The sequence below is a fragment of the Streptomyces sp. NPDC043952 genome (genome assembly GCF_056435325.1).
The window spans coordinates 1-55,116 of the sequence record NZ_JBWKES010000038.1 but is presented as its reverse complement, the minus strand read 5'-3'; the positions used below and the strand labels follow the sequence as shown (position 1 = coordinate 55,116).

At 74.2% G+C, this 55,116-nt stretch carries 52 protein-coding genes (1 of these 52 only partly in view); 21 read left to right on the top strand and 31 right to left on the bottom strand.

Features of this window, described 5'->3' with window-relative positions; genetic code table 11:
* From AC069R_RS29210 to AC069R_RS29185, 6 genes are all read right to left on the bottom strand, one after another.
* Positions 1-136 carry the 5' portion of an Rv1733c family protein gene (locus AC069R_RS29210; RefSeq protein WP_478769770.1) on the bottom strand. The gene continues 464 nt to the left of window position 1, outside the view, so the window shows 136 of its 600 coding nt (coding positions 1-136); the start codon lies at positions 134-136; its stop codon lies off the left edge, out of view.
* A gap of 31 nt (positions 137-167) precedes the next feature.
* A complete protein-coding gene (locus AC069R_RS29205; RefSeq protein ID WP_478769769.1) occupies positions 168-869 on the bottom strand; it encodes a CBS domain-containing protein in 702 nt (233 codons plus the stop codon).
* A 112-nt stretch (positions 870-981) separates the two neighbouring features.
* Positions 982-2,727, bottom strand: a complete 1,746-nt coding sequence (locus tag AC069R_RS29200) for a sensor histidine kinase (protein ID WP_478769768.1) — start codon at positions 2,725-2,727, stop codon at positions 982-984.
* A gap of 368 nt (positions 2,728-3,095) precedes the next feature.
* Positions 3,096-5,474, bottom strand: a complete 2,379-nt coding sequence (locus AC069R_RS29195) for a phosphoketolase family protein (RefSeq protein ID WP_478769767.1) — start codon at positions 5,472-5,474, stop codon at positions 3,096-3,098.
* Between the two features lie 105 nt (positions 5,475-5,579).
* Complete coding sequence (locus AC069R_RS29190) at positions 5,580-6,437, bottom strand: universal stress protein (protein WP_478769766.1); 858 nt, start codon at positions 6,435-6,437, stop codon at positions 5,580-5,582.
* A 156-nt stretch (positions 6,438-6,593) separates the two neighbouring features.
* Complete coding sequence (locus AC069R_RS29185; RefSeq protein WP_478769765.1) at positions 6,594-7,490, bottom strand: universal stress protein; 897 nt, start codon at positions 7,488-7,490, stop codon at positions 6,594-6,596.
* A gap of 242 nt (positions 7,491-7,732) precedes the next feature.
* On the opposite strand from AC069R_RS29185, the gene AC069R_RS29180 reads away from it, so the two are divergent.
* Together AC069R_RS29180 and AC069R_RS29175 are read left to right on the top strand one after the other, a co-directional pair.
* Positions 7,733-8,383: a CBS domain-containing protein gene (locus AC069R_RS29180; protein ID WP_478769764.1), complete on the top strand. Its 651-nt coding sequence runs from the start codon at positions 7,733-7,735 to the stop codon at positions 8,381-8,383.
* 131 nt (positions 8,384-8,514) lie between these two features.
* Positions 8,515-9,216: a response regulator gene (locus tag AC069R_RS29175; RefSeq protein WP_478769763.1), complete on the top strand. Its 702-nt coding sequence runs from the start codon at positions 8,515-8,517 to the stop codon at positions 9,214-9,216.
* A 21-nt stretch (positions 9,217-9,237) separates the two neighbouring features.
* Here AC069R_RS29175 and AC069R_RS29170 read toward each other — a convergent pair whose 3' ends face one another.
* Positions 9,238-10,089, bottom strand: a complete 852-nt coding sequence (locus tag AC069R_RS29170) for a universal stress protein (RefSeq protein ID WP_478769778.1) — start codon at positions 10,087-10,089, stop codon at positions 9,238-9,240.
* Between the two features lie 231 nt (positions 10,090-10,320).
* Between AC069R_RS29170 and AC069R_RS29165 the strand changes: the two genes are divergently transcribed.
* Positions 10,321-10,809, top strand: a complete 489-nt coding sequence (locus AC069R_RS29165; RefSeq protein WP_478769762.1) for a CBS domain-containing protein — start codon at positions 10,321-10,323, stop codon at positions 10,807-10,809.
* Positions 10,810-10,837: 28 nt separating this feature from the next.
* Here AC069R_RS29165 and AC069R_RS29160 read toward each other — a convergent pair whose 3' ends face one another.
* A complete protein-coding gene (locus AC069R_RS29160; protein ID WP_478769761.1) occupies positions 10,838-11,278 on the bottom strand; it encodes a universal stress protein in 441 nt (146 codons plus the stop codon).
* Between the two features lie 174 nt (positions 11,279-11,452).
* Here AC069R_RS29160 and AC069R_RS29155 point away from each other — a divergent pair, with 174 nt between their 5' ends.
* The gene (locus AC069R_RS29155) at positions 11,453-11,683 is read left to right on the top strand and encodes a hypothetical protein (RefSeq protein WP_397987880.1); all 231 of its coding nucleotides are present in this window, start codon (positions 11,453-11,455) and stop codon (positions 11,681-11,683) included.
* Positions 11,684-11,716: 33 nt separating this feature from the next.
* On the opposite strand, the gene AC069R_RS29150 is transcribed toward AC069R_RS29155, so the two are convergent.
* Both AC069R_RS29150 and AC069R_RS29145 read right to left on the bottom strand, forming a co-directional pair.
* A complete protein-coding gene (locus tag AC069R_RS29150) occupies positions 11,717-12,493 on the bottom strand; it encodes a TIGR03943 family putative permease subunit (protein WP_478769760.1) in 777 nt (258 codons plus the stop codon).
* Positions 12,490-13,533, bottom strand: a complete 1,044-nt coding sequence (locus AC069R_RS29145) for a permease (protein WP_478769759.1) — start codon at positions 13,531-13,533, stop codon at positions 12,490-12,492. Before AC069R_RS29145 ends, AC069R_RS29150 begins: the two co-directional genes overlap by 4 nt.
* Before the next feature lie 193 nt (positions 13,534-13,726).
* Here AC069R_RS29145 and AC069R_RS29140 point away from each other — a divergent pair, with 193 nt between their 5' ends.
* The 3 genes from AC069R_RS29140 (at position 13,727) to AC069R_RS29130 (ending at position 16,557) form a co-directional block, all read left to right on the top strand.
* Positions 13,727-14,545, top strand: coding sequence for a serine hydrolase (locus tag AC069R_RS29140; protein ID WP_478769758.1), 819 nt, complete (start codon positions 13,727-13,729; stop codon positions 14,543-14,545).
* A gap of 83 nt (positions 14,546-14,628) precedes the next feature.
* Positions 14,629-15,042: an SRPBCC family protein gene (locus AC069R_RS29135; RefSeq protein ID WP_397987876.1), complete on the top strand. Its 414-nt coding sequence runs from the start codon at positions 14,629-14,631 to the stop codon at positions 15,040-15,042.
* 207 nt (positions 15,043-15,249) lie between these two features.
* Positions 15,250-16,557: a hypothetical protein gene (locus AC069R_RS29130; RefSeq protein ID WP_478769757.1), complete on the top strand. Its 1,308-nt coding sequence runs from the start codon at positions 15,250-15,252 to the stop codon at positions 16,555-16,557.
* Between the two features lie 28 nt (positions 16,558-16,585).
* Here AC069R_RS29130 and AC069R_RS29125 read toward each other — a convergent pair whose 3' ends face one another.
* Complete coding sequence (locus tag AC069R_RS29125; protein ID WP_478769756.1) at positions 16,586-18,103, bottom strand: hypothetical protein; 1,518 nt, start codon at positions 18,101-18,103, stop codon at positions 16,586-16,588.
* Positions 18,104-18,704: 601 nt separating this feature from the next.
* On the opposite strand from AC069R_RS29125, the gene AC069R_RS29120 reads away from it, so the two are divergent.
* The 8 genes from AC069R_RS29120 (at position 18,705) to hypA (ending at position 25,201) form a co-directional block, all read left to right on the top strand.
* Entirely contained in the window at positions 18,705-20,291 is a 1,587-nt protein-coding gene (locus tag AC069R_RS29120) for a hypothetical protein (RefSeq protein ID WP_478769755.1), read from the top strand.
* On the top strand, positions 20,288-21,361 hold the full coding sequence (locus AC069R_RS29115) for an NADH-quinone oxidoreductase subunit B family protein (protein WP_478769754.1): 1,074 nt from the start codon (positions 20,288-20,290) through the stop codon (positions 21,359-21,361). The genes AC069R_RS29120 and AC069R_RS29115 overlap by 4 nt, the downstream gene beginning before the upstream one ends.
* 97 nt (positions 21,362-21,458) lie before the next feature.
* Positions 21,459-23,252 (top strand): nickel-dependent hydrogenase large subunit, encoded by a 1,794-nt coding sequence (locus AC069R_RS29110; RefSeq protein ID WP_478769753.1) that lies wholly within the window; start codon positions 21,459-21,461, stop codon positions 23,250-23,252.
* Positions 23,245-23,817, top strand: coding sequence for a NifU family protein (locus AC069R_RS29105; protein WP_478769752.1), 573 nt, complete (start codon positions 23,245-23,247; stop codon positions 23,815-23,817). The genes AC069R_RS29110 and AC069R_RS29105 overlap by 8 nt, the downstream gene beginning before the upstream one ends.
* Complete coding sequence (locus AC069R_RS29100) at positions 23,814-24,410, top strand: DUF5947 family protein (protein ID WP_478769751.1); 597 nt, start codon at positions 23,814-23,816, stop codon at positions 24,408-24,410. Before AC069R_RS29105 ends, AC069R_RS29100 begins: the two co-directional genes overlap by 4 nt.
* 26 nt (positions 24,411-24,436) lie before the next feature.
* Positions 24,437-24,643 (top strand): hypothetical protein, encoded by a 207-nt coding sequence (locus AC069R_RS29095; RefSeq protein ID WP_478769750.1) that lies wholly within the window; start codon positions 24,437-24,439, stop codon positions 24,641-24,643.
* Positions 24,644-24,717: 74 nt separating this feature from the next.
* Entirely contained in the window at positions 24,718-24,852 is a 135-nt protein-coding gene (locus tag AC069R_RS29090) for a hypothetical protein (RefSeq protein ID WP_478769749.1), read from the top strand.
* Between the two features lie 7 nt (positions 24,853-24,859).
* The gene (gene hypA, locus AC069R_RS29085; RefSeq protein ID WP_478769748.1) at positions 24,860-25,201 is read left to right on the top strand and encodes a hydrogenase maturation nickel metallochaperone HypA; all 342 of its coding nucleotides are present in this window, start codon (positions 24,860-24,862) and stop codon (positions 25,199-25,201) included.
* A 72-nt stretch (positions 25,202-25,273) separates the two neighbouring features.
* On the opposite strand, the gene hypE is transcribed toward hypA, so the two are convergent.
* From hypE to AC069R_RS29050, 7 genes are all read right to left on the bottom strand, one after another.
* Positions 25,274-26,371 carry a hydrogenase expression/formation protein HypE gene (gene hypE, locus AC069R_RS29080; RefSeq protein ID WP_478769747.1) on the bottom strand — a complete coding sequence of 366 codons (1,098 nt, stop codon included), beginning with the start codon at positions 26,369-26,371 and terminating at the stop codon, positions 25,274-25,276.
* Complete coding sequence (gene hypD / locus AC069R_RS29075) at positions 26,364-27,506, bottom strand: hydrogenase formation protein HypD (RefSeq protein WP_478769746.1); 1,143 nt, start codon at positions 27,504-27,506, stop codon at positions 26,364-26,366. The genes hypE and hypD overlap by 8 nt, the downstream gene beginning before the upstream one ends.
* On the bottom strand, positions 27,503-27,808 hold the full coding sequence (locus tag AC069R_RS29070) for a HypC/HybG/HupF family hydrogenase formation chaperone (RefSeq protein ID WP_478769745.1): 306 nt from the start codon (positions 27,806-27,808) through the stop codon (positions 27,503-27,505). The genes hypD and AC069R_RS29070 overlap by 4 nt, the downstream gene beginning before the upstream one ends.
* A 3-nt stretch (positions 27,809-27,811) precedes the next feature.
* Positions 27,812-30,145: a carbamoyltransferase HypF gene (gene hypF / locus AC069R_RS29065; RefSeq protein WP_478769744.1), complete on the bottom strand. Its 2,334-nt coding sequence runs from the start codon at positions 30,143-30,145 to the stop codon at positions 27,812-27,814.
* Positions 30,142-30,873 (bottom strand): hydrogenase nickel incorporation protein HypB, encoded by a 732-nt coding sequence (gene hypB / locus AC069R_RS29060; protein WP_478769743.1) that lies wholly within the window; start codon positions 30,871-30,873, stop codon positions 30,142-30,144. The genes hypF and hypB overlap by 4 nt, the downstream gene beginning before the upstream one ends.
* A gap of 64 nt (positions 30,874-30,937) precedes the next feature.
* On the bottom strand, positions 30,938-31,519 hold the full coding sequence (locus AC069R_RS29055) for a hydrogenase maturation protease (protein WP_478769742.1): 582 nt from the start codon (positions 31,517-31,519) through the stop codon (positions 30,938-30,940).
* Positions 31,516-33,303 (bottom strand): hydrogenase maturation protein, encoded by a 1,788-nt coding sequence (locus AC069R_RS29050; RefSeq protein WP_478769741.1) that lies wholly within the window; start codon positions 33,301-33,303, stop codon positions 31,516-31,518. Before AC069R_RS29050 ends, AC069R_RS29055 begins: the two co-directional genes overlap by 4 nt.
* 245 nt (positions 33,304-33,548) lie before the next feature.
* Between AC069R_RS29050 and AC069R_RS29045 the strand changes: the two genes are divergently transcribed.
* Positions 33,549-34,043, top strand: a complete 495-nt coding sequence (locus AC069R_RS29045; RefSeq protein ID WP_478769740.1) for a DUF1360 domain-containing protein — start codon at positions 33,549-33,551, stop codon at positions 34,041-34,043.
* Positions 34,044-34,113: 70 nt separating this feature from the next.
* Here the strand turns inward: AC069R_RS29045 and AC069R_RS29040 are convergent, their stop codons facing one another.
* On the bottom strand, positions 34,114-34,851 hold the full coding sequence (locus AC069R_RS29040; protein ID WP_478769739.1) for an MgtC/SapB family protein: 738 nt from the start codon (positions 34,849-34,851) through the stop codon (positions 34,114-34,116).
* Positions 34,852-35,010: 159 nt separating this feature from the next.
* Here AC069R_RS29040 and AC069R_RS29035 point away from each other — a divergent pair, with 159 nt between their 5' ends.
* The 3 genes from AC069R_RS29035 (at position 35,011) to AC069R_RS29025 (ending at position 38,024) form a co-directional block, all read left to right on the top strand.
* A complete protein-coding gene (locus AC069R_RS29035; protein WP_478769738.1) occupies positions 35,011-35,481 on the top strand; it encodes a DUF2267 domain-containing protein in 471 nt (156 codons plus the stop codon).
* Between the two features lie 628 nt (positions 35,482-36,109).
* A complete protein-coding gene (locus AC069R_RS29030) occupies positions 36,110-36,778 on the top strand; it encodes a nitroreductase (protein ID WP_478769737.1) in 669 nt (222 codons plus the stop codon).
* Positions 36,779-36,857: 79 nt separating this feature from the next.
* On the top strand, positions 36,858-38,024 hold the full coding sequence (locus AC069R_RS29025) for an AI-2E family transporter (RefSeq protein ID WP_478769736.1): 1,167 nt from the start codon (positions 36,858-36,860) through the stop codon (positions 38,022-38,024).
* A 357-nt stretch (positions 38,025-38,381) separates the two neighbouring features.
* Here the strand turns inward: AC069R_RS29025 and AC069R_RS29020 are convergent, their stop codons facing one another.
* Positions 38,382-38,939: a TetR/AcrR family transcriptional regulator gene (locus AC069R_RS29020; protein ID WP_478769735.1), complete on the bottom strand. Its 558-nt coding sequence runs from the start codon at positions 38,937-38,939 to the stop codon at positions 38,382-38,384.
* A 92-nt stretch (positions 38,940-39,031) separates the two neighbouring features.
* Here AC069R_RS29020 and AC069R_RS29015 point away from each other — a divergent pair, with 92 nt between their 5' ends.
* Together AC069R_RS29015 and AC069R_RS29010 are read left to right on the top strand one after the other, a co-directional pair.
* Positions 39,032-40,207, top strand: coding sequence for an FAD-dependent monooxygenase (locus AC069R_RS29015; protein WP_478769734.1), 1,176 nt, complete (start codon positions 39,032-39,034; stop codon positions 40,205-40,207).
* Between the two features lie 441 nt (positions 40,208-40,648).
* Positions 40,649-41,809 (top strand): FUSC family protein, encoded by a 1,161-nt coding sequence (locus tag AC069R_RS29010; protein WP_478769733.1) that lies wholly within the window; start codon positions 40,649-40,651, stop codon positions 41,807-41,809.
* Between the two features lie 6 nt (positions 41,810-41,815).
* On the opposite strand, the gene AC069R_RS29005 is transcribed toward AC069R_RS29010, so the two are convergent.
* The 11 genes from AC069R_RS29005 to AC069R_RS28955 form a co-directional block, all read right to left on the bottom strand.
* Entirely contained in the window at positions 41,816-42,319 is a 504-nt protein-coding gene (locus tag AC069R_RS29005; RefSeq protein ID WP_478769732.1) for a molybdenum cofactor biosysynthesis protein, read from the bottom strand.
* Between the two features lie 82 nt (positions 42,320-42,401).
* Complete coding sequence (locus AC069R_RS29000; protein WP_478769731.1) at positions 42,402-43,253, bottom strand: lysozyme; 852 nt, start codon at positions 43,251-43,253, stop codon at positions 42,402-42,404.
* Between the two features lie 137 nt (positions 43,254-43,390).
* A complete protein-coding gene (locus AC069R_RS28995) occupies positions 43,391-45,253 on the bottom strand; it encodes a M1 family metallopeptidase (RefSeq protein ID WP_478769730.1) in 1,863 nt (620 codons plus the stop codon).
* Between the two features lie 302 nt (positions 45,254-45,555).
* On the bottom strand, positions 45,556-46,212 hold the full coding sequence (locus tag AC069R_RS28990) for a maltokinase N-terminal cap-like domain-containing protein (RefSeq protein ID WP_478769729.1): 657 nt from the start codon (positions 46,210-46,212) through the stop codon (positions 45,556-45,558).
* A 39-nt stretch (positions 46,213-46,251) separates the two neighbouring features.
* Positions 46,252-46,923, bottom strand: coding sequence for a spherulation-specific family 4 protein (locus tag AC069R_RS28985; RefSeq protein WP_478769728.1), 672 nt, complete (start codon positions 46,921-46,923; stop codon positions 46,252-46,254).
* A complete protein-coding gene (locus AC069R_RS28980) occupies positions 46,920-47,804 on the bottom strand; it encodes an NAD-dependent epimerase/dehydratase family protein (protein ID WP_478769727.1) in 885 nt (294 codons plus the stop codon). Before AC069R_RS28980 ends, AC069R_RS28985 begins: the two co-directional genes overlap by 4 nt.
* Before the next feature lie 7 nt (positions 47,805-47,811).
* A complete protein-coding gene (locus tag AC069R_RS28975; protein ID WP_478769726.1) occupies positions 47,812-48,525 on the bottom strand; it encodes a nucleotidyltransferase family protein in 714 nt (237 codons plus the stop codon).
* 40 nt (positions 48,526-48,565) lie between these two features.
* The gene (locus AC069R_RS28970; RefSeq protein ID WP_397987849.1) at positions 48,566-49,567 is read right to left on the bottom strand and encodes a GDP-mannose 4,6-dehydratase; all 1,002 of its coding nucleotides are present in this window, start codon (positions 49,565-49,567) and stop codon (positions 48,566-48,568) included.
* A gap of 45 nt (positions 49,568-49,612) precedes the next feature.
* A complete protein-coding gene (locus AC069R_RS28965) occupies positions 49,613-50,995 on the bottom strand; it encodes a hypothetical protein (RefSeq protein ID WP_478769725.1) in 1,383 nt (460 codons plus the stop codon).
* Positions 50,992-52,509 (bottom strand): GT4 family glycosyltransferase PelF, encoded by a 1,518-nt coding sequence (gene pelF / locus AC069R_RS28960; RefSeq protein ID WP_478769724.1) that lies wholly within the window; start codon positions 52,507-52,509, stop codon positions 50,992-50,994. The genes AC069R_RS28965 and pelF overlap by 4 nt, the downstream gene beginning before the upstream one ends.
* Before the next feature lie 117 nt (positions 52,510-52,626).
* On the bottom strand, positions 52,627-54,786 hold the full coding sequence (locus tag AC069R_RS28955) for a hypothetical protein (RefSeq protein WP_478769723.1): 2,160 nt from the start codon (positions 54,784-54,786) through the stop codon (positions 52,627-52,629).
* Between the last annotated feature and the right edge of the window lie 330 nt (positions 54,787-55,116).

The following is a 55,116-nucleotide window of genomic DNA, read 5'->3' as shown; positions in this document are numbered from 1 at the left end:
CCCCGCAGACCAGGACGAGCAGCCAGCCGGCGAGGACGATCCAGGCCTCGACGACATCGCTGTGCCGGCGCAGCGGATTGCGCCGCCACCGCCACAGCCGTACCGGCCTGACCGCCGTGGCAGGTGTCCGTGTCATCGTCACCGCCTCCTCTCGCGCCGGCGGCCCCTCAGCGGGTGCCGGCCGACTCGGCGTCCGGCAGGTCCGGGTCCAGATCCGGGTGGCGCGGCGGCCCGGCCAGCGCGCACCGCACGTCCACCACGCCGGGCACGGCCCGCGCGAGGCGCGCGGCGAGCGGTACGAGCGCGGTGTCCCGGACCCGGCCGCTGAGCGTCACCACACCATCGTGCACCTCCACCCGGATCCCGGCCGCTTCGGGGCCGAAGAGACGGGCCACGACCTCGCGGCCGACCTCCCCGGCGATCTCCGGGTCGCCGCGCAGGAACACCTTCAGCAGGTCGGAGCGGCTCACGATGCCCAGCAGGGTGCCCTCCGGGTCCACCACCGGGAGCTGCTTGACGCGGGCGCGGGCCATGACGCGCGCGGCGTGGCCGAGGGTGGCGTCCGGGGCGACGGTGACCGGCGGGGTGGTCATCAGCTCCCGCGCGCTCGCCGCCCCGGCCTTTGCCAGGCCCGCGAGGTGGCGCGTCCTGCCGTACCGGTCGAGATCGCGGTCGCGGTACTCCTCCTTGGGCAGCAGATCCGCCTCGGAGACGACACCGACCACGTGTCCGGCGTCGTCCAGTACGGGCACGGCGCCGACCCGCCACTCGCGCATGGCCTGCACGATGTCCTTGAAGCCCGCGCCGGTGCGCAGGGCGAGCACCCTGCGGGTCATCACGTCGTCCACGGTGGTCGGAGTGCCGTCCATGGCTTCCTCCAGGGGCTCTGGTGCCGTGCGCACGTTCAGCCTGTGGCCGCCGCCCGCCCGGTGTCATGGGCCGGGCGGCCCCGACCGGGTGCCCACCGGTCCCGGCGCCGGGTCAGGCCGGGGTCAGCGGGACCCGCCACTCCAGTGTGGCGCCGCCGCCCTCGCTTCTCGTCACGTCGAGCCGGCCGCCGAGCCGCTGGGCGCGCTCCGCCATGTTGCGCAGCCCGCTGCGGCGGCCCCCGGCCGGGATGCCGACGCCGTTGTCGCGGACCCGCAGGCGCACCTCGCGGCCGTCGGCGGCGAGCAGCACCTCGGCGCGGTCGGCGTGGGCGTGCCGGGCGATGTTGGTGAGGGCCTCGGAGAGTACGGCGACCACGTGGTCGGCGATCTCGCCGGGGACGTCGGTGTCGACCAGGCCCTCCATGCGCACGCTGGGCGCGAAGCCGAGCACCGGGGCGGCCTCGCCGGCCACCCGGACCACGCGGGCGCGCAGCCCGCCGGCCGCGGCGCCCTCGCGGGCGCGCAGCCCGAAGATGGTGGACCGGATGATCTTTATCGTCTCGTCCAGGTCGTCCACGGCGCGCAGGACCCGCTCGGAGGCCTGCGGGTGCTCGATGAAGCGGCCCGCGCTCTGCAGGGTCATGCCGGTGGCGAAGAGGCGCTGGATGGCGAGGTCGTGCAGGTCGCGGGCGATGCGGTCGCGGTCCTCCAGGAGCGCGATCTGCTGGGCGGCCTGCCGGCGCTGGGCGAGCTCCATGGCGATCGCGGCCTGCGCGGCGAAGCCCCGCAGCATCTCGGTCTCCCTCTCCGAGAACGCGGGCCGGTCGCTCTCGCGGGCCAGCAGGACCACACCGCGGGCACCGCCCTCGCCGGTGCCGATCGGGACGGCGACGGCGGGGCCGAGGCCGTCGAAGCGCGGCGGTTCCTGGCGGATACGGGCGTCGTGGGCGACGTCGTCGCTGGTGACCGGGGCGGCGGCGGTGAAGGCCAGGCCCATCAGGGTCCGGTCCAGGGGCAGCACGAGACCGCGGTGGGCGTCGGCCTGGGCGCCCACGGCGATCTCCACGCCGAGCGCCTCGATGTCCGGCATCGGCATCGCGACGGCGGCGAGGGCCGAGCCGGTGATCTCGCGGGCGTGTTCGGCGATCAGGTCCAGGGCCTCGGCGCGTTCGCTGCCGGACATCAGGCTGCGGCTGATCTCGGCGTTCGCCATCAGCCAGCGTTCGCGCAGCCGGGAGTCCTCGTAGAGCCGGGCGTTGTCGATGGCGACGCCGGCGGCGACGGCGAGGGTGGCGAGGACCGACTCGTCCTCCTCGTCGAAGTCGGCCCCGCCGCGCTTCTCGGTGAGGTACAGGTTGCCGAAGACCTGGTCGCGGACGCGGATCGGGACGCCGAGGAAGGTGTTCATCGGCGGGTGGCCGGGCGGGAAGCCGTACGACGACGGGTGGGCGGACAGCTTGGACAGGCGCAGGGGCTCCGGGTGGCGGATCAGCTCGCCCAGGATGCCGTGACCCTCCGGGTAGGGGCCGATCTCGGCGATCCGCTCCTCGGACAGGCCCACGGTGTGGAACGCGGCGAGGGTCGTGCCGTCCGGGCCGATGACGCCGAGGGCCGCGTACTTGGCGTCCACCAGCGCCGCCGCGGCCTCCACGATGGAGTGCAGGACCTGTTCCAGGTCGAGTTCGCGGCCGACGGAGAGGACCGCCTCCAGCAGGCTGTGCACCCGGTCGCGGGTGCCGCGGGCCGCGTCGATCCTGGCTTGCAGCTCCTCCAGCAGCTCGTCCAGCTTCAGCTGCGGCAGCCGCACGCGGGGCTCCTCCGTTCCGGTCACCACGCCCTCCACTTCCCATCGGCCCATGCCGCGAACCGACGGGTTCCGAGGGACACGGTAGCCGCTCGGGGCAGGGCAGGGATACGCGGCCGTCCCCTCATCGACCTGTGATCCTCGGCATGCCGGGGGCATGTGCCGCGGCGGCGGGCTGGGCCGTACGGCCCCCGGTGCGGGTCCGAGCGGCACTGGCGAGACGCGTACGAGCCGGGCGAGGGTGTCCTCAGGAGCGGCACCGATCCCCCGCGGTGCCGCTCCTGCGCGGCGTTGACCCCGCCCCGGTGCCGCTCCCTCGCGGCGTTGGCCCCGCCCGCCCGGCGGGGTGGTCGTCGCCGCAGGGCATGGGCCGGCCCGCACGCCCCGCCGGACGGGGCGCGACACGCGGGTGGTGCCGGACCTCAGCCGCCCCAGGTCCACTCCGCGACCTCCGGCAGGTCCGTGCCGTGGGCGCGGATCCAGTCGTGGTGGCGGCTGCGGGCGTCGGCCATGCTCTGGCGGACGGCGGCGGCACGGACCGCGAGGCCGGGGACGCGGTCGATGACGTCCATGACGAGGCGGTAGCGGTCGAGGTCGTTGCGGACGACCATGTCGAAGGGCGTGGTCGTGGTGCCCGACTCCTTGTAGCCGCGCACATGCAGGTTTCGGTGGCCGGTGCGGCGGTACGCGAGCCGGTGGATCAGCCAGGGATAGCCGTGGTAGGCGAAGATGACGGGCTTGTCGGTGGTGAACAGGCCGTCGTACTCGAAGTCGGTCATCCCGTGCGGGTGTTCGTCGTGCGGCAGCAGCCGGGTCATGTCGACCACGTTGACCACCCGCACCGCCAGGTCGGGCAGGTGCCGGCGCAGCAACTGGGCGGCGGCCAGCACCTCTTGGGTGGGGACGTCGCCCGCGCAGGCGAGGACGACATCGGGTTCGCCGCCGTTCTCCGTGCCCGCCCACTCCCAGATCCCGGCGCCGCGCGCGCAGTGGGCGCGGGCCTGGTCCATGGTCAGCCAGTCGAAGCAGGGCTGCTTTCCGGCGACGACGACATTGACGTAGTCGCGGCTGCGCAGCACATGGTCGGCCACCGACAGCAGGGTGTTGGCGTCCGGCGGCAGATAGACGCGGACCACCTCGGGGCTCTTGTTGAGGACGTGGTCCACGAAGCCGGGGTCCTGGTGCGAGAAGCCGTTGTGGTCCTGGCGCCAGACGTGCGAGGTGAGCAGGTAGTTGAGCGAGGCGATGGGGGCCCGCCAGGTCAACTCGCGTGACGTCTTGAGCCACTTGATGTGCTGGTTGACCATCGAGTCGACGATGTGCACGAACGCCTCGTAGCAGGAGAACAGTCCGTGCCGGCCGGTGAGCAGATACCCCTCCAGCCAGCCCTGGCAGAGGTGTTCGGAGAGGATCTCCAGCACCCGTCCGTGCCGGTCCAGGTGCTCGTCCACCAGCAGGACGCCGGCCTGCCATGCCTTGCCGCTGGCGTCGAAGACGGCCTGGAGCCGGTTGGAGGCGGTCTCGTCCGGGCCGACGAGGCGGAAGTCCCGGCGCTCGCGGGTGTCCGCCATGACCTGTTCGAGGAGGTCGCCGAGGATCCGGGTGGGTTCGTGCAGGGCGGTGCCCGGCTTGTCGACGGCCACCGCGAAGGTGTCCAGGGGCGGCAGCGGCAGGTCGCGCAGCAGGACGCCGCCGTTGGCGTGCGGGTTGGACCCGAGGCGCCGGGCGCCCTCGGGGACGCAGGCGAGCACGTCGGCGCGCGGCCGGCCGTCCGCGTCGAAGAGTTCCTCGGGCCGGTACGAGCGCAGCCAACGCTCCAACTGCCGCAGGTGCTCGGGGTTTTCGCGCACGCCCGGCAGCGGCACCTGGTGGGCCCGCCAGGTGCCCTCGACCGGTACACCGTCCACCTCGGCGGGGCCGGTCCAGCCCTTGGGGGTGCGCAGCACGATCATCGGCCAGTGCGCCCGCTCGGTGACCCCGTCCTCGCGGGCGCCGCGCTGCATCCGCGCGATCCGGTCCAGCGCGTCGTCCAGGGCGGCGGCGAGGGCGCGGTGCACCTCGGCGGGCTCGTCGCCGCCGACGTACAGCGGTTCGTGGCCGTATCCCCGCAGCAGGGCGTCGAGTTCGCTCTCGGGGAGCCGGGAGAGCACGGTCGGGTTGGCGATCTTGTAGCCGTTGAGGTGCAGGATGGGCAGGACGGCACCGTCGTGCACCGGGTCGAGGAACTTGTCGGAGTGCCAGGAGGCGGCGAGCGGCCCGGTCTCCGCCTCGCCGTCGCCGATCACGCAGGTCACCAGCAGATCGGGGTTGTCGAAGGCGGCGCCGTAGGCGTGCGCGAGGGAGTAGCCGAGTTCGCCGCCCTCGTGGATGGAGCCGGGCGTCTCGGGGGCCACATGGCTGGGCACGCCGCCGGGGAAGGAGAACTGCCGGAACAGCAGCTCCATGCCGGCCCCGTCCCGGCTGATGTCCGGGTAGGTCTCGCTGTAGCTGCCCTCCAGCCAGGAGCCCGCGAGGACGGCCGGGCCGCCGTGCCCCGGCCCCCACACGCACAGCGCGTCCAGGTCGCGGGCCTTGATGACGCGGTTGAGGTGGGTGTAGACGAGGTTGAGTCCGGGCGAGGTGCCCCAGTGGCCGAGCAGCCGCGGCTTGATGTGCTCGGGGCGCAGCGGCTCGGTCAGCAGCGGGTTGGCCATGAGGTAGATCTGGCCGGCGGCCAGGTAGTTGGCGGCGCGCCAGTGCGCGTCCAGGGAGCGCAGCTCCTCCTCGGTGAGGGCGGCTTCCCGTGAGGCGGCCTCGGTCATGAGGACTCCGATCGGCGTCAGGTTCGTACGGCGTCAGTGGTGGGCGTGCGAAGTCGGTGGGGTGCGTGGGGAGTCGGGGGGCGCGGAATCGTCCGGCGGGCGCGGTCAGTCGGTTTCCGGTACGACGGCCACCGGGCAGGCCGCGTGGTGGAGTACCCCGTGGGCGACGCGGCCGAGCTGGGGGCCGAAGCGGCCGGCGCGGCGCCGGGCGCCGACGACGAGCAGTCCGGCGTCGCGGGAGGCGTCGACGAGGACGTCACGGGCGTGTCCCTCGGCGGTACGCCGGTGCTGCTCCAGCCCCTCGGGGACGTCCCGCAGGGCCTCTTCCAGCGTCTCGGCGGCCTCCTGTTCCTCCGCGCGGGCGGGGCCGCCGGCGAGCAGCGGATGCCCGGTGGTGCCGTGCGCGGGCCGCCGCCATGCCCGTACGGCCTCCAGCGGCACCCCGCGCAGCGCCGTCTCCTCGGCGGCGAACCGTACGGCGGCCGGCCCCGCGGCCTTCCCGGCGACGCCGAGCACGACGCGGCCCGGCCGGTCCTCGGGCCCGCCGCGCAGCACGATCACCGGGCAGTGGGCACGGGCGGCGACGGACAGGCTCACGGAGCCGAGGAGCAGCTCGGCGACGGCGTTGCGGCCCCGGCAGCCGAGGACGACGAGGCGGGCGGTGCTGCTCTCGTTCACCAGCCCGAACGACGGTTCGTCGGCCAGCACGGAGGTGGTGAGCCGCAGCTCGGGATGGTGCCGCCGGGCCCGGCGTTCGGCGGCGTTCATGATGTCCTCGCCCATCACCTCCTCGGCCGGTTTCCCGACCTCCTGGGCGATGAGGGAACCCTCGTAGCGCTCCCAGAGCGAGGCGTGGACCAGGCGGAGCGGCGCCCCGCGCAGGGCGGCCTCCCCGGCGGCCCAGTCCACGGCGCGCAGGCTCTCCTCGGAGCCGTCGACGCCGACGAGCACGGGCAGGTCCATCGTGTTCACTCTCCCTGGTAGGGGTCGACGACGAGGCGGGCCCGCACCCCATCGTTGACGGATTCACCGGCGCGCGCGAGCCGTACCGCCCCGTTTCGGCCGTTTCGGCCGCGGGCCTCGCCGCATACGGCCGCTTGTCCGGGCATGTGGGCCGCCTCAGCTGTGCGCGACGACGGCCACGGGCGCGGCGACGTGGTGCAGGACGGCGTGGGTGACATGGCCGATGTGGATGCCGTACGGGCTGGTGCGGACGCGGCGCCCGACGACCACCAGGGAGGCGTCCGAAGCGGCGTCGATCAGGACCGGCGCGGCGTTGCCGGCCCGGCTCGCCTCGCTCACCTCGACGTCCGGGTACTTCTGCCGCCAGGGCCGCAGCGCCCCGGTGAGCAGGGCGGACGCCCGGCGTCCGAAGGCGGGCACGACCGGCGGGTCGGCGGGGATGCCGTACGCGGCGTACGGCGGCGGCGTCCATGCGTGCACGACCCGCAGCGCGGCGCCGCGGCGCGCGGCGGCGTCGAAGGCGAACTCCAGCAGGGCCTGGCTCGGGCCCTCGGGGTCGTCGATGTCGAGGCCGAGGACGACGGGCCGGAACGGGGTCGCGGCGGACGGGACGCCCGAGGGGTCGGGCCGGTGTTCGTCGGCGGCCGTTTCACCCGCACGGACCAGTACCACCGGACGCGTCGTGCGGGCGATGACGAACAGCCCGGCCGAGCCGACCAGGAACCCGCCGAGCCGGCCGAGGCCGCGGGAGCCGAGTGCCAGCAGTTCCGCGCCGTCGGCCGCCTCGGTGAGGGCCTGTGCCGCTTCGCCGGTGATCTGGTCGGTGACGACCTCGACGGCGGGGTGGCGCCGCCGCAGACCGGCCGCGGACTCGCGCACCGTGCGGGCCCATTCCCCGGCGGCGGCGCGGTCGGCGCCGGCTTCCGGCTCGGGCTCCCGCACATGCAGGATCCGCAGCGGCAGGCCGCGCAGCACCGCCTCGCGCGCCGCCCATTCGACGGCGGCCCGGCTCTCGGGCGAGCCGTCGAGGCCCGCGGTGACGGTTCGGGTCATGGTTCCACCTCTCTGGGGCGTCGCCTCGGGGGGAAAGGGGCGACGATTCCAGCCTCGGGCAGGGCCGGCGAGACGATCAGGGGCCGCTGGTCCCGGACCGGGACCGACCGGCCCGGTCACCGGGGCCGCGCGGGGGCCGGGCGGCCCCGGTGCCGACCGGGCGCGTCCGGCGCACGCTGGGGACAGCGGGACTCCCGGCGAGCAGCCCGCGTCGAAAAGCCACGAGAAGCCACGGAGTCACCATGTACGGCAGCCCGCACACCGTCAGTGACGTCATGACGACCACCGTCGCCGCCGTCGGCCGGCGTGCTCCCTTCAAGGAGCTGGTGGAGATGATGCAGGACTGGCAGGTCAGCGCCGTGCCGGTGATCGAGGGGGAGGGTCTGGTGGTGGGCGTGGTCTCGGAGGCCGACATGCTGCCCAAGGAGGAGCTGCGGGACGACCCGGCCGGGGAGTACCGGCGGCTGCGGCCGCCCGCCGACCTGGCGAAGGGCGAGGCGATCACCGCCGGGGACCTGATGACCTCCCCCGCGGTCACCGTGCGCGCCGGCGCCACCCTCGCCGAGGCCGCGCGGACCATGGCCCGCGCCGGCGTCAAGCGGCTGCCGGTGGTGGACGGGACCGGGATGCTGGAGGGCGTCGTCAGCCGCGCCGATCTGCTCAAGGTCTTCCTGCGCGCGGACCGGGAGATCGGGGAGGAGGTGCGGCGGGAGATCGTGGCGCGGCTCTTCCCGCCGCCGGACTCGGCCGTGGAACTGCGGGTGGAGGACGGCGTGGTGACGGTGCTCGGCCGGATCCGGGACACCTCCCTGGTCCCGGTGGCGGCCCGGCTGGTGCGCGCGGTCGAGGGCGTCGTGGACGTGCGCTTCGACCTGGCGCCCGGCCGGGCATGACACCCTGGTGGAAGGGGCCGGGGCTCGGGAAGTGGGGCCGGTCGGCCCTAGTGGGCGCGGCGCCGTCCGGCGATGATCGGCCGGGTGACAGGCCGCAGTCTGTCTGCTTTTTCCGGGAACGAGAGGTCGGGATGACCGAGACACGCACCTTCACGGCACAGGACCCGATCCGGGTGTTCCTCCTGGACGACCACGAGGTCGTCCGGCGCGGTCTGGCGGACCTCCTGGACGCCGAACCGGACATCTGCGTGGTCGGTGACGCCGACACCGCCGCGCACGCGCTGGTCCGGGGTCCCGCCCTGCGCCCGCACGTCGCCGTGCTGGACGTCCGGCTGCCCGACGGGGACGGCATCTCGGTCTGCCGGGAACTGCGCGACCGGATGCCGGAGCTGGCGTGTCTGATGCTCACCTCGTTCGACGACGAGGACGCTCTGCTGGACGCGATCATGGCCGGCGCGTCCGGCTATGTGCTCAAGCAGATCAAGGGCTCGGACCTGGTGTCCGCGGTGCGCACGGTCGCCTCCGGCCAGTCGATGCTGGACCCGGCGACCACGGCCCGGCTGATGCGCTCGCTGCGCGCCGACCCCGAGGAGGCGCCGTCGCTGCCGCCGGAGCTGGCGAGCCTGTCGCCGCGCGAGCGGGACATCCTGGCGCTGATCGGGGAGGGCCTGACCAACCGTGAGATCGGCAGGCGGCTGTACCTGTCGGAGAAGACGGTCAAGAACCACATCTCGCGGCTGCTGGCCAAGCTCGGGGTGCAGCGCCGGGTCCAGGCCGCCGTGCTCGCCTCCCACCTGGAGCCGCAGGGCACGAAGGAACACTCCGCGCGCTGAGCCGCCCAAGGCCCGCCTTTCTTACAGCGGTTGGGGTACGACGGCCACCGGGCACAGGGCGTGGTGCAGCAACCGGTGCGCCACGCGGCCCAGTTGGAGCCCGGCGTGTCCGCGCTCCCGCCGTACCCCGACGACCAGCAGGTCCGCGGCGGCCGAGCGGTGCAGGAGCACGGTGCCGGGCGGACCTTCGACGACGGTCCGGGACACCCGTACGTCCGGGTACTCGCTCAGCGGGGCCTGGAGCACCTTGTCGATCAGTCCGGCGGCCTGGTCCTCGTGGTCCGGGGCGGCGGTGCCCTCCGCGGGGGAGCGGCACCAGGTGCGCACCGCGTCGAGGACGCACCGGCGGGCGGCGGCCTCGCGCAGCGCGAAGCGGGCGGCCGTGTCGCCGGTGCCGGGCTCGCCGACGCCGAGCAGCACCCGTTCATGGGTGCCCCCGAGTCCGGCCGCGTCCCCGCGGACCACGATCACCGGCCCGGACGCCCGTCCGGCGACGGCGAGTCCCACCGAACCGAGCAGCAGCTCCTGCAGCTCGCCCCGGCCCCGGCTGCCGGTCACCACGGCGGTGGCGTGGTCGCCCTCGGCGAGCAGCGCGGAGACCGGGTCCTCGGCCGGCACGGCGGAGTCCACCTTCAGGTCGGGGGCGCGCCGGTGTACCCGCTCGGTCGCCGAGGCCACGATGTGCTGGGCCATCAGGTGGGCGGCGGACGGCTCCCTGCCGAGCGAGGGCAGCCGCCCCTCGTAGCGCTCCCAGAGCGAGGCGTGCACGAGCCGCAGCGGCACCCCGAGCCGGACCGCCTCGTCCACCGCCCAGTCCACCGCCAGCAGGCTGCATTCGGAGCCGTCGAGACCCACGACCAGGGGCAGGGGCATCGTCCTCACCGCCTTCCTCGGGCTGCGCGCCGGCGCGGCGGCCCGTCCGGCTTTCACGCTCGCACGGCCGAACGGGTGAGCCGATGGGTACATTGTCCCTTTCGCCGGGAATCGGACTACCCCGGCGAGGGCCGGGCGGCCCCTGCCCCCCGGCGGCCCGCCCGGCGCAGGGTGGAGACGGCACCGCCCCGGTGCCGGTGTCCTTGCCGGCGCCCCCCGAAAGAGGTCCTGATGACCCATCTCCCCCACGCCGGACCGCCGCCCGGCACGCTGTCCGCGGCGGGGCAGGTCACCGTCGGCGGGCTGATGACCGCGCCGCCGGTGACCGTCGCACCGGACGTCACCCTGGCCGGGGCCACCCGGCTGATGGCCGAGACCGCCGTCGGCTCCCTGCTGGTCGTCGAGGACGGCATGCTGCGCGGCATCGTCACCGACCGCGATCTGGCGCTGCGCGGGCTGGGCGAGGGGCTGCCGCCGGACAGCCGGATCGACGCGGTGATGTCGCCGCGGGTGGTCACGCTGGACGCGGGCGACGAGATCCACGAGGCCTACCGCACCTTCCGGCGCACCGGCGTGCGCCGGCTGCCCGTCCTGGCCGACGGCCGCCCGGTGGGCGTGCTCACCCTGGACGATCTGCTGCTGGACGTGTTCCGGCGGCTCGCGGACCTGCTGGGGCCGGTGGCCTGGAGCGTGCTGCGGGAGCCACCTGGGCCGCCGTAGCCCCTGTAGCCCCCGTCGGCCCCCGTGCTCAGGTCTCCTCGGAGCGGACGATCACCACCGGGCAAGGGGCATGCGCGGCCACCCGCTGGCTGACGGAGCCGAGCAGGGCGCGGGCGAAGCCGCCCCGGCCCCGGCTGCCGACGACCAGGACCTCGGCGCCCTCGGCGGCCCGGAGCAGGATGTCGGCGGGGTTGCCGTGGGCCATGCGGGTGCGCACTTCGGCGGCCGCGTCCGCGCCGAGCACCTCGGTGAGCTCCCGCGTCATCTGCTCGCGGGTGGCCTCCTCGTCCATGTACATGTCCACCGCCGGCGCGGACCAGCCGTACAGCGGCACCTCCCAGGCCGCGACGGCCTCCACCACCCCGCCGACGAGCGCGGCGTAGCGCACCGCCCAGCGCACCGCCTCGAAGGAGGACTGCGAGCCGTCGACCCCCACCACGATCCGGGGCCTGGAGACGTCCTGGTCCATCTGTCCCACCTCTCTGCGGCGGCGCCGGCCACGGCTGTAGCCTCCTGCGCTCCACGCTGCGCGAGGTGCCGCCGCCGCGCCAGAAAAGAGCGTCCGTTCGGCCCTGCCGCCGGGCGCCGGGGCGGTGCATCCTGCCGTAAGGGGAACCGGGAGGGTACGGGAGGTGAGGCACGGATGGGCAAACAGAGCAGGAAGAACGGCAAGGCGAAGGCCGCGGGGCGGCGTACCGGCCGCGACTGCGGGGCCCCGCTGCCCACACGCCGGGGCGCGCATCCCCGCACCGGCAACGCCACCCCCGGCGCGGGCCACTGGCGTGGCCACGGCCCCGGCAATCAGTGGCTGCTGCTGCCCGGCGGCACCTGGCGCCGGGTCGAGACGATCCGGGTGCGCGCCCTGTTCGGCTGAGCGGACGCCCTTTTCCCGGTCGGAGGTGATCGGCTAGCCCGGAGTGATCGGCAGATCGTCGGTGAAGGCGTTGATCGGCTGGGCGATCGGGGTGGTCCGGCGGACGTCGAGCGCGGCCGGCGCGGACCGGGTGCCGAGGGTGCCCGCGGGGTGCCAGGTGCCGGTGACGGCGAGCCAGGTGTTGGCCGGGGGCGCCGCGGAGCCGTAGACGTGGATCTTGACGGTCTGGGAGTCGGCGGCGCAGCAGGTGAAGATGATCCGGGTCAGGTACCAGCCGTCGCCCGCCGCGTCCGGGGTGACGAAACCGGTCAGGCGGACGGTACGGCCCCGGATGGCGCGGCTGCGGTCCTGCTGGACGCGCTTGGTGAAGTCCGTGAGGGTCAGCGGCAGCGGGGAGGTCGCGGGCAGCGGCCCGAAGCCCTTCTTCTGCACGGCGACCGGCTTGGCGCCGGAGCGTGCGGCGGTGTAGGCGCCGAGGGCCGGCGGGGCGAAGAGGAGCAGGCTCAGCGCGGGCAGGAAGAGAAGCCAGGCGACCCTGGGCGTGCCGGAGTGGTCGTGGCCGTCGTGGCAGCCCCGGCTCTCCTGGCCGTGCCCGTCGTGGCAGCCCCGGCTCTCCTGGCCGTGCCCTGTGCTCGCGGTCCGGGTGAAGGCCGCCGCGATCCCCAGCAGGAGCAGGACGACGCCGGAGGCGATCAGTACGGGGCGCAGTCCGGGCTTGACGTAGCGCAGGTAGGTGTCGCCGAACAGGGTGATGCGCAGCAGGCCGAGGCCGGTCAGCTTCAGCAGCAGGCTCGGTACGAGGCGTCTCACAGCAGGGCCCCTCCGGTCAGGGCGCTGGCGGCGACGGCCACGACCGTGGTCGCCGTGCAGAACCGCCAGGCGAAGGCGCGGCCGAAGGTACCCGCCTGGAGGGCGATCAGCTTCAGGTCGACCATCGGGCCGACCACCATGAACGCGAGCCGGGCGGTCGGTGAGAACCCGGTCAGCGAGGCGGCGACGAACGCGTCGGCCTCCGAGCAGACCGCCAGCAGGACGGCGAGACCGGCCAGGAAGATCACCGAGAGCCAGGGGGTGCCGGAGAAGGCGTCGAGGACGGCACGCGGCACGGCGACGTTGAAGGTGGCGGCGGCCATGGCGCCGAGCACCAGGAAGCCGCCGGCCTGGAGGAAGTCGTGCTGGAAGCCGGCCCGGAACTCCCGCCAGCGGCTGTGGCCGTGGGCGTGCCCGGTGTGCCGGTGGCGCAGGGCCGGGCGCAGCCACTTCTCGTCGCCCCGCCAGAGCCACAGCCAGCCCATCACGGCGGCCGTGCCGAGGGAGGCGAGCAGGCGGGCGGCGATCATCGCGGGGTCGCCGGGGAAGGCGACGGCGGTGGCGGTGAGCACGACGGGGTTGATGGCGGGCGCGGACAGCAGGAAGGCGAAGGCGGCGGCCGGGGTGACGCCCCGGCGGATCAGGCTGTTGGCGACCGGGACGGACGCGCATTCGCAGCCCGGCAGCACCGCGCCGGCGACGCCCGCGACCGGCACGGCGAGCGCGGCCCGCTTCGGCAGCACGCGGGTGAACAGGTCGGCGGGCACGAAGGCGTTGATGGCCCCGGACAGCACGGTGCCGAGCACGAGGAACGGGAGCGCCTGGACGGTGATGGCCAGGCAGACGGTGCGCCAGGCCCCCACGGCGGGCTGGTCCAGCCACCGTGCGCCGCCGAGGAGGAGTACGGCCGTCGCGCTCGCCGCGAGCAGGGCGGCCGCGCCGAGCGGCCAGGGCCCGGGGCGGCGCACGGACGGAGGCGGCGGGACGGGGACGACCGCCACACCCTCCCCCGCGGCAACCAGTTCATCCGTTTTTTCCATGATCACTCCGGATGTCGGTGTCCGGCCGACGATAAGCGAGGACCGGGGCCGGGCCGCGCATACACGCCGCCGCGGCGGCGCCCGTGCACCGCTTGGCCTCCCCCGGTGTCTCTTCTCACAAAAGGGGGCGAAACGAGGCCGGAGTGACGGCAGCCACTTCGCATGGGGCCGGATGTGTCTACGTTCGGGTGCCATGTCCTCGCACCCGCGCCGCACGGCCGGCGTCCTCCTGGCCTCGGTGACCGCCCTGCTCACCGCCGGCATCCCGGCGGCTGCCGCCGCCACGCCCACCCCGCAGCCGAAGCCGACGACCTCGGACCCGGCTCCGAAAGCCCCCGCCCCGGTTCCCGACCCGCGCGCCACCGTCGCCGTCCTCGACCTCGACGCGGGCGGCGCCACCCCCGTGATCCAGGGCGAGGACCGCGCCTACGACACCGCCAGCATCGTCAAGGTCGACATCCTGGCCGCGCTGCTGCTCAAGGCGCAGGACGAGCACCGGACGCTCACCGACGAGGAGCGCGGGCACGCCGAGCCGATGATCCGGCGCAGCGACAACGACGCGGCGAACGCCCTGTGGAAGGAGATCGGCCAGGGCCCCGGCCTCACGGCCGCCAACGAACGCCTGGGGCTCACCTCGACCACGGCCGGTCCCGGCGGCACATGGGGGCTGACCCGGACGACCGCGAGCGACCAGATACGGCTGCTGCGCGCGGTCTTCGACGACGGCGCCCCGACCCCCCTCACCGACGACTCCCGCGGCTACATCCGCACCCTGATGGCCGAGGTCCTGCCCGAGCAGTCCTGGGGCGTCTCGGCGGTGAACGCGGCCGGCACCGAGCTGAAGAACGGCTGGCTCCAGCGCACCACCACGGGCCTGTGGGACGTCAACAGCATCGGCGAGGTCACCCTCGGCGGCCATCGGTGTCTCGTCGCCGTCCTCTCCGACGGCAGCGCCTCCATGAGCGACGGCGTCTCGCTGGTGGAGCGCACCGCCCGCGCCGCGGTGGCCTGACCGCCGGGCGGGGGCGCTTTTCGGCCGCCGCGGAAGGGGCACGCGGGCGGGGTACGACTTCCGACCCGAGGGGCGATGCCACCATGAGCGAGTACGAACGTTCCCGCACGATGCCCGCCCAGCCCGAGCACGTCTTCGACCAGGCGGCCAATCTCGACCAGCTGGACTCCTGGCTCCCGGACGCCCTGCACGTGGCCCCCGAGGACCCGCCCGCCGTCAGCGTGCACGAGGCCGGTTCCGGCGAGGACACGCCCGCCCTGCTGCGGGCCCAGCCCGACCAGATGCGCCTGGAGTGGGGCACCCGCGAGCAGGGCGAGTACGCGGGCTGGCTCCAGGTGGCGGGCATCGGCAGCGGCGCCAGCGAGGTGACCGTCCATCTCTCCTTCTTCGACACCCGCCACGATCCGGGCGAACGCGCCGCCGCAAAGGCTCTGGAGGACAGCCTGCGCCGGCTGGAGGAACAGGTGCGCCTGCGCACGGACAACACGGCCGGCTGAACCGCCCGCGGGGAGCCCGGACGGGAACACGGGCGGGAGCACGGCGGGGGCGAGGTGACGGGCAACGGCGACGGGCGACGAGTGGCCGCGAAGCCGGGACGATCTTTCGTACAACCGTTCCGGCGGCACAGGCGTCTCACAGAAAGGGGAACTCCCGTTCCCCCACTGACCGTTCGTCCGCCACCGTCGCTCCAGTCAGAGGATTCCATGCCTTTCAGCTCTCCCGGCCCCCGTGCGGTGCGCCAGACCGCGGGCGCGTTCGGCGCCGTCGCCCTGATCGCGCTGTGCGCCGCGCCGGCCGTGGCCGCCGACGGCCCCGCGGCCGGCCTGGCGCTGGGCACCATCGCGCCGTTCGACAAGGTGAAGCCGGGCAGCGAGCTCCCGCTGTCGCCCGTCTTCACCAACACGGGCAGCGCGGCGCTCGACAAGGTCTGGCTGTCGTACTCCGTCACCCGCGGTCTGAGCCAGACCGCGGTTCCGTCCAACTGCCTGAGCTACCCGGTCCCTTCGACCGACGAGCAGCCGGGCCGGGCGCAGGTGGTGTGCGAGTTCGACCAGCCGGTGCAGCCGGGTGCCGTGTACGCCCCGGAGCGGCCGCTGACCCTGAAGGCCCTGGACCGCGCCCTGTACGACCACATCCAGGTGGCGGTCGACTCCGCGGCCCCGGCCCCGGAGGACGGCGCCTCCGCCCCGGTGCAGGGCACGGCCGCCGCGCTGAAGCTGGTCGAGCGGACCGGTGAGAAGGCCCCGCCGGCCGGCGCCGCGCCGAGCGCGGACGTCGCGGTGAATGCCGCCAATTCGGCCGACTTCCAGGTGGGCGGCGCCCAGTTGAAGGGCAAGGTCGGACAGACGGTCACGCTGCGGGTCACGTTCCGCAACGCGGGGCCCGCCTGGGTGCTGCCGCAGCCCGGTCAGCGCGCGGCCCATGTCCTGGTGACGCTGCCCGAGGGCACCTCGGCGGCGCGGACCGACGCGCGGTGCACGAACACCGGGGCCGAGTCCTACGCGTGCGGCACCGGCGCGCCCTGGGTGAACGAGCACGAGAGCACGTCGTACGCCTTCAAGGTGAAGATCGACAAGGCGGTGCCCGGCGCCCGCGGCTACGTGGAACTCGGCTCGGAGCCCCGGCCGTTCGACCATGTGAAGAAGAATGACACCGCCCGCATCGCGCTCGCCGTCACCGGCTCCACGGACACCTCGGGCGGCGGCTCCACCGGGGACGGCGGCTCGCCGGGCGGCGGCGACTCGACCGGCGGCACCGGCTCGACGTCCACGGGCGGCACCGGCAAGGGCACCGACGGCGGTACCACCACCACGGGCGGCACCACCGGCAGCACGACCGGCGCCGGCACCACCGGTGACCTCACCACCGGCGGCACCGGCGGCACCGGCGGCAGCCTCGCGAGCACCGGCGCCGGTCCGGCGCTGCCCCTCGCGGGCGCCGCGGGCGCGGCCGTGGTCCTCGGCGCGGGCGTCGTGGTGGCCGCCCGCCGCCGGGGCGGCCGCGAGGACTGATCCCCCGCCTGACCGGCGGCGACGCCGGTCAGGTCCCCGAGCCGCCGAAGCCCTGGGTCGTGTAGGCGCACTCGGTGTAGAGGTATCCGGGGCGCAGCTTCGCGGTGTCGGAACCCGCGGTCGTCACCCGGCCGCCATTCGGCTTGTGCACGAAGTACGTGGTGCCGACCGGGAGTTGCAGGGTGCGCTGCGGATAGTCCTTGCCGCCGGCGCAGGGCTTGAAGGTGGACATCAGCGTGTCGGCGAGCAGGTACGACCGGCAGCTCCCGCAGGCCTTCAGGGTGAAGCTGCCGGTGACCGGGCCGGTGTAGAGGACGGTGACGTCGTCCGGGCTGTCGTTCTTCACCGTGACGGAGATGCTGCCGCCGGTGGCGGTGGTGGGCAGCTTCTTGCCGGCCGCCGGGATGGTCTGGGCGACCTCGGCGGCGATGGCGATCTTCTGGGCGAGCGCCCGGTTCCGGTGGTGCGGGTGCCCGGCGACGAACGTGTCCATGGTCTGCTGGGCGCTGCTGAAGTCGCCGCTCTTGTACTGCTGGACGCCGCAGTCGTAGGCCCCGTCGTCGCCGCTGCGCCCGGCTCGGGACGCGGCGGACGCGAGCTTGCCGCCGGGATCGCCCGCGGCCGTCTTCAGGTCGCCGATCCTGGTGTCGAGCTGCCGCAACTCCTCGACGGCCGCGCAGGATCCGGAGCCGCCCACGCCGTTCTGCGCCTTCTTGACGGCCGCGTCGACGGCGGGAGCCACCTTGGCCGTCTGCGCGGAGCGCGGGAACGTCTTCATCAGGTCGCCGAAGCGGGTGACCCAGTCCTGGTCGCCCGCGGACAGGCCCTGCGCTCCGCACTCGTACAGCGAGGTCGCGAGCCGGTCGTCGGGCCAGCCGGCGAGCGATCCGACGGTGGCCTCGGGCAGTTCGCCGGGCACCGTGCGCAGATACGTCAGCGGGGCCACGGCGGTGCAGTAGTCCTGGCTGTCGTAGGGGGCGGCGACCTTGGCGTAGTAGGTGCGCAGGCTGGCGGGGACCTTGCGGGCGGCGCGGGAGCCGGGGTGATCGCCGACGAGTTCGCGGTAGGCGCCGAGGACCTCGCGGTAGTCGGGTTCGGCGGTGCCGAAGGGCTTGCCCGCGTCCGCCGCGACCAGATGGTCGGCACTGGTCAGGCGGTCGAGGAGGGCCTGCTGTACGGCCTCCTCGCGGGCGTCCTGGTACCAGAGCGCGCCACCGGCCGGCACTGCGAGCAGCACCAGCCCGAGCAGCAGCGCGAGGGGCGCGCGGCCGGGCCAGACGAGGCGGGTGCGCAGCCCGAGGTACGCGCCGTGGGCGGCCGCCAGCAGCAGAAGCAGGGCGTAGAGGGCCAGCAGGGCGCCGGGGACGCCGTCGGCGTCGGCGGGCAGGGCGACGACCAGCAGGATCGCGGTCGCCACCCAGCAGGCGGCCATGAGGAGCCGGCGGCGGGTGAACGCGTAGCCGAGGCCGAGTCCGCTGAGGTTGAGCAGGGCGACCGCGACGGCCCGGCCGGTGTCCGGGGGCGCGGGCGGCGGGCTCGTGGGCATGGGCGGCACGCCGAAGCCGTGACCGGGAGCGCCGGGACCACCCGGCCCGACCGGACCACCCGGACCGTACGACCACGGTCCCGCGGGGACTCCAGCGCCTCCGGGGCCTCCGAAAACGCCGGGACCTCCGGTACCGCTTGCCGGGCTTCCGAATCCTCCGGGGGCCGCCGGCCCGCCAGGGCTTCCGAACCCTCCCGACCCCCCGGAGCCCCCGGTGGCACCGGCGCCTCCCGGCCCCCGGTCTCCCCCCGCTCCCGCCGCGCCTCTCGGGCCCTCCGGACCCCCGAAACCACCGGACATGACGACTCCCCCCCGACTCCGACGACCCCCACCGTGCGTGGCCTTCGATTCTAGCGGTCGGCGCACCCGGCGGAGCCCCAACACCGGTTCACTTCATGGCACTTGGGGCCCTCCTCCGCCCTCCGCCCACAGCTGCCGCACCCGGCCGTACCGGTCCGCCACCCGGAGACGGGCGCATCGCCTGACCGGCCCAATGCGGGTGCGTCGGAGGGGCGGGAAGCCGCGACCAATGTGACCGTTATGGGAGAAATGTCCGGGTGTGCAAGGGACCGCCCGGCTGCCCCAGTGATGAGGAGGCGGGATGCCGGACCAGGTCGGCGTGTGCGAACCCCTGCTCACGGACGGTGCCGACGCCGAGCACGCGTGCGCCTTCGAGCAGCTGGGCGCCGTCGCGGACGCCGTGCTGTACGAGGGCTATCTGCTCTACCCGTACCGCCGGTCCTCGGCCAAGAACCGCGTCCGCTGGCAGTTCGGGGTGCTGCTCCCCCGCGACTGGGTGGAGCGCTTCGGCCCGGTGGCGCCCGGCGTCTCCGGCTCCGCGGACTCCTGGTACCAGCAGACCGAGTGCCTGGTGCGCACACCGGCGGACGAGGCGGTCGTACGGCTGCGGGTGCGGTACCTCCAGATGCAGCACAAGCAGGTCGAGGACGCGAACGGGTCCCCGGTGGAGTCCCTGCGCACGGACGACGGCACCACGCATCTCTCCTTCGACGAGGCGATCGCGCGCGAGACGGGGCTGACGGTGCCGCTCGCCGAACTGCTGGACGGCGGTCGTACCGTCGCGGTCGGCGCGCCCGCAGGCGAGGAGTACGAGCCGCTGCCCTCGGGCGCGGGCCGGATCGTACGGCGGCACCGGGAGGTGCGGGCCGCGACGACGGTGGCCGCCGAGCCGCTCGCGCCGGGCCTGTACCGGCTGCGGGTGCGCACCGAGAACACGGGCGAGCCGGCGGACGTGGGGGCCTGCCGGAACGAGGCGCTGCGCGACGCGCTGATCGCCACGCACACGGTCATCGGCGGCGAGGGCCTGGAGTTCGTCTCGCTGATCGATCCGCCCGAGGCGCTGGCCGGACAGGCACGGGAGTGCCGCAACGCGTTCACGTTCCCCGTGCTCGGGGGCGCGCCGCCGGAGTCGGACGACGGCGCGGGCGAGACCGGTCCGGCGATGCTCTCGGCGCCGATCATCCTCTCGGACCATCCGCAGGTGGCGCCGGAGAGTCCGGGCGATCTGCACGACGCGGCGGAGATCGACGAGATCCTCACGCTGCGGACGATGCTGCTGACCGACGAGGAGAAGGCGGAGGCGCGGGCGACCGATCCACGGGCCGCGCGGATCCTGGACCGGGTCGACAGCATGCCCCGCGAGGTCTTCGAACGCCTGCACGGCGCGATCCGCTCCCTGACCCCGGCGGCTCCGGCCGGGCCCCGGACGGCCGGCCGTGCCGCCTCCACTCCCGCCCCGGCCCCGGCAGCCCGCCCCGAAACCCCGGACAGCGCGGCATCCCCCGACTCCGCCCTCCCCGAACGCCCCGCCTGGTGGCAGGAAGGCGGGGACGCGGGGCTCTCGCCGACGACCGACACGGTGCTCGTGGCCGGGGTGCCCGTCGGGGCCGGCAGTCCGGTGCTGCTGCGGCCGCGCACACGCGGGGCCGACGCCCAGGACATGTTCCTGGACGGGCGGTCCGCCACCGTGGCCGGGGTCTTCCACGACGTGGACGGCGGCGTCCGGCTCGCCGTGACCGTGGACGACGATCCGGCCGCCGAACTGCACGGCTGGTACGGCCGTTTCCACTACTTCCGGCCCGACGAGGTCGAACCCCTCGCAACCACGGGCACCCCGGCCGCCCCCGGCCGGGACCACGACCGACTGCGACGGAGGCCGCAGAGATGACCACACAGAGCGGTACCACCGAGGCCCGCGCCGACGCCCCGCGGGGCTTCGACGAGATCACCATCCTGTGGATCTCCGAGGGCATGAGCTGCGACGGCGACACCGTGTCGCTGACCGCCGCCGGGCAGCCGTCCATCGAGGACGTGGTGCTCGGCCTCATCCCCGGCCTGCCGAGGGTCAACCTCGTCAACAAGGTCCTCTCCCCGAGCCTGGGCGGCGAGGACTTCCTCGTCCCGTACCGCAAGGCGGCCCGCGGTGAACTGGAGCCCTTCATCCTGGTGATCGAGGGTTCGATCCCCAACCAGAACATCATCGAGGGCGACGGCTACTGGACGTCGTTCGGCAACGACCCGGCGACCGGCGAGCCGCAGACCCTCAACTGGTGGATCGACCAACTGGCGCCCAGGGCCTGGGCAGTGGTCGCGGCCGGCACCTGCGCCACCTTCGGCGGCATCCACGCCATGGCCGGCAACCCGACCGGCTGCATGGGCCTCGCGGACTACCTGGGCTGGGAGTTCAAGGCGCGCTCCGGCCTCCCCGTGGTCAACGTGCCCGGCTGCCCGATCCAGCCGGAGAACTTCATGGAGACCCTGGTCTGGGTGCTCCAGCACGCCGCCGGCACCGCTCCCCCGCCGCCGCTGGACCACATGCTGCGCCCGCAGTGGCTGTTCGGCAAGACCGTGCACGAGGGCTGCGACCGGGCCGCGTACTACGAGCAGGCCGACTTCGCCAAGGACTACAACTCCCCCAAGTGCCAGGTGAAGGTGGGCTGCTGGGGTCCGGTCGTCAACTGCAACGTGCCCAAGCGGGGCTGGATGTCCGGCATCGGCGGCTGCCCGAACGTCGGCGGCATCTGCATCGGCTGCACCATGCCCAGCTTCCCCGACGCCTTCATGCCGTTCATGGACGAGCCGCCGGGCGGCACGCTCTCCTCGATGGTCATCAAGCCGTACGGGGCGGTCATCCGCCGGCTGCGCGGGCTGACCAACGACATGGTGAACCACGAGCCCCGCTGGCGGCACAACAAGCAGAAGCTGACCAGCGGTTACGACCCGCACTGGCGCGCGTGACGCCGTACTCCCCCCGGCCGCGCCCCAACCCGCCACCCGACCGCCGCACCCCGCCATCCGCCCCGCCCGACCCGAACAGCGAGGGACAGTACCGCAGATGACCACCACCGACGCGCGGACCTCAGGACGCAAACCCGCCCAGCTCGTGGACATGTCCTGGGATCCGATCACCCGGATCATCGGCAACCTGGGTATCTACACGAAGATCGACTTCGCCAACCGTGAGGTCGTGGAGTGCCACAGCACCTCGTCGCTGTTCCGCGGCTACTCGGTGTTCATGAAGGGCAAGGACCCGCGCGACGCCGGGTTCATCACCTCACGGATCTGCGGCATCTGCGGCGACAACCACACCACCTGCTCCAACTACGCCCAGCAGATGGCCTACGGCGTCAAGCCGCCGAAGCTGGCCGAGCACATCACCAACCTGGGCGAGGCGGCGGAGTACATCTTCGACCACACGATCTTCCAGGACAACCTGGTCTTCGTGGACTTCTGCGAGGCGATGGTCAAGGCCACCAACCCCGGTGTGCTGGCCCGCGCCGAGCGCACCGACGCGCCCCGCGGCCATGTGCACGGCTACCGCACCATCGCCGAGATCATGAAGGCCTTCAACCCCTTCGAGGGCGAGGTCTACAAGGAGGCGCTGAAGGTCAGCCGGATCACGCGGGAGATGTTCTGCCTGATGGAGGGGCGCCATGTGCACCCCTCCACGCTCTACCCCGGCGGCGTCGGCACGATGCCGCAGCCCAGCACCTTCACCGACTACCTCAGCCGGCTGATGCGCGTCATCGACTTCATCAAGAAGGCGGTGGCGATGAACGACGACGTTTTCGACTTCTTCTACGAGGCGCTGCCGGGCTACGAGGAGGTCGGCAGACGCCGTATCCTGCTGGGCTGCTGGGGCGCCTTCCAGAACCCGGACGTGGTCGACTACCGCTACGCCACCATGAACGAGTGGGGCAAGGCGATGTACGTCACGCCGGGCATCGTGGTGGACGGCAAGCTGGTCACCAACAACCTCGTCGACATCAACCTCGGCCTGCGCATCATGCTGGGCAGCTCCTTCTACGAGGACTGGGTGAACGAGGATCCGTTCGTCACCCACGACCCGCTGGGCAACCCCGTCGACATGCGCCACCCGTGGAACCAGACCACGGTGCCGGTGCCGCAGAAGCGGGACTTCGAGGGCAACTACAGCTGGGTGATGAGCCCGCGCTGGTACCACCCGGCCACCGGCGAGCACCTTGCCCTGGACACCGGCGGCGGCCCGCTCGCCCGGCTCTGGTCGACCGCGCTGAGCGGCCTGGTGGACACCCCGTACGTGAAGGCGACCGGCGGCGGCATCCGCATCACCCTGCCCAGGGGCGAGAAGCTGCCGGAGACCACGCTGGAGTGGCGCATCCCGAAGTGGAGCAACACCCTCGAACGCGACCGCGCCCGGCCGTACTTCATCGCCTACGCCGCCGCCATGGCGCTCCAGTTCCTGGAGGAGGCCATGGGAATGCTGCAGAGCGGCGACACCAAGGTCTTCGAGAACTTCGAGGTGCCGGACGAGTCGATCGGCTGCGGTTTCCACGAGGCGGTGCGCGGGGTCCTCTCGCACCACCTGGTGATCCGGGACAAGAAGATCGCCAACTACCACCCGTACCCGCCGACGCCGTGGAACGCCAGCCCCCGCGACATCTACGGCACGCCGGGCCCCTACGAGGACGCGGTGCAGGGCCAGCCGATCTTCGAGGAGAACGGGCCGGACGACTTCAAGGGCGTCGACATCATGCGCACCGTGCGCAGCTTCGACCCCTGTCTGCCGTGCGGGGTGCACATGTACATGGGCAAGGGCAAGACCCTGACCACCGTGCACTCGCCGACGTACGGGGCCGACCATGGCTGACCCGGCCGGACGCCTCACGGACCGGGAGGTGGAGGCCCGGCTCGCGCGGCTGGACGAGGTGCTGGCCGGACTGGAGCACACGCCCGGCCCGGCCCTGGAAGCGGTGCGGCTGCTCACCGAGGTCTATGGCGAAGCCCTCGGCCGGGTCCTGGACGGCGCGGACGAGCGGCTGGGCGCGCGGCTGGCCGGTGACGAGCTGGTCGGCCACCTCATGGTGCTGCACGGCGTGCACCCGCAGCCCCTGGCCGAGCGGGCCCAGCGCGCGGTCGAACGGCTCGCGCCCGCGGTCCGCGAGCGCGGCGGCGACCTGGCGTGGGCCGGGGTCGAGGGCGAGGTCGCGCGGGTGCGCCTCGACTCCGGCTCCGGTTCCGGGGGCGGCTGCGGTGGCGGATGCGGCGGTGGCTCCGGGGACATCGCGGCGGCGGTGCGGGAGACCGTGCTGGCCGTGGCGCCCGAGCTGACCGGCGTCGAGATCGTGCCGGCCGGCAAGGAGCGCAGGGCGGCCCCCGCCTTCGTGCCGCTGAGCACGATCAAGCGCCGGTCCGTGCCCCAGGAGGCCGGGTGAGCGCGGACGGGGCGCTGGCGCGGGTGATCCGCTCCGCCGCGGAACGCGCGGCCACGGCCGACGCGGAGAGCTGCGAGCTGTGCGCGGCCCCGGTGGCGCCGGAGCATCCGCATCTGTACGACACCGGGGCCGCCGAGGTGCGCTGTGTGTGCGGTCCCTGCTCGGTGCTGTTCGCGGACGGCGCGGCGGGCGAGGGCCGCTACCGGCTGGTGCCCCGGCGCAGGGTGCGGCTCGCGCCCGTGGACACCGGGGTGCTGGGCGTCCCGGTGGGGCTGGTGTTCTTCGTGCCGCGCTCCGACGGCACGGTCACCGCGCAGGGGCCGAGCCCGGCCGGGGCGATGCGCTGGGAGGTGGACGCGGACGCCTGGCGGCGGCTGGCCGCCGGGGTCCCGCAGGTGGCGTCCATCGCACCGGACGTGGAGGCGCTGCTGGTGAACACCGTGCGGGGCCTTTCGGAGCACTGGATCGTGCCGGTCGACGACTGTTTCCGGATGACGGCGCTGGTCCGCCGCGAGTGGCGGGGGCTCTCCGGTGGCGGGCGGGTCTGGCCGGCCGTAGAACAGTTCTTCAGGGACCTCACCGAACGGTCGTAGTCGTACGGCCTGGAAGGAGAGCGGACATGGGCACCATCCGAGTGGGCCGAGCCCAGGCGAAGCCCGACACCCCGAGCCATGTGCCCGGACTGCACCAGGGCAACAAGGGCCCGTACCAGGAGCAGACCGGACACCACCGGGACGGCAGCTCCGACGCGCGCCGCTCCACCGGTATCCACTGGAAGCGGCATGACGCTCTAAGCGAGAGCATGCCGAACATCTCGCCCGGATGAGAGAACGGAAATTGACCGCCATGACCGATTGCAGAAGCAGAAGGCGCACGCGGGCGGGGATGTCAGGACGGCAGGTGCTGCTGCTCCAGGCCGCGCTGGTGGGCGGCGTGCTCACCGCCCTTGTGATCAAGGAATTCCCGGGCATCGTTCGGGAGTTGCGGATCTTCCGGATGACCGGCGGGCCGGGCGCGAACCGGCGCTACCCCTGAGGCGGCCGTGCACGAACTGTCGATCGCGACGGCGATCGTGGAAGAGGCCGAGGAGATCGCCCGCGCGGACGGTGCGGACCGGGTGTCCGCGGTGACCGTCCGGGTCGGCGAACTGTCCGGGGTGGTGCCCGACGCGCTGGACTTCGCCTTCGAGGTGGCCCGCGACGGTACGGCGCTCGCGGGCGCCCGGCTCGTGGTGGAGCCGGTGCCCGCGCTGGCGTGGTGCGGCGGGTGCGCCGAGGAGTTCGCGGTGGGCATACCGCCGTTCTTCTGGTGCCCGCGCTGCGACCGCCCCTCCCAGGAGCTGCGCAGCGGACGGGAGCTGGAGATCACGGGAGTCGACACTTAGGGGCTTTCGTTCGGAAGCGGTCCGGCCCCCGCCGGGGACGGCGGGGGCCGGACCTTTCCGAGTGGCTGCCGGTCAGCAGATCCGGGGCAACTGCTCGCCCAGCGGCAGGTCCACGACGCGGGTGCCGCCGAGCCCGGTGGCGACGACGACCATGCCCGGATGGTCCGCCACGCACTGGCCGATCAGCGCCGCGCCGGTGCCCTGCGGGTGGGCGTGCATCGCGGCGAGCACCGCCTCGGCGTGCTCGGGCGGTACGAAGGCGACGAGCCGGCCCTCGTTGGCGACGTACAGCGGGTCCAGGCCCAGGAAGCCGCAGGCGTTGGCGACCTCCTCCGGGACCGGGATGGCCCGGTCGCGCAGCAGCACCCCGGTGCCGGAGGCGCGGGCGATCTCGTTCAGGGAGGCGCCGAGCCCGCCGCGGGTGGGGTCGCGCAGGACGTGCAGGTCCTTGGTGACCGCCAGCATGGCCGCGACCAGACCGGCCAGCGGGGCGGTGTCGGAAGTGATCTCCACGCCGAACTCCAGGCCCTCGCGCACGCTCATCACGGCCACGCCGTGCTGCCCGATCGGGCCGCTGACGATCACCGCGTCGCCGGGCCGGGCGCGCTGGGGGCGGATGTCGACGCCGTCCGGGACCAGGCCGACGCCCGCCGTGGTGACGTAGACGCCGTCGCCGTGCCCGGACTCGACCACCTTGGTGTCGCCGGTGATCACGGTGACGTCCGCGGCCCGCGCGGCGGCGCCGATGGCGCGGGCGATCCGCCCGACCACGGCCAGTTCCACGCCCTCCTCCAGGACGAAGGCGGTGGACAGGTGGGCGGGCCGGGCGCCGCTCATGGCGAGGTCGTTGACGGTGCCGTTGACGGCGAGGTCGCCGAGGCTGCCGCCGGGGAAGAACAGGGGCCGTACGACGTAGGAGTCGGTGGAGAAGGCGAGCCGGGCGCCGCCGAGCTCGAACACGGCGGAGTCGGTGAGGGCGGCGAGGGCGGGGTTGCCGTAGGCCGGGGCGAAGACCTGCTCGATCAGCTCGGCGGAGAGGGCACCGCCGCCGCCGTGGCCCATGACGACGACCGGCTGGTCGCGCAGCGGGGCGGGGCAGGCCCAGTTCGCCGGGTCGACGGCCGTGCCGGGGGTGGCGTTCGCGGCGGCGGGGGTGGCGAGGTCAGCCAACGGGGTTCATCTCCTCCCGCGGGATGCGCGATCCCTGCGGTGCCGGGGTGTTCATGCGGCGGTAGAGGTAGTAGGCGGCGCAGGCGCCCTCGCTGGAGACCATGGTGGCGCCGAGCGGGGTGCGCGGGGTGCAGGCGGTGCCGAACGCCTCGCACTCGGTCGGCTTGATCAGGCCCTGGAGGACCTCGCCGGCCCGGCACACGGCCGGTTCCTCGGTGCGGATGCCCGAGACGTCGAAGCGGTGCTCGGCGTCGTAGGCGCGGAAGGCGTCGGTCAGCCGCCAGCCGCTGGCCGGGATGCGGCCGATGCCGCGCCAGTTGCGGTCGGTGACCTCGAAGACCTCCTCCAGCATGCGCAGGGCGGCCGGGTTGCCCTGCTCGCGCACGGCCCGCGGGTAGGCGTTCTCCACCCGGTGCTCGCCGCGCTCCAGTTGGTGCACGGCGCGCCGGATGCCCTCCAGGATGTCCAGGGGTTCGAAGCCGGTGACGACGACGGGGACGCGGTGCTTGTCGGCGAGGTCCGGGTACTCGGCGGTGCCCATCACGCTGCACACGTGCCCGGCGGCGAGGAAGCCCTGCACCCGGCAGCTGGGGGCGGTCATGATCGCCTCGATGGCCGGGGGGACCCGGACGTGGGAGACCAGCAGGCTGAAGTTGGCCACGCCCAGGCGGCGGGCCTGGTGGACGGCCATGGCGTTGGCGGGGGCGGTGGTCTCGAAGCCGATGGCGAAGAACACGACCTGCCGGTCGGGGTTCTTGCGGGCGAGTTCGAGCGCGTCCAGCGGGGAGTACACCACGCGTACGTCGCCGCCCTCGCCCTTGACCCGGAACAGGTCCCGGTCGGTGCCGGGCACCCGCAGCATGTCCCCGAAGGAGCAGAAGATCACCTCGGGGCGGGCGGCGATCTCCAGGGCCTTGTCGATGACCTCCAGCGGGGTGACGCACACCGGGCAGCCGGGGCCGTGGATCAACTCGACCTCCTCCGGGAGGAGTTGGTCGATGCCGTGCCGGATGATGGAGTGGGTCTGGCCGCCGCAGACCTCCATCAGCGCCCAGGGGCGGGTGACGGTGGCGCGGATCTCGTCCAGCAGCCGGCGCGCCCGCTCGGGGTCGTTGAACTCCTCGATGTACTTCACCGGACCTCGCTCTCGTTCTCCAGACAGGCGTTCTCCTGGCGGGCCGCCTGTTCCCACGCGTCGCCGAACTCCTCTTCAAGGAGCCCGAGTTGGTCGAACAGCTCCAGGGAGGCACGGGCCGACTCCTCGTCGAGGCGCTGGAGCGCGAAGCCGACGTGCACGATCACGTACTCGCCGACCCGCACATCGGGCAGGTACTCCAGGCAGGCCTGTTTACGGACGCCGCCGAAGTCGATCAGGCCGGTGAGGGGGTCGGCCTGGTGGTCGATGGACACGACCTTGCCGGGCACTGCCAGACACATGGCTCACTCCGTCTCGTGGTGGGGTGCGGTGGCCGCGACCATCAGCTGGCCGAGCGCCAACCCGCCGTCGTTCGGGGGGACTTCGCCGTGCCGCAGGACCGTGAAGCCCTCGGCGCGCAGCAGCGCGGCGCACTTCTCCTCCAGCAGGGCGTTGGCGAACACCCCGCCGGTGAGGGCGACCGTGCCGAGACCGGTCGCGCCGCGGGCCCGGCGGCAGATCTCGGTGACGGCGCGGGCCACGCCCCGGTGGAAGCGGGCGGCGAGGACCGGGGCCGGGGTGCGGCGGCGCCGGTCGGCGAGCAGCGCGCGCAGCATCGGCGCGGGGTCGCAGGCGAGGGTGGCACCGCCGGTGAGCCCGAAGGGGTACGCCACCGCGTCCGCGTCCCGTGCGCCGAGGGCCGCGGCCTCCAGCTCCAGCGCGGCCTGCGCCTCGTACCCGGCGCGGTGGCACACGCCCGCGAGGGAGGCCACGGCGTCGAAGAGGCGGCCCATGCTGGAGGTGGGCACGCAGGCCACCTGACGGTCCAACTGCTGGCGCAGCAGGGCGAGTTCGGACGGGGAGCAGGCCGTGACGCTGGGCAGGTCCGCCGCCCAGGGCAGGCCCGCGGCCCACAGCCGGGCCAGGGCCAGCCGGCAGGGGTTGGCCACGCCCGCGTCGCCGCCGGGCAGCGGGGCGGGGGTCAGGTGGGCGAAGCGGCGGTAGCCGGTGTAGTCGGCGAGCAGGATCTCGCCGCCCCACACGGTGCCGTCGTCGCCGTATCCGGTGCCGTCGAAGGCGACGCCGATGACCGGGGTGGTGCCGTCGAGGCCGTGTTCGGCCATGGCGGAGGCGATGTGCGCGTGGTGGTGCTGGACCAGCCGCAGCGGGAGCCGGGCGCCCGCGCGTCTGCGGGCCCAGCCGGTGGAGTGGTAGCCGGGGTGCCGGTCGGCGGCGATCAGCCGGGGGGTGACGTGGGTCAGCCGGGTCAGGTGCCGCTCGGCCCGCCGGGCGGCGTCCAGGGTGGCCAGGTCGCCCATGTCGCCGATGTGCGGACCGAACCAGGCGAGGTCGCCCTCGCCGAGGCAGGGCACGTTCTTCAGGTCGCCGCCGATCGCGAGCGCGGGCCGTACTGGGACCGGCAGCCGCAGGGGGCGCGGGACGTAGCCGCGCGAGCGGCGCAGCACCTGTTCGGTGCCGTCGGGGCGGACCCGCAGCAGGGAGTCGTCGCAGGGCCCGGCGATGGGCCGGTCGTGGGCGAGCCAGGCGTCGGCGAGCCCCGCGAGCCGGGTGAGGGCCTCGGTGTCGTCGGTGACGATGGGTTCGCCGGAGCGGTTGCCGCTGGTCATGACCAGCACGCGGGGCCCTGGCGGGTCGCCGGGCAGCCCGAACAGCAGGGTGTGCACGGGGGTGTAGGGCAGCATGATCCCGAGGTGCGGGCTGCCCGGACAGACCTGCGCGGCCAGGTCCCCTGCGGGGGTGCGGCGGCGGACCAGCACGATGGGGCGGCGGGGCCCGGTCAGCGCGGCGCGCTCGGCGGGGGTCAGGTCCGCGAGGCCCTCGGCGGCCGCGAGGTCGGCGCACATCACGGCGAACGCCTTGCCGCCGCGCTCCTTGCGCTCGCGCAGCCTGGCGACGGCCTCCGGGTCGGTGGCGTCGCAGGCCAGGTGGTAGCCGCCGAGCCCCTTGACGGCGACGATCCGTCCTGCGGCGAGCAGGTCCCGCGCCGCCGCGAGGGCGTCCGCGTCCCGCGCCGGGCGCACGCCGGGGCGGGTCAGGGTGAGCCGGGGCCCGCAGCGGGGGCAGGCGACGGGCTGGGCGTGGAAGCGCCGGTCGGCGGGGTCGCCGTACTCGCGGGCGCAGTCGGGGCACATCGGGAAGCCGCTCATGGTGGTCGCCGCCCGGTCGTACGGCATGCCGGTGGCGATGGTGAAGCGGGGCCCGCAGTGGGTGCAGGTGACGAAGGGGTGCCGGTGTCTGCGGTCGGCCGGGTCGGCGAGTTCGCGCAGGCAGTCGGCGCAGGTCGCGGTGTCGGGCGGGAGCTGGGCGCGGCCGGCCGCCCGCTCGGTGGAGCGGATCGCGAAGGGTCCGGCGGCGCCCGTGGCGGGCAGGTCCTCGTGGGCGACGCGGGTCACCGTGGCCAGCGGCGGCGGCCGGTGGGCCAGCAGTGCGCAGAACCGGTCCACCTCCGCCGCCGGACCCTCGACCTCGATCAGCACGCCGTCGGCGGTGTTGCCGACGAACCCGGCCAGACCCGTCTCGGCGGCCAGGCGGTGCACGTACGGCCGGAAGCCCACCCCCTGCACGGTGCCGTGCACGGTGAGCCGGCGGCGGACCGGGCCGGTCGCGGGAGCGGTCATGCGATGGGCGCGGACTCGGTGTGGGGGTGGTGGTGTCCGTGCGGATGCGGGGCGAGGGGCGGCCGGTGCGCGGGGGCGCCGTCGCGGGCGGCAAGCGCGTGGTCGAGGAGGGTGCCGACGCCGTCCCCGGTGCGGGCGCAGGACCGTACGATCTCCACGCCCGGATTGACCCGCCGCACATTCGCCCGGAAGGCGCTCTCGTCGAACCCTGCGGCCTCGGCGAGGTCGGTCTTGGTGATGACGACGACATGGGCGGAGCCGAACGCGGTCGGGTACTTCAGCGGCTTGTCCTCGCCCTCGGTGACCGCCATCAGCACGATCCGCAGGGTCTCGCCGAGGTCGTAGGAGGCCGGGCAGACGAGGTTGCCGACGTTCTCCACGAACAGCACCGAGGTGTCCTCGGGCAGCCAGCCGGTGAGCCGTTCGCGTACCTGGCGGGCCTCCAGGTGGCAGAGCCCGTCGGTGAGGACCTGCTGGACGGGCGCGCCGGAGCGGGCGAGCCGGACGGCGTCGTTCTCGGTGGCCAGATCGGCGGTGAGCGCGGCCACGGGCACGCCCCGCGCGACCGCGTCGGCGAGCATCCGCCCGAGGAGTTCGGTCTTGCCGCTCCCCGGACTGGAGAGCAGGTTGACCACGGCCACCCCCCGCCCCGCCAGTTCCTCGCGCAGGCGCGCGGCGAGGTCGTCGTTCTTCGCCAGGACGGCCTGTCGGACGTCGGACCGGCACATGGGCGCTGCTCCTCGGGTCGGGCGGCTGGGCCCCAAAGGCCGCGTTCCGCGCGGCCCCCAGGTGTCACCGATCTTCGGCCGTCGCGGGCGCGTGGGCGGGCAGCGCAGCCGGGTGCGCCGGGCCGTTTTCCATCGAGCGGCCCAATGCGGCGGCCGGTGCGTCCGGGTCGGCCAGCAGCAGCGCGACGAGCCGGTGCAGCGCGGTGACGGCGGGTTCGACGGCGGCGCGCACGGCCGCGCTGAGCCCCGGCAGGATGTCCTCGTCCCCTGCGGGCAGCACCTCGGGCTCACAGGCCAGCACCAGCACGCGGGGCAGCGGCTCCTCGCCCAGGTGGGTGGCCAGGGCCAGGACCTTCGCGGGGTCCATGCCGTGTGCCTCCGGCGGGACGGTGCCGTCGGGGGGTTCGGCCTCGATCAGGGACAGCGTGCCGGGCCGCTGCCCGCGCCGGGCGGCGTCCACGAGGACGGCGGTCCGGCACCCGCCGAGCAGGTCGTAGGCGAGGTCCAGGCCGCGGATGCCGTAGTCCCGCACCCGCGCCCCGGCGGGCAGGGGTCGCTGTTCGAGGGCGCGGATCACCTCGGGTCCGAAGGCGTCGTCGGCGAGGAAGATGTTGCCGACACCGGCGACGAGGAGGGGGGCGGTCATCGGGCGGCTCCCGCTTCGGCGCCGCCGGTTCGACCGATGCCGCCAGATCGGCCGGTGCCGCCAGATCGGCCGGTGAGCGGGCGGGTCGGGTCGGGTGGTGCGGTCAGTGGCCGGGATGAGCCCGCCGGGGACTTGCGGACGAAGGCCGACCGCAGGGCGTGGTACGGCGCCTGCGGGTCGAAGAACAGGGCGTGCATCCGGGTCAGTTCGGCCCGCCGGTACTCCGCGAGGGGCCGGTGCCGTTCGTCGGCGGCGCGGGCGGACGCCTTCGCGGCGATACGGCGGTCCAGGCCGGGGTCGGCGGCGAGGGTGGCCGCGAGCCGCAGCACCGCCGGGGTGAACTCGCCGGGCGCGGCCGGTACGAGCCGGTCCACCAGGCCGAGCCGTTCGGCGCGCGCGGCGCTCACCGGCAGCGCCTCCTCGGTCAGCCGCCGGGCCTCGTCCGGGCCGACCCGGCGGGGCAGGGTGTACGTCCAGAACTCGGAGCCGTACAGGCCCATGCGCCGGTAGTGCGGGTTGAGGACCGTGCCGGTGCGGCACCACACCTGGTCGGCGGCGAGGGCGAGCATGGCGCCGCCCGCGGCCGCGTTGCCGGCGAGCGCGGCCACCACCAGCCGGTCGGTGGTCCGCAGCACCGCCTCCACCAGGTCGTCCATGGCGTGGAGGTTGATCCAGGACTCCCGGCCGGGGTCCGGGGCGGCCTCGATGACGTTCAGGTGGATGCCGTTGGAGAAGAAGTCGCGCGGCCCGCCGAGCACCAGGACGCGGGTGGGGCGGGTGAGCGCGTGCTCGTAGGCGGCGAGCAGCCGGCGGCACTGGCCGGTGCTCATCGCGCCGCCGGGGAAGGCGAAGCTCAGCAGGCCGATGTCGCCGTGCTGCCGGTAGCGGATGTCGGTGTAGGTGCGCCGGGTCTCGGGCAGCTCCAACGGGGCGGGGATCTCCGGGAGTCCGAGGGCTTCGCGGGCTTCGAGGACATCGGTCGCCGGGCGGCGGAAGGGTGCCGGGTCGCCGGAGTTCCTGCGCGGGCGCAGTTCCGGGATCCAGACCGCGCCGTCCCGCGTGGCCCGGCAGACCGCTCCCGCCCGCCGGGCCAGCAGCTCGCCGGGCCGGCCGCGCAGCTCGTCCTCCGGGTGGCCGCCGTGCAGGAACAGTTCCCGGCCGAGGAGTTCGTCGAGGACTCCGGGCCGGGAGTCGGCGCCGCGCAGCTTGCGCAGCACCGTGTCGGTGTCGTCGTGCGCCCAGTCGATGCGCCGCCGCTCCTGGCGGAAGGGGCCTCGCCAGACGACGTCGATCGAGGGGTCGCTCTGCGGACGGGGCTTGAACGCGCCCTCCGCGTGCCGGTGTACGGCCGTGAGGACGGCGGTGACGGCGGCGTCGGCGACCTCGTTGCGGTACAGGTCGCTCTTGCCGACGGGCGCCACGCGGAACGGCTCGGCCGCCCAGACGGGCCCCGCGTCCATGCCGGCCTCGGCCTGGAGCACGGTCACGCCCCACTCCCCGGACTGCCCGGCGACGGCCCAGTCCAGCGCGGCGGGGCCCCGGTCGCCGGGCGGTCCGGGATGGACGATCAGACAGGTGTGCTCCCGCCATACGTCCTCCGGCAGGGCGGTGGTGAGCATCGGGGCGATGACGAGGTCCGGGCGCGACTCCCGTACGGCGGCCCGCACCGGCTCCTCGCCCTGCGCCGCCAGGACGACGTCCACGCGGTGTCCCCGGTCGGAGAGTTCGGCGTACAGGCGCTGGGAGAGGCTGTTGAACGCGCTGGCCACGAGCAGGATGTCCATGACGCGGCATGCTCACCCCGGCGCCCCGCCCCGCGAAGGACCGCCACGGGGTTTCACCCCCGCCGACGGGTGCCCTTGCGCCATCCGGACCGCGCGGGACGGGCGCCGGGGGCGGGACGGGGACTCAGGGTCCGGGCGGGTACGGGAGACCGGGTCGGCGCGCCGCGGGTCCGTGCCGTGTCGCCCCGCCTCCTCCGGGAACCCGGTCCCTGCTCCCGGCGGAACCGAACGGCTATGGAGGTCCCATGACGACGCAGGTCGCAGCAGGCTACGACGAGCGGGGCGAGGTGCCGCTCGCCGGCTACGCGACCCTCGCCTCCGTGTTCGCGGCGGGCACCGGCGCCTTCTCGCTGCTGGCCCGGCGGCGGGGCGTACGGCTGCCCGAGCGGATGCCGCCGTGGGACGTCGTGCTGCTCGGCACCGCGGCCTACAAGGCGTCCCGGCTGGTGGCCAGGGACAAGGTCACCAGTTTCGTGCGGGCGCCGTTCACCCGGCGGACCGGCGAGGGCGAGGCGAACGAGGTCATGGACGAGCCGCGCGGCCGGGGTGTGCGGCGGGCCGTCGGCGACCTGCTGTCCTGCCCGTTCTGCGTCTCCGCCTGGGCCGCCGGGACGCTGGTGTGCTCGTACGCCGCCGCGCCCCGGCTCACCCGGCTGGCCTGCGGCGGCTTCGGCGCGCTGACCGTGGCGGACTGGCTTCAGTACGCGTGGACGTGGACGCAGCAGACCGCGGAGGACTGAGCGTCATCACGCGGCCGACGACCGGAGGGCCAGGCGTCGTTCCCCGTCGGCCGTCATTCCCCGTCGGCCGTCATTCCTCGTCGGCCGCCGGGGTCAGCTCTATGTCGAGCACGCCCTCGTCCTGGAACAGCTCCGAGGTCAGCCGGGCCGGGTCCTGGGTGCCCTCCAGTTCGAGCAGGACGCGGGCCGCGTCGTCCGTGCGACCGGGCAGCCGTTCGACCTTGACCTGCACGATGCGGAAGCCGAGCCGGGTGCAGGTCTGCATCAGGCGGGGCAGCAGGGCGGAGCCGGTGCGGTAGGTCAGCCGGGCCTCGAAGGCGGCGGCGGTCGTGCCGGGGACCAGCCGGCCGGAGAAGTAGGAGTAGCCGCGCACGACGAGGAAGTGCAGCGCCGTCACCGCCAGCGCGAGCACGGGCAGCCCGCCGCCGCAGGCCATGCCGACGGCACAGGTCAGCCAGACGGTGGCGGCGGTCGTCAGGCCCCGTACCGCGTCCCGTCGTACGAAGATCAGGCCGCCGCCGATGAAGCCGATGCCGGAGACGATCTGGGCCGCGACACGGGAGGGGTCGAAGGAGACGTGCTCCAGGCCCAGCACCGCGGTGAAGCCGTGCTGGGACACCTCCATCATCAGCGCGCTGGCGATGCCGACCAGCGTGTGGGTGCGCAGGCCCGCGCTCTTCTGCTGGGCCGCGCGCTCCCAGCCGATCAGGCTCGACAGCACCAGCGCGAGCCCCAGCTCGGCCAGTTGCCTGGGTCCCTGGCCGTTGTGTATGTCCCACAACGGTGCCGCCAGCCACACTCCCGCCATGCACACCTCGCATGTCTCGCGTTCGATTCGTCCTGCCGCCGGCGCCTACCCCGAGGTGGTCTCCTGACGCTACCGGGACGGCCCCGGCCGCGCCCCTCGGCTTTCGGCCAATGACGTGGGTACCCGGCCGGGGGGAAACGTGAGGAAGGGGACGGACGCATGCGGCACGACGAGATGATCGGGAAGGTGCAGGCGCTCGCCCAGCTGCCCGACCGGGGCTCCGCCGAGCGGGCCGCGCACGCGGTCGTGACGACGCTGTCGGAGCGGCTGCCGTCCGGGCTGGCCCGGCATGTGGCCGCCCAGTTGCCGCCCGACATGGCGGACGCGATGCGGCGGGCGGCGGACGGGGGCGCGGTGTCCCCGCAGGAACGGCAGCCGGGCGCCCCTGGTGCGGGCGGCTCCGGCGCGGCGGGCGAGCGGTTCGGGCTGACCGCCTTCGCCGGGCGCATCGCCGACCGGGCCGGCACCGACGAGGACACCGCGCTGCGGGAGGCCGCCGCCGTAATGGAGGTCCTGGACGCCGCGCTGGCCCCGGAACTGACCGAGCGGATGGCGGGCGCGCTGCCGGCGGACATCCGGGAGCTGCTGCCGGTGGAGCGGGCGAGCGAGGGCACGGAGGGAGAGGGCTGAGCAAGGGCGGCGGTGCGCGGCGTACCGGCGGGTAGGCACCGGTCGCCGATATCGATCCGTGTGCGTGCGCCCACGCAGGGCACACGGAGCAGCGACCGCTCGCCGCCCCGCCCGGAAAGGCGCCCGATGGCCTTCTTCGCCCTCTCCCGGCAGCAGCCCCTGTCCCTGCTCTCCACCACCGGCCTGGTCGCGGCGTACGACCGAGGCGTGGCGGGCGCTGCGGGACGTGCTCGCCGCCGCCGTCGCCCGCCACCGCGCGGGGCCGGCGCCGGAGTGGGTCAGCGACGTCCGGGCCTGACCCGGCGGCGCCGGCGCGCACGGGCGGCGCGGGGCTTCGACGGGCGGGTCACCCATCGGTCCTCGACCTGATCGAGCCCGAACAGCAGCAGACTGAGAACGGGGAGCAGCAGAACCGCGACGGTGATCACTGGAGGTACCCCCTCCTGGCCGACGACACCCCGCGAGTGCCCCGGCGCGACCCGCCCACCGGGGAGAGTTGTGGAGGTCCCGTGACCGCCACCCGCACCAGGGCCGCGTGGCCCACGTCCACTGTCACATCACTCGCCCCCTGTCACATCTCCAGGCGGACGCGCGTCCTCTCCGTGTGGGCGGAGAACAGGAGCGGGCCATGGATGTGTACGCGGCGGTGCGGAGCCGGCGGGCGGTGCGGGCCTTCACGGACGAGCCGGTGCCGCAAGAGGTGCTGGAGCGGGTCCTCGGGGCCGCCGCCCGCGCGCCCTCGGGCGGCAGCCTCCAGCCGTGGCACATATACGTGCTGACCGGCGCGCCCCTGGCCGAGCTGAAGAAGCGCGCCGGTGAGCGCGCCGCGGCCGGGGACCCCGGTGACGAGCGGGAGTACCGGATGTATCCGCCGGACGTGGGGCCGCCGTACCGCGAGCGGCGGTCGGTGGCGGCCGCGCGGCGGTTCGGGGCGCTCGGCATCGGGCGCGGGGACACGGCGGCCCGGCGCGCGGCCGTGGCGGCCAACTGGGCGTGCTTCGGCGCCCCTTGCCTGCTGCTGTGCTACATCGACCGGGACATGGGCGCCGCCCAGTGGGCCGACCTCGGGATGTATCTCCAGACGGTGATGCTCCTGCTGCGCGCCGAGGGGCTGCACAGCTGTCCGCAGATGGCGTGGTCGGTGTACCGGCGGACGGTCGCGGAGGTGGTGGGGCCGCCGCCGGAGCAGGTGCTGTTCGCGGGTCTGTCGGTCGGCCGGGCCGATCCGGTGGTGCCGCACGCGCGCACCGGCCGGGCTCCGGTCGGGGAGACGGTCACGTTCGTGGGCGGGGGGTGACCCGCGTGCGGGCGCTGGGCGGGCCGGGTGGGCGGGGGTGTGCTTACGGTGCTTCCAGGAGCGTGGGACGGGAGCGACGGTGGGCGATGCGCGGCGGCGGGCGGCCGGGCCGGGGGGCGGCGGGCGCCGGGCGGGGTTCGGCAGCCGGCCCGCGTACTCCGTGCGGCTCGCGGCCTCCCCGCGCCCCGAGCCGCCGGAGCCGGTGGCCGAACGCACCGTGCCCTGGCTGCGCGTCGCCGCGGCCTACTCCTGGCGGCTCATCCTCGTCGGCGTCGTCGTCTACGGCGTCTTCAGCGTCCTCGGCAGCTTCCAGCTGATCGCCGTCGCCCTGTTCCTGGCGCTGGTCGTCACCTCGGTGCTGCGCCCGCTCGCGGACCTGCTGGACCGGCTCCTGCCGCGGCCGCTGGCCGTCGCCGCCGCGCTGGTGGGCAGCCTGCTGGTGCTCCTCGCGCTGCTCGCGCTGGTGGGCAACGCGGTGGCGGGCGAGTCGCCGCGGCTCGCGGGCGAGTTCCGCGGCGGTGTGCACCGGATCGAGGAGTGGCTCCAGCGGCCGCCGTTCCGGCTGAGCCCCGGCCGGCTCTCCGCGCTCGAACGCCAGGTGACGAACTACCTCGCCGCGCACCGCTCGAACCTGCTGAGCAGCGCCGTCAGCGGCCTCGGCCGGGTGGTGGAGCTGGTGACGGGCGGGGCGCTCGCGCTGTTCTCCTCGGTGTTCTTCATCCACTCCGGGGAGCGGCTGTGGGCCTGGGCGCGCGAGGAGCTGCTGCCGGCCGGGGCGCGCACGGCCTGGGACCGGGCGGGGCGGGCGGCCTGGCTGACCTTCGCCGGGTACACGCGCGGCATCATCATCGTGGCCGCCACCAACGCGGTCCTGGTGGGCGTGGCGCTGCTGTTGCTGCGGGTGCCGCTGGCGCTGCCGCTGACCCTGCTGGAGTTCTTCGCCGCGTTCGTGCCGCTGGTGGGCTCGCCGGTGGCGCTGGCGGTCGCCACGGTGGTCGCGCTGGCCGGGCGGGGGCCGCTCACGGCGCTGGCCGTGCTGGCGCTGATCGTGGTGATCGGCCAGCTGGAGGGGCATGTGCTGCACCCGGTGGTGATGAGCTGGGCGGTCCGGCTGCATCCGCTGGTCGTCGCCGTGTCCGTGATCGCGGGCAGCATCGTGGCGGGGGTGATCGGCGCGATCGTCGCGGTTCCGCTGATCTCGGTGGTGTGGGCGGTGCTGCGGGCGCTGCGGGCCGTACCGCCGTAAGGGGCCTTCGAACCCATAAGGGGCCTTCGAACCGGATCGTCGGACCGCGGCGTGATCGAACACCGGATCACTTGTTCCCTCGAACAGGTGGACGTCGTTCATCTGACCGCCGTGACTACGCCGACCGGGTGATACTTACGTTGTGCGAGTGACGGGCTGCAGACCGTGTTCGAGCACAGGTCCCACTCAGAGATACATCGCAAGGAGCAGCACGACCATGAACATCCTCACGAACGTCCTCGCCGGCCTCATCCACCTCGTCGGGTGGCTGGTCTGACGCCGAGGGTCAGGTGAAGCAGAGCGGCGCCGTCTCCCCGTCCCAGGGAGGCGGCGCCGCCGTCGTGTGGCCGGGCGGGCTCAGCGCAGCGCCGCGGCCACCAGCGCGGCGATCTCCGCCTCCGGCACGGCGCCGCCGTTGACCAGCCGGTCGAAGACGAGCCCGTCGACACAGCGCAGCAGCCAGACCGTCCGCTCCTCCGCGTCGGCCACGCCGCGCGCCGCGAGGAAGTCGCACACGGAGCGCCGCGCCCGGTTCTCGCGCGGCACGAGGATCTCGCGCAGCACCGGATCGTGAACGCTCTCGACGGCACAGGCGTAGCGCGCGAGCGTGCGCCGCCGCCCGTCCCCGGTGAGCCGCGCGCGGGTCAACTCGCCTATAGCGGCAGCCAGTTCTGCGGCGGCCCTGGGTACTGGCAGCTGGTCCCCCATCCGCTCCAGCTCCGCCTGGTCGAGCGCCACCAGACGCCGTACCAGCGCGGTCAGCAGGGCCTGACGGGTGCGGTAGTAGGCGGAGGTGGTGCCGGCGGGCAGGCCGGCCGCGCGGTCGACGGCGCGATGCGTCAGGCCCCGGATGCCGGTGTCGGCGAGCACGGTGATGGCCGTGTCGGCGAGGAGAGTACGTCGGTCAGCGGACACTCCCCCTTTCTACACCCCGCCTTCTACAGCTGTAGAACCGCGCGGTACGGTCTTCTACAACTGTAGAAGACCCGAGGCGAAGGGGGCCCGGCATGGGCGGCACGGCGGTGGTGGTCGGGGGCGGCATCGGCGGGCTGGCGGCGGCCATCGGGCTGCGCCGGATCGGCTGGCGGGTGCGGGTCGTGGAGCGGGCGGCGGTCCTGGACGACGCGGGCGCGGCCATCTCGCTGCACGCCAACGGGCTGCGGGCGCTGGACGCGCTCGGCGCCGGAGCGGCGGTGCGGGCGGCGGCGCACCCGCAGTACACCGGTGGCACCCGCACCCCCTCGGGCCGGTGGCTCGCGCGCATGGACGGCCGGGCGCTGGAGCGGGCGCTGGGCACGCCGATCGTCGGCATCCGGCGCTCGGTCCTGCACAAGCTGCTGCGCGCCCGACTGCCGGAGGACTGGCTGCACATCGGCGCGACCGTGCCCGCGCTGTTCCGCGCCGACCCCGCCGCGGTGGGCGTGCCGCTCCCGGACGGCGTCATGGCGGCGGACCTCGTGGTCGCCGCGGACGGGGTGAACAGCCGGCTGCGCGCCCAGCTTTTCCCGGACCATCCGGGCCCCGTCTACAGCGGCTCCACCGTGCTGCGGGCCGTCACCCGGCACCCGCTGGACCTGTCCGCCGACTTCGAGCTGACCTGGGGCGGGGGCGCGGAGTTCGGGCACATCGGCCTCGCGGACGGCCACGCCGAGTGGCACGCGGTGCTCAACTCGCCGTCCGGCGTACGGCATTCCGATCCGCTCGGCATGCTGCGGCGCCGCTTCGCCGGCTGGCACGAGCCGGTCGGCACCCTGCTGGCGGCGACCCGGACCGAGGACGTGCTGCACCATGACATCACCGAACTCGCCACTCCCCTGCCCTCGTTCGTCTCCGGCCGGGTCGTCCTGCTCGGCGACGCGGCGCACGCGATGACCCCGAACCTGGGCCAGGGCGCCTGCCAGGCCCTGGAGGACGCGGCATGCCTGGCCGCCGCGCTCGCGGACACGCCCTCGCTCCCCGCGGCACTGGCCCGGTACGACGCCGAGCGCCGGCCCCGCGCCCAGGCGGTGGCCCGCGCCGCCCGCCAGGCGGGCCGGATGGGCCAGCAGCTCTCCGGCCCGCTGACCGTCGCCCTGCGCAACACCGCCCTGCGGCTCGTGCCGGCCAGGGCGGCCATGCGGACCATCCTGCGGCATGCCGACTGGACCCCGCCGACGATCCCGGCGGGGCATCGCACGCCGTGACGCCGTACACACCGCGACACCGATCCCGCCGGACGCCCGTCCGGCCGTGCACGCCGTGACCCCGTCCGGCTGTGCATGCCGTGACCCCGGCCCGCCGCACAGCCGTTCACTCCGTGGACCCCATCCCGCCGTCGAGCCGGTCGCGCGCACGCGCGGTCGGTCCTGCCGACACCGATCGCCTGATGGCGTCGCTCGCGCTGCGGCATCGAGAAGGGCATGCCGCCGAACACGCCGTGCCGTCGAGCGCGCCGGGCCGTCGATCCCGCCGACCAGCCGCTCCCCTCGTCCACACCGATCGCCTCACGGCGTCGGTCGCGCCCGTGCCGGGGCCCACCTCATGACGCCGAAGCCGTCGTGACATACGGCACATCGCCCCGCCGCACGCGCCCTCCCGTCGAGGAGGCATGCGTAGGCCCGGACCCGTTGGTCACCCGGAGGGCTATGCGAAATGGGCGTCCGGAGCAGGCCGTACGACGGGTGGTGCGCGCGGTCCGGCTCGATCTGTCGGCCGCGGCGGGGAGTCTGCGCCGGGCCTGTGCCCGGCCCGGCCGGGAGCGTGATCTGGCCGCGCAGGCACTGAAGGCGGCGCTGGCCGCGTGGCTGGCCTGGCTGATCGCGGGCTGGTGGCTGCACGCGCCGGTGGCGTTCGTGGCGCCGTGGGTCGCAGTGGTCCTGGTGGAGTCCACGGTCTACCGCTCCATCGCACACGGACTCCAGCAGCTCGGGGCGATCACCGCGGGCACGGTCGCGGCCACCGCCGTCGGCCTGGTGCTGCACAGCACCGCGCTGGCGATGGCGGTGGTGCTGCCCCTCGCGCTGCTGCTCGGACACTGGCGGCGCCTGGGCAACCAGGGCATCTACGCGGCGACCGGTGCCCTGTTCGTCCTCACCAACGGCACTGTCAGCGTGCCGACCTCCGCCGACCGGATCGCCGCGGCGGTCTTCGGCGCGGGGGTGGGCATCGCCGTGAACGCGCTGGTCCGCCCGCCGCTGTATCTGCGCGACACGCGGGCGGTGCTGAGGGACGCGACCGAGGAGGCGCACGACATCCTGCACACGGTGGCCGACGGGCTGACCTCCGGGCACTGGGACGCAGAGGAGGCGGGCGCCTGGCACGAGCGGGCGCTGCGGCTGCACCGGCACGTGGACGAGGCCCGCTCGGCGGTCGACCGGAGCCGCGAGAGCCTGCGCGGCAACCTGCGCCGCCGCGGGTCCGTACCGCTGCCCGGCAAGGGCTACGACGACGCCATCGCGGTACTGGACTACGCGGCCGTGCACATCGCCGGGGTGACCCGCACGGTCCTGGAGGTCGCCGCCGAGGACCGCGCGGCACCCCGGCCGGACCCCGAACTCGCCCGCACCTACGCCCGGTTCCTGTGCCGTACCGCCCGCGCCCTGCGCCTGTACAGCCACAGCCGCTTCGACTCGGCCCGCGAGGACGAGCTGCGCGCCGAGGTGACCGACCTGCGCGCCACCCTCGACACCCTCCGCCGGGAGCTGGCCCGTTCCACCACGGGCCACCCCGACGACCTCGCCACCTACGGCACGCTCCTCGCTCAGGCCAACCGGCTCACCGACCACCTCCTGGCCTCCACCGGGTGAACGCCGTCACGCGCCGGGGGCCCGCACCACCCCGAACTCGGCGTCCCCCACCGCGAGCACGCCGTCGCCGACCGGGCGGCACCGCACTCCCCCACCGCCGCGCAGCGCCCGCTGGGCGCCGGGTCCGAGGGTGACGTCCATCCAGGCGCAGGGCCGCGCCGCGCGGCGCACCTCCAGCTGCACCGGCCCGGTGCCGCAGTCGAGGAAGACGGTCGCGCCGATGTGGGCGTCGATGTCCACACCGCGCAGCAGGACGTTGCGCCGGGTGAGCAGCAGGCCCGCCTGCGGTGATCCGGTGCGCGGGAGCCGTTCGGCGGCCATCAGGGTGATCGAGGCGTCGCGGTGGGCGGGGCGGTTGAAGTACCGGTCGCCTTCGATGCCGAGCCCGGCGCGCACCCGGACGCTCTCCACCAGTTCCCCGGGCGGCAGCTCGGGCAGGCCGTCGCCCGGCCGGCCGGCCAGCCGGTGCACCGGGGAGACCAGCAACTGGAGGATCTCGACGCGCGCCACGCTTCGAGCCTACCCGGCGCCCCTCCCGGTGCGACCGGGGAGTTCCGGCGGGCGCCCCCGCGCCTGCCGGCTCGCTGCCCGGTCAGCCGGAGGCGAAGGTCTTCAGCTGCTTCTCGCTGCCGTTGAAGCGGTCGTGGTCGCCCACGGTCTTGCCGGTGGAGGTGTACTGCCACATCGTGTAGTACGCCCAGCCGGCCGGCAGGGTGCCCGCCGTCGAGGCGTAGCGGGCGATCCACAGCGGGTTGGTCGCGCTGAACCCGCTGTAGTTTCCGGTGCACTCGGTCCACCAGTTGGTGGCGGTGTAGATCACGGCGGCGCGGCCGGTGCGGGCCTTGTAGCGGTTGAGGAAGTCGCGGATCCAGCCGACCATCTGGCTCTTGGTCTTGCCGTAGCAGTCCCCGCCGTACGGGTTCCACTCGATGTCGAGCACTCCGGGCAGCGTCCTGCCGTCCGCCGACCAGCCGCCGCCGTGGTTCACGAAGTAGTCCGCCTGGGCGGCGCCGCCGGTGCTGTCCGGGGTGGCGAAGTGGTAGGCGCCGCGCACGATGCCGACGTCGTAGGAACCGTTGTACTGCTGGGTGAAGTAGGCGTTCTTGTACGAGGTTCCTTCCGTGGCCTTGGTGTACGCCCAGCGCACCCCACTGCCGTACAGGGTGGACCAGGCGACGTTGCGCTGGTAGCTGGAGACGTCCACGCCCTCGGTCAGACCGGTGCGGGAATCGGAGAGCGAGTCGGCCGTGGGGCTGGTGACGACACCGTCGTGGGCGAGGACGCCCATGCCCATGTAGGCGCTGCCCCGCTCGGGGGCCACGGCGCCGCTGTCGGGCACGGCCGCCGGGACGGACAGGGTGAGGAGGAGGCCGGTCAGCACGCCGGTGACGGTCAGGCGTGAGCGGCCGCGGGAAAGGGCTCTCGAGGTTCGCACGGCTTCCATCTGACCCGGCATCGGGCCGCACCGCACTCCGGGTTCCGCCCAACGAAGGCGGATACGCGCGGGTTTGGGCCATCCGGGTGGCCGCCCGGCCGGTCGTGGGCGCCCCGCGCGGGGTGACCGCGACCGGCCGGGGTCCGTCAGCCGTCGATACGGTGCTGGGTCCAGAAGGAGGTCAGGTCCGTGCTGGTGGCGGCCTGGGCCGCGGCCTTGAACTCGGCCGTGGTGGAGACGCCGTACCAGTGGGCGCTCGCGTAGTCCTTCAGCAGCTTGGCCATGGCGGTGTCGCCGAGGACGCGCTGGAGGTCGTGCAGGGCGCACTTGCCGTAGCCGTAGACCACGGTGGAGTAGCGGGAGGAGTGCGCGTCCCAGTACGCCATCGAGTTGGTGATCTTCTCCGCGCTGGAGGCCCAGGAGACGCTGTTCCAGCAGTTGGCTCCGGTGCTGCCCTGCGCGAGGTCGGTCGAGTAGTCGGCGAACGCCTCGTCCAGCCAGGGGTTGTTGTACTCGTCGTCGCCGACGATGCCGTACCACCACTGGTGGGCGATCTCATGGGTGAGCGCGGTGCTGCTGACCAGGTCGAGGACGAATCCGGGGTACTCCATTCCGCCGAACCAGTAGTTGTTGTCGAGGACCGCGTCGAGTTCGCCGTACGGGTAGGCGCCGAAGCGGCCGGCGTGGGTGTCGACGGCGGACTTGGCGGTGCTGAGCATCGACTGGGCGCTGGCGGAGCTGATGCCGGACACCGAGTAGACGTTCACGGCGACGCCGGCCGGCGAGGTGCCGGATATCTTGCTGAAGGGCCCGGCGGCCCAGGCGAAGTCACGGACCTTGGAGGCGGTGGCCGTGGTGACGGTACGACCGCTCGTGCCGGGGGTGTCGGTGGAGGTGCCGGTGGCCGGGACCAGCAGGGTGCTCGGGTGGTCGAGGGTGACCTTGAAGTCGGCGGCGAGGGAGTAGAAGGCCTCGCCGTTGTCGGTGTACGGGTCCAGGTGCCAGCCCGCGCCGTCGCGGATCGCGAGGACGGGCAGGGCGTTGCCGATGAAGCTGTACGCGCCGTCGTGGCCGAAGCGGTCGGCGCCGCTGGGCACGGTGATGCCGAGGTCGAAGCCGATGGTGGCGCTCTGTCCCTGGGCGAGCGGGGCGGGCAGGGTGATCTTCAGCGCGGTGCAGGCCACGGAGAGGTCGCCCGCGGTGCCGCCGGTGACGTTGCCGACCTTGATCGGCATCGCGGAGCAGGTGCCGTGGTAGTTGTCCCACAGCCGCAGGTAGACCTCGCCGAGCGCGGTGGCGGAGGCGTTGGTGAAGGTCACGCTCTCGTGCCCGGTCCAGGAGGTGCCGGTGCTGTCGCTGCTGAGGTTCACCGTGTAGCCGGGCGCGGCGGGGGTGCGGGTGGTGTCGGTGGCCGGGGGCGCGGTGCCGCCGGAGGTGTCGAGGGCGATGTCGTCCAGGACGAAGCTGGTCTGGAGGCTGGAGTCCTCGGTGCCGGTGAAGGACAGGTTCACCGTCTGCCCGGCGAAGGACGACACGTCGAACGACTTCCGCACGTAGCCGGTGTTCTTGTCGAGATTGGACCAGGTGCCCAGCGCGGTGTCGCCGATCTTGGCGGTCAGCTTGTCGTAGGCGGTGCTCGTGGTCGTCTCGGCGGTGTCGATGTGCAGGTAGAAGCTGAGGGTGGCGGTGCCGCAGCCACTGGGGATGGTCACGCTCTGGCCGAGGCTGTCGGTACGGCTCTTTCCGGTGCCGTCCAGCCAGGCGTACGAGCTTCCGCCGTGCGGGCTCTGCCCGGTACGGCTGGTGATCAGGGTGGACGCGGACGGGGTCCACGCCGGGCTGCCGTTCTCGAAGCCGCCGTCGGTGACCACCTGGGCGGGGGTGCAGTCGGCGGGGGCGGCCGGGGACGCGGTGTGCGCGGCGGCGGGTACGGCGGGGAGGAAGAAGGCGGCCAGTGCGGCGGCGGTGAGCGCGGCAACGCCTGCGGCCTTGTGGGGGGTCGGTCTCACACGCTACTCCTTCTGCGGCGGCCGGGGTCCCGGCCTGCTCGACGGCCGGCCGGCGGGGTTGCGCCGGTGCGGCCGCGTACGGGGCTTGCGCGAGCGCTGTGCTGAGGAACCGGTGGAGCGGGTCGCTTCCCGGTGGGGGCCGGGCGGCGACTGCCGAAAGAGTGCCAGACTTGACCCGTCCATGCCAGATGGCGCCAGACGGCTCCGCCAGTCGGGCGGGACGGGACCCGGCCACCGCCCGCCTTGGGGCGCGCGTCGGCGCCCCGCCGCACGGCGGGCGGTGTCCGGGCGGTGACGCCGGGTCAGGCCGCGCGCACCGTCAGGAGCACCGCGCGCAGCCGGTCGCCCGAGGGGGCGGGCCAGCCGGTGGCGACGTGGCCGAGGGCGGGCACCGCCGGGACCGGCGGGTTGGCGTCGCTCGGGGTGAGCACGCGGTGCAGGTGCAGGACCGTGCCGTGCGGGGTGGGCAGGCGGGTGCCGTCCGCGTCGTCGGCCGGGGCCGGGGTGAAGGCGGCGGGGGTGAGCGGGGCGCCCGTGTAGGCGTGGGTCACCTCGTGGTCCGGGAAGTCGGTGATGCTCTGCGCCATCGCCTGCGTCCGGCCCTCCACGAGCCGCAGCAGTTCGGTCACCAGCACCGGGTCGCACAGGCCGTCGTACGCCCAGCGCCTGCCCAGGACGCCGTGCTCCATCGTGCCCACGAGGGCGTGCTCGGCGCCCTCCAGCGGCGCGCCCCGGTAGCTCAACGGCACCAGGTACGCGGTCCGTTCGGGGCTGGTGGTGTCGGTGGCGATCATGATCTCGATGCCGACCTCGCCCTCGGGGTCGTCCAGCCGGAAGCCGCCGGTCTTCTCCAGGACCGGGGTGCCGGGGCCGCCGCGGTACCAGGGGCGGGTGGGCAGCCACCCGGCGAGCAGTTCGACCTTGGAGGGGACGAGAGTCGTGTGGTGGATGAGGGCCATGCGGTTGCGGTCTCCCGGTGGTGAGCGTGCGGAACGCCCTCAGCCTCGCACACCGTCCGTGAAGTCCAGCGCGGGGCTCAACGCCGCCCAGGGATTGGGTCCTTCACCGGTCACCGGCCCGCAGACCCCGGCCCCCCGCTCCCGCGCGGTGCGCACCGCGAGCGGGACCAGGGCGGCGGGGACGCCGTACACCAGGTGGCAGATCCGGTCGGCCGGGTGCCGCGCGGCCCAGGCGGGCCGGGTGAACGCGGAGACGTACGTCGACCAGTGTCCCTCGAACGTGACGGTGAGATCGGCGAGCCGGGCGTACCCCGGCGCCGGATGGACGCCGGGGTTGAGCACCACGGTCCCGGTGCCGAGCCGCCGCAGCCCCCGGACCAGGCGGCGGCAGCCGGGCAGGCCCTCGGGCGTCGCGGTGACCCGGTCGAGGAAGCAGCCGTCGGTCCGGTACCACAGCCGGTGCCGGCGCACGTCCTCGGCGATCGCGGCCCGGTCCCGCGTGCCGTAGTCGGTGTCGACGTAGCCGAGCAGCCGGGCGCCCGCCGCGCGCAGCGCCCGAGCCGCCGCCGTGTAGGCGGGGTCGGGCGCGGCGCCGGGGCCGCTCGCGGGGTTGAGGACGACCGCGTGGGTGCGGGCGGCCGCCGTGATCAGCCGGTGCCAGGCGCCCGGATCCTGCGCCGGGTGCACGTACAGCGGGACCAGCAGGCTCACGGCGCCGCCGCCCACAGCGCGGCGAGGGCGTCGTCCAGGCCGTGCACCGGACGCCAGCCCAGGGCGCGTTCGGCGGCGCCGATGTCCGAGCACTGCCAGGACACCTGCGCGGAGCGCGCCGAGCCACCCCCGTCCTCCGTCAACTGGCCCCGGAACCCGGCCAGTCGAGCCAGCCCGTGCACCAGGTCGCGCACCGGTACGGCCCCGCCGCCGCCGATGTTGAGCACGGGCGGCAGGGGTCCGGGCGCGGTGACGGCGCGGGCGACGGCTTCGGCGACATCGCGGACGTCCACGAAGTCACGGTAGGCCGACAGGTCCCCGAGCCGCAGCACGGCACGGGGATCGGGGCCGGCCGTGCGCAGCAGCGCGGCCATCCGGCCGGGCAGGCTCGCCGCGGGCGCCCCCGGCCCCACCGGGTTGCCGATCCGCAGCACCACCGCGTCCAGCCCCGCCGAGGTCACCGCGAGGGTGCCGGCGAGCTTGGTGGCGCCGTACGGGGTGACGGGACAGGCGGGCGCCGACTCGGTGACCGCCGCGCAGGGGGTGCCGGGGCCGTACTCGGCGGCGGAGCCGAGGTGGACCAGGCGGGCGGCGGGGGCCGCCTCGCGCAGCGCGGCGCAGAGCGCGGCGGGCCCCCGCGCGTTGACCTCGGCGAGCGCCACCGGGTCGCCGCCGGTGGCGCCCGCGCAGTTGACCACGGCGTCGGGCGCGGCCGCCGCCAGGGTCTTGGCCAGCCGTTCGGGCGGGTCGGCGGCGAGGTCGACGGTGTACCCGGCGCCGGTGCGGCCCCCGGTGAGCAGGTGCGCGCCGGGGAGGGCGCGCACCCGCTCGGTCACCCGGCGGCCCAGATATCCGGTGCCGCCCAGGACGAGAATGCGCATGCGGGACTCAGGCTCCCTTGAGCAGCAGGGACTTGCGGCTGGTGAACTCGGCGTTGGCCCGGTCGTAGTCGTCGGGGCGGCCGATGTCCAGCCAGTAGCCGCCGAACTCGTAGGCGTGCGGCGGGTTCTGGGCTCTGAGCAGGTCGAGGACGAGTTCGTCGAAGCCGAGCGGCAGGCCGGGGGTGTAGCCGTCGAGGGTGGCGCGGGAGAGGCCGTAGACGCCCATGGAGACCCGGTAGTCCATGCTGGGTTTCTCGGTGAACGCGACGACCTTGCTGTGGTCGGTGGTGAGCACGCCGAAGTCGATGTGCACCTTGCGGGTGTAGGTGGCGATGGTGAGCGGGGCGCCACAGGCGCGGTGGCGGCGCAGGACGTCCGCGTAGTCGAGGTCGGTGAGGACGTCGCCGTTCATCACGAGGAAGTCCTCGGGCAGCCGGTCCTTCAGGTTGAGCAGGGGGCCCATGGTGCCGAGCGGGCTCTCCTCGGTGGCGTAGTCGACGCGCATGCCCCACTGGGAGCCGTCGCCGACGTAGGCACGGATGATCTCGCCGAGGTGGCCTATGGCGAGGGTGCAGCGGGTGAAGCCGGCCGCGGACAGCTGGCGCAGCACGATCTCCAGGATGGCGTGCTGGTCGCCGATGGGCACGAGCGGTTTGGGCAGCGCGGTGGTGTAGGGCCGCAGCCGGACGCCCTTGCCTCCCGCCAGGATCACTGCGTGCATGGGGTGCCTCCTTCGAAGACGTCGTGACGTGCCGGACGGATCAGATGTTGTAGATGCCGGTCTTGTAGCGGGCCAGGTTGGCCGGGTCGCGGAAGAACTCCACGGTGTGCGCGAGTCCTTGTTCCAGGGTGTGCGCGGGGCTCCAGCCGGTGGCGGCGGTGAGCCGGGTCGCGTCGGCGACGAGCCGCATCACCTCGGAGTTCGCGGGCCGGATGCGCGCGGGGTCGGCGCGGACGTCGAGCGGGGTGTCCATGACCTTGCCGATCAGCGCGACGAGGTCGCCGACCGAGATCTCGGCGCCGGTACCGGCGTTGAAGGTGCGCCCGACGACCTGCCCGGCGGGGGCACCGCCGACGGCGAGGAAGGCCCGCGCGGTGTCCTTGACGAACAGGAAGTCGCGGGTGGGCCGCAGATCGCCGAGGGTGATGGTGCGCTCCCCCGCCGCGACCTGCCCGATGACGGTGGGGATGACGGCGCGCATCGACTGGCGCGGTCCGAAGGTGTTGAACGGCCTCAGGGTGACCACCGGGGTGCCGAAGCTGGCGTGGTAGCTGTCGGCGAGCCGGTCCCCGCCGGCCTTCGAAGCGGCGTACGGGGACTGGGTGTTGATGGGGTGGTCCTCGGTGATCGGCACGGTCTGCGCGGTGCCGTAGGTCTCGCTGGTGGAGGTGTGCACCAGTCGGGGGGTGCCGAGGGCGCGGACCGCTTCGAGCACGTTGAGGGTGCCGGTGACGTTGGTCTCCACATAGCTGTGGGGCGCCTGGTAGGAGTACGGGATCGCGATCAGGGCGGCCAAGTGGTAGGCCACGTCGGCCCCTTCGAGCAGGCCGCGCACGGAGCCGGGGTCGCGGACATCGCCGAGGACGATCTCCACGTGGTCCAGGACGTCCGGGGCGAGGGTCTCCAGCCAGCCGTAGGAGGAGAAGGAGTTGTACTGGGCCATGGCCCGCACCCGGTGCCCGGAGGCGACCAGGGCCTCGGTGAGGTGGGAGCCGATGAAGCCCTCCGCGCCGGTGACGGCGGCGAGCGGTTGGGAGGTCAACTGGTTGGTCCTTCCAGTGAGTCGAGGAAGAAAGGAGGTTCCGGTTCAGGCGTGCCGGGCCGGGCGGCCGAGCAGCCGCAGCGCGCACGCCAGGAGACACGGCACGGCGGCCGCGCAGGCGAGCGGCAGGGCGGCCGGGCCGGGTGGCAGGTGCAGCGCGCTGACCGCGCCGGCCGCGCCCGCGGCGGCCAGGCAGATCGCGGCGGGCGGCCAGGCGGTTCCGAACGCCTGGAGGAGCAGCGCGGTCCACAGGGTGGCCGCGAGCAGCAGCAGGGGGGCCGGCGGGGCGCCGGTGAGGTACGCGGCGGGCAGCAGCGGCAGCAGGTAGCCGAGCAGGCACAGGGCGAGGACGCCGGTGGAGCGCAGCAGGAAGCCGGCGGGGGTGGCGGTGGCGCGCAGGGCGGCGACGGACAGGCCCCGGTAGCGGTAGAGCAGCCATTCGGCGGGGCCCATGCTGAGGGTCAGCACGATCACCGCGTACGGCTCCCGGCGCCCTTCGAGCAGCACCAGCAGCCCGGCGGCCAGCCCGAACAGGCCGTACGGCAGCGACCAGCGCAGCGGGGGCCGCCGGCCGCCGTCGGCGCCGGGCTCCTTGAGCAGGCGGCGCAGGGTGTGTGCGGTGACGGCGAGGGTGGCGAGCAGCGCCAGCAGGGGCAGGCCGAGGCGGAGCGCGCCGCCGGGGTGCCAGCGCAGCAGGCAGGCGGCGCCCGCGAGCAGCGGGCTCAGTGCGGCGAGCAGCATCCTCTCCCGCGCCAGGACCAGCAGGACGCCCGCGGCGGCGAGGTAGAGCGACTGGGCGGCGACGGCGAGCAGGACCTGGCCGCCGCCGGTGAGCGGCGCGGCGAGGGCGGTGGCGAGGGCGGCGCCCAGGGGCGCGCCGGCCGCCAGGGTGCGGGCGGCCTCGCGCGGTCCGGTCGCCTTGCGCAGGTGGGCGCGGTGGCCGAGTCCCTGGCCCCAGGCCCAGGAGACCAGGCCCGCGAGGATCAGCGCGGCGGCGTGCCGGCCGGGGTGCCACAGGGGTGCGGTGAGCGGGTAGGCGAGGCCCGGCAGGGCGAAGAGCAGCCCGCGCAGCAGGCAGCGGACGTGGTCGGGGCGCCAGGGGTCGGCGGCCGGCGCGGGTTCGGGGAAGGTGCGGGGCACCCGCTCGTAGAGGGCGGCGGCGAGCGAGAACAGGTTCGGGTGGCCGTACCTGTCCTTGATCGTCTCGGCGGTGAGGCCCTCGGCCTCCAGCAGAGCGGCGACCTCGTAGGGGTGGACGGCCGGACCGATGCGGTCGGCGAGTTCGGCGGCCAGCAGGCTGACGGCCGCCTCGTCGGTGCCGTGGCCGGGCAGCCGCAGGGACAGGGTGCGGTCGTCGGGGCGGGCGAGCCGCAGGGCGAGGGTGTCCTGTTCGGCGCCGCCGGGTTCCAGGGCCATGGGTCCGCTCATCCGGCCAGGCTCCCCGCGGCGGTCCGCTGTCCGGGCTCGCGCGCCGGTGCGGACGGGACGGTGAACTCGGGTGCCTGGTAGGGGAGTTCGAGGTATATGGAGCGGAAGGTGTCGATGGTCTGCCGCAGGGTGAACTGCTCGATCACCCGTATTCGCGCGGCTTCCCCCATCGCCCGGCGCCGGTCGCCGTCGCCGAGCAGTTCCAGGGCGGCGGCGGCCATCCGTCCGGGGTCGCGCGGTGGTACGACGAGACCGGTGTCGCCCACCGCTTCGCGCACCCCGCCGACATCGGTGGAGACGGTGGCCCGGCCGCAGGACATGGCCTCGATGAGGGTGAACGGGAAGCCCTCGCTGATGCTGGAGAGCATCACGACGTTCCCGGCCGCGTAGGCGTCCTTGATGTCCTCGACGCGGCCCTCGAAGGCGACGGCGTCGGCGTGGCCCAGCTCGGCCGCCAGCGCGGCACAGCGCTCCCGGTACGCCTCGCCGCCGCGGGGCGTGCCGCCGAACAGCCGCAGCCGGGCCTCGGGTATCCGGGCCCTGACGAGGGCGAACGCGCGTATGAGGGTCTCCAGGTCCTTGATGGGGTCGACCCGGCCGGCCCAGCTGAGGGTGGGGGTGCCGGGTTCGGGTCCGGCGGGCGGGAAGGCGGCCGGGTCCACACCGTTGTAGACGGTGCGGATGGCCTCCGGGTCGGCGCCGCCCTGCTCCTCCCAGAGCCGGTTGTAGCGGTTGCCGGGGGTGATCAGGGCGGCTTTGCGGTAGCTCTCCCCGGCGAGCAGCCGGAAGAAGCCGAGGACGAGGGCCTTCACCGGCCAGCGGTAGGGGGCGGTGCGGTAGCCGAGGTAGCGCTCGCGCAGGTAGACGCCGTGCTCGGTGAGCAGCAGTGGCACCCCGTGCCTGTCGAGGGCGGCGAGTCCGGGCAGTACGGCCACTCCCCCGCTGACCGCGTGGGCCACGCCGTGCCGGGGCGCGGGCGCGGCGAGCGGGCGCAGGGCGTGTTCCAGCAGGGCGGTGGCGGTGACCGCGTCGTGCAGGGTGGGGCGGGCCTCGCGCACGGCGAGCCCCGGCCGGTTCCAGACGGCGGCGAGCAGGGCGATGGCCCGGTCGCCGCGCAGGAACGGGCTCAGCGTCCCGTCGGCGGCGGCCCGTGCCAGCAGGTACAGGGCGGGCGGGAACTGGTCCTCGGCGCGGGGGTCGAGGAGCGCGGTGAGGAAGCGTTCGTAGGCGGCGGCGAGCCGGGCCAGGGCGCGGCCGCGGGGCGGGCGGCCCGCGGGCGGCTCGCCCCACATGGGGACGGAGCGGACCTGCCGGACCTGGGCGGGCAGGTCCCAGACGACGGGTTCGCGTCCGGTGCCGGTGACGGCGATGACGTCGAAGTCCAGGTCGGGCATGCCCTGGACGAGCTGGTCGCACCAGACGCTGACGCCGCCGTGGCTGTGCGGGTAGGTGCCTTCGGTGAGCAGGGTGACGTGCGCCGCGCCGGGGCGGCGCGCACCGTGGTGAACGTGCATCGATCGGGCTCCACGGCCTCAGTTGTGGGGTGGTCGTGCGCATCCCGGCCGCGTCGTGGCGGCCGGGATCCGGGGCCCGCCCGAGGGTGTCGGACGGGCCCTTGGGTCGGTGCGCGTTCAGTGCTTCGGGGAGTGGCCGGCCTGGTGCCGCGGGGTGTACGGGATCTGGTGGGTGACGCCCTTGGGGAGCTTGGTGCGCGGGGCCGGTGCGGTGGCCGCCGGGTGGGTGTGGCCGTGGGTGCCCGGTGTGGCGGTGGCCGCGGTGGCGGGCAGGGTGAAGGTGAGCGGGGTGCCGGTGGCGGCGGTCCAGCCGGACAGCTCGCCGGCGTACGCGCTGCCGAAGGCGCCGGTGCCCAGCGTGCTGCCGGTGGGCAGGGTGGCGTTGGTGTACGTCCCGCTGGGCGCCTGGACGGTGACCGTGTCACCGATGCGGTAGGCGGTGACCTGGCCGGCGTTCAGGGCAGCGGTCCAGGCGGTGCGGCGCTGGAGTTCGGTGCCGATGTCCTTCATCCGCAGGTTCACCAGCGGGGTGTTGGCGGCGAACAGGCTGTCGTAGCCGTCGAGGACGCCGTTGAGTACCGGGTAGGCGATGCGGTCCTCGGCGAGGTTGGACTGGTGGATGAAGTGCGGCTTGGGGTCGTTGGAGAGCACATGGCCGAGGTCGATGCGGGTCTCCAGCGGCACGATGTAGTCCTGGTAGCCGGTGCCGGTGTTCAGCGGGGCGGGCAGGCAGGTGGTGGTGGCGGGGTTGTCCTCGCACAGGCCGCTGCCGCCCTGGGCGCGGCTGGTGTAGAGCCAGTTGTACTCGTCGACCTCTTCGGAGGCATGGCCCGCGTTGTAGAAGACGTTCATCGGGTAGCGGGCGACGGTGGCGGCGGGGCCGACCTGGCGCTGGGCGGGGTCGCGGGAGGCGTCCGCGCCGAGCCATTCGACGCCGCTGTCGGTGAGCGCGGGTGCCAGGTTGGGGTTGTCCTGGGGCTGCTGCGGGAGGATCAGCAGGCCGGAGTGTTCACCGGTCACCAATTCGCTGTTGTCCAGGGGGAGTCCGTTGGCCTCGCCCCAGGCGCGGTTGTTGGCGATCTCGTCGTCGATGGTCTGCCGGCTGACCCACTGGGTGCTGCCGTCGGGGTTGGTCTCGCACTTCCACGGGACCACGGTGGTGTCCTGCTCGCAGCCGAGGAAGGCGTGCGTGTAGGTGTGGTTGATCCAGCGGAACTGGTTGCGGTCGGCGATGAGTTTGTCGGCGAGCTGGTCGACGCCGTTGTTGTCCTCGCGCTGGTCGACGCTGCCGGAGCCGTTGAAGGCGAGGTCGAGGGTGAAGCCGTGGCTCTGCTCCCAGGCGACGGCGTAGTCGACGTCCGCCGGGGTCATCCGGATCGGGCTGGGCGTGCCGGAGCTGTTGGTGCAGTCGACGTCGCCTGGCGTGCAGTTGAGCTGGGTGTCCCAGCGGTCGTCGGCCGCGAACACGTCGTCCACGTGCACGGCGAAGTAGTTGCGGGAGGCGCCGAGGTGCACCCCGCCGGTCATCCAGTCCACGATGCCGCGCGCCAGCAGCCGGAACTGCTGCTGGTACTGGTTGTAGACGAAGGTGATGACCAGCTCGCGCCGCCCGTCGTGCCGGTACTCGCCGACCAGGGAGCCCTGGGTGGTGGTGCCGGGGATGGTCGCCTGGACGTACGGGGTGAAGTCGGCGCCGGGCGCGGGCGTCGACAGATAGGCGTAACTCTCGCCCACGGTAGGCGAGTTGTCCTCGAAGGGCACGGCACCCTTGAGGTAGTCGAAGGGACCCGCCTTGCCCGCGTCGGTGACCTGGGCCTGGACGCCGTCGACGCTGCCGGAGTAGCCGCCGGAGGTCGGGACCTGGAGCCCGGCCTGGGGACGGGCGTAGGTGTAGGCGTCCACCTGCGGGATGCCGTACGTCTGCTCGTAGGCGGCGAGCGCGCTCATCTCGGCGCTGCCGGAGGCGAACGGGTTGTCGTTGGGCAGGACGACGGCCTGGTACTTGGCGCGGGGCCGGCCGTCCACGGTGTCGGCGAGGAAGCCGGCGTCGATGGTGGGCCGGCTACCGCTGGTCAGGTCGACCTCGGTGAACGGCGTTCCCTCCGAGGTGAGTTCGGCGGCGATGGCGTCGGTGGCCGGGCCGCCGTCGCTCACCACCAGAACTCTGAGGTCGATGCGTGGTGTGCCGCTGTCGGCCTGGGCCGGTCCGGCCTGGAGGCCGAGTGCGGTGATGAGCGCGCCCACCGTGAGCGCGGTGGTGCCGATGGTCCGCTTCATGCGGTGAAGTTCCCCTCCCCGGACAGGGGTGAGCACGGCTCGCATGGAGCGGACGCACCCCCTCGCACGCCGCCGGCGTCCCCCTCAGAAGCCGGTCGGCGTGCATCCGTCGCGTCACATAGTGATGGATGTGTGTAGCTTTTGTGGTCGGGTCACGAAACCTGACGGAAAATGGCGGGTGTCCAACTGCCTTGTGACGCAACCCGATTGAGCTTTTTCCCGTCGTGCCCGGTGTCGGGGGGGGGGGGGGGGGGGGGGGGGGGGGGGGGGGGGGGGGGGGGGGGGGGGGGGGGGGGGGGGGGAGGGGGGGGGGAAGGGGGGGGGGAGTAG

What these genes read in the sequence shown, in the direction of transcription:
- AC069R_RS29205 (WP_478769769.1), bottom strand. Translation starts at nt 869, where the DNA reads ATGGACGGCACTCCGACCACCGTGGACGACGTGATGACCCGCAGGGTG.
- AC069R_RS29200 (WP_478769768.1), bottom strand. Translation starts at nt 2,727, where the DNA reads ATGGGCCGATGGGAAGTGGAGGGCGTGGTGACCGGAACGGAGGAGCCC.
- AC069R_RS29195 (WP_478769767.1), bottom strand. Translation starts at nt 5,474, where the DNA reads ATGACCGAGGCCGCCTCACGGGAAGCCGCCCTCACCGAGGAGGAGCTG.
- AC069R_RS29190 (WP_478769766.1), bottom strand. Translation starts at nt 6,437, where the DNA reads ATGGACCTGCCCGTGCTCGTCGGCGTCGACGGCTCCGAGGAGAGCCTG.
- AC069R_RS29185 (WP_478769765.1), bottom strand. Translation starts at nt 7,490, where the DNA reads ATGACCCGAACCGTCACCGCGGGCCTCGACGGCTCGCCCGAGAGCCGG.
- AC069R_RS29180 (WP_478769764.1), top strand. Translation starts at nt 7,733, where the DNA reads ATGTACGGCAGCCCGCACACCGTCAGTGACGTCATGACGACCACCGTC.
- AC069R_RS29175 (WP_478769763.1), top strand. Translation starts at nt 8,515, where the DNA reads ATGACCGAGACACGCACCTTCACGGCACAGGACCCGATCCGGGTGTTC.
- AC069R_RS29170 (WP_478769778.1), bottom strand. Translation starts at nt 10,089, where the DNA reads ATGCCCCTGCCCCTGGTCGTGGGTCTCGACGGCTCCGAATGCAGCCTG.
- AC069R_RS29165 (WP_478769762.1), top strand. Translation starts at nt 10,321, where the DNA reads ATGACCCATCTCCCCCACGCCGGACCGCCGCCCGGCACGCTGTCCGCG.
- AC069R_RS29160 (WP_478769761.1), bottom strand. Translation starts at nt 11,278, where the DNA reads ATGGACCAGGACGTCTCCAGGCCCCGGATCGTGGTGGGGGTCGACGGC.
- AC069R_RS29155 (WP_397987880.1), top strand. Translation starts at nt 11,453, where the DNA reads ATGGGCAAACAGAGCAGGAAGAACGGCAAGGCGAAGGCCGCGGGGCGG.
- AC069R_RS29145 (WP_478769759.1), bottom strand. Translation starts at nt 13,533, where the DNA reads ATGGAAAAAACGGATGAACTGGTTGCCGCGGGGGAGGGTGTGGCGGTC.
- AC069R_RS29140 (WP_478769758.1), top strand. Translation starts at nt 13,727, where the DNA reads ATGTCCTCGCACCCGCGCCGCACGGCCGGCGTCCTCCTGGCCTCGGTG.
- AC069R_RS29135 (WP_397987876.1), top strand. Translation starts at nt 14,629, where the DNA reads ATGAGCGAGTACGAACGTTCCCGCACGATGCCCGCCCAGCCCGAGCAC.
- AC069R_RS29130 (WP_478769757.1), top strand. Translation starts at nt 15,250, where the DNA reads ATGCCTTTCAGCTCTCCCGGCCCCCGTGCGGTGCGCCAGACCGCGGGC.
- AC069R_RS29125 (WP_478769756.1), bottom strand. Translation starts at nt 18,103, where the DNA reads ATGCCCACGAGCCCGCCGCCCGCGCCCCCGGACACCGGCCGGGCCGTC.
- AC069R_RS29120 (WP_478769755.1), top strand. Translation starts at nt 18,705, where the DNA reads ATGCCGGACCAGGTCGGCGTGTGCGAACCCCTGCTCACGGACGGTGCC.
- AC069R_RS29115 (WP_478769754.1), top strand. Translation starts at nt 20,288, where the DNA reads ATGACCACACAGAGCGGTACCACCGAGGCCCGCGCCGACGCCCCGCGG.
- AC069R_RS29110 (WP_478769753.1), top strand. Translation starts at nt 21,459, where the DNA reads ATGACCACCACCGACGCGCGGACCTCAGGACGCAAACCCGCCCAGCTC.
- AC069R_RS29105 (WP_478769752.1), top strand. Translation starts at nt 23,245, where the DNA reads ATGGCTGACCCGGCCGGACGCCTCACGGACCGGGAGGTGGAGGCCCGG.
- AC069R_RS29095 (WP_478769750.1), top strand. Translation starts at nt 24,437, where the DNA reads ATGGGCACCATCCGAGTGGGCCGAGCCCAGGCGAAGCCCGACACCCCG.
- AC069R_RS29070 (WP_478769745.1), bottom strand. Translation starts at nt 27,808, where the DNA reads ATGTGTCTGGCAGTGCCCGGCAAGGTCGTGTCCATCGACCACCAGGCC.
- hypF (WP_478769744.1), bottom strand. Translation starts at nt 30,145, where the DNA reads ATGACCGCTCCCGCGACCGGCCCGGTCCGCCGCCGGCTCACCGTGCAC.
- hypB (WP_478769743.1), bottom strand. Translation starts at nt 30,873, where the DNA reads ATGTGCCGGTCCGACGTCCGACAGGCCGTCCTGGCGAAGAACGACGAC.
- AC069R_RS29055 (WP_478769742.1), bottom strand. Translation starts at nt 31,519, where the DNA reads ATGACCGCCCCCCTCCTCGTCGCCGGTGTCGGCAACATCTTCCTCGCC.
- AC069R_RS29050 (WP_478769741.1), bottom strand. Translation starts at nt 33,303, where the DNA reads ATGGACATCCTGCTCGTGGCCAGCGCGTTCAACAGCCTCTCCCAGCGC.
- AC069R_RS29045 (WP_478769740.1), top strand. Translation starts at nt 33,549, where the DNA reads ATGACGACGCAGGTCGCAGCAGGCTACGACGAGCGGGGCGAGGTGCCG.
- AC069R_RS29040 (WP_478769739.1), bottom strand. Translation starts at nt 34,851, where the DNA reads ATGGCGGGAGTGTGGCTGGCGGCACCGTTGTGGGACATACACAACGGC.
- AC069R_RS29035 (WP_478769738.1), top strand. Translation starts at nt 35,011, where the DNA reads ATGCGGCACGACGAGATGATCGGGAAGGTGCAGGCGCTCGCCCAGCTG.
- AC069R_RS29030 (WP_478769737.1), top strand. Translation starts at nt 36,110, where the DNA reads ATGGATGTGTACGCGGCGGTGCGGAGCCGGCGGGCGGTGCGGGCCTTC.
- AC069R_RS29015 (WP_478769734.1), top strand. Translation starts at nt 39,032, where the DNA reads ATGGGCGGCACGGCGGTGGTGGTCGGGGGCGGCATCGGCGGGCTGGCG.
- AC069R_RS29010 (WP_478769733.1), top strand. Translation starts at nt 40,649, where the DNA reads ATGCGAAATGGGCGTCCGGAGCAGGCCGTACGACGGGTGGTGCGCGCG.
- AC069R_RS29000 (WP_478769731.1), bottom strand. Translation starts at nt 43,253, where the DNA reads ATGGAAGCCGTGCGAACCTCGAGAGCCCTTTCCCGCGGCCGCTCACGC.
- AC069R_RS28990 (WP_478769729.1), bottom strand. Translation starts at nt 46,212, where the DNA reads ATGGCCCTCATCCACCACACGACTCTCGTCCCCTCCAAGGTCGAACTG.
- AC069R_RS28980 (WP_478769727.1), bottom strand. Translation starts at nt 47,804, where the DNA reads ATGCGCATTCTCGTCCTGGGCGGCACCGGATATCTGGGCCGCCGGGTG.
- AC069R_RS28975 (WP_478769726.1), bottom strand. Translation starts at nt 48,525, where the DNA reads ATGCACGCAGTGATCCTGGCGGGAGGCAAGGGCGTCCGGCTGCGGCCC.
- AC069R_RS28965 (WP_478769725.1), bottom strand. Translation starts at nt 50,995, where the DNA reads ATGAGCGGACCCATGGCCCTGGAACCCGGCGGCGCCGAACAGGACACC.
- pelF (WP_478769724.1), bottom strand. Translation starts at nt 52,509, where the DNA reads ATGCACGTTCACCACGGTGCGCGCCGCCCCGGCGCGGCGCACGTCACC.
- AC069R_RS28955 (WP_478769723.1), bottom strand. Translation starts at nt 54,786, where the DNA reads ATGAAGCGGACCATCGGCACCACCGCGCTCACGGTGGGCGCGCTCATC.